Origin of the sequence: Rufibacter roseus, from assembly GCF_001647285.1 — a bacterium.
Classification (GTDB): domain Bacteria; phylum Bacteroidota; class Bacteroidia; order Cytophagales; family Hymenobacteraceae; genus Nibribacter; species Nibribacter roseus.
Genome location: NZ_LRML01000008.1, coordinates 1 through 57,671 on the forward strand (window position 1 = coordinate 1; position 57,671 = coordinate 57,671).

The following is a 57,671-nucleotide window of genomic DNA, read 5'->3' on the forward strand; positions in this document are numbered from 1 at the left end:
TGTTCTTGCTGAGCAGCGGGGATTTCCGTTTCAAGGTTAATTTTCAAAAAGTAAGGCTAAAACACATTCAAGCTTTACCTGAACATCAAACAGAGAGAAATAAATTTAAAGAGCTCTTCAGTCTCGCTGAGGGAGCAGCCGTTTATTCCAACGTATTTTCGAAATTTTCAAATGACTCTTCCAATCTAAAACGTATGGTTCGATCCTTACATTTTTACGTGTCTGGAAGTCTGAACTTGAGAATTGGCTGAGTTCGTTTCCTTTTTCTTTTTTCTAGGCGTGGGTGAGTAACGATAAAACTCTTTCTCTGCTTCTGTCCATTCTCTTTCAATTACCAACAATCTACTCCGTTCTCCGCTCTTACTTTCTGGCATGTCCGTTACTCTTAAAAACTAAACTCAAAGATACTGTTTTACCCCTTCTTTTGGAAAAATAGACCTAAAACAAGGCATTATAATGTTCCCTCTTTATTTTTCTGCCGGAGCAGCATGGCCAAACCAGCATAATCATTTGGCAAAATGGTTACCTGCTTTGTTCTGCCCAAGAAAGCCTGCAGTTGTTCAGGCAATGCCACCTCCTGACCCAGTACCTCTTCCATGCTTTCTTTGAACTTAGCAGGGTGGGCGGTTTCTAAAAAGATGCCTTGTGTTTTTAGTTCTGGCAGAAGTTGCTTCAGGCTTAGGTAACCAATAGCGCCGTGAGGGTCTAATAGATAGTTGTTGTTTTGGTACACCAGACGTATGGTTCCTTTGATCTCCTCATCATCGGCCCAAAAGCCTTTTACTACCTCGGTAAGTGCTTCAAACTGTTGACCAAAAAGCTCCTGTATGCGGGGGAAATTGTTAGGGCTTCCTACGTCCATAGCATTGGCAATGGTGGACACAGAGGGGGCTGTTTTGTAAGTGCCACTCTCCAGATAATCTGGTACAATTTTGTTTAAATTGGTAGCGGCTACGAAATAGGAGATGGGTAAGCCCATTTTGCGGGCCAGTAAGCCAGCTGCTAAATTGCCGAAATTGCCACTCGGTACTGAAATGGTCAGTTCTGTTACATCTTGGTTCAACTTCTTCCATTGCCCGAAAGCGTGGAAATAATACACCATCTGCGGAAGCCAACGAGCCACGTTAATAGAGTTAGCCGATGAAAGATTCTGCTCCTGCGTCAGGGTCTCGTCAGAGAAAGCCTGCTTTACCAGTGCCTGGCAATCATCAAACGTTCCTTCAATGGCCACGGCGCTTATGTTCTGCCCCAGCGTGGTAAACTGCATCTCCTGAATAGGGCTCACGCCCCCCTGTGGGTAAAGTACTACCACGTCAATATTCTCCAGCCCCAGAAAACCATTTGCCACGGCGCTACCAGTGTCTCCGGAAGTAGCTACCAGCACGGTAACAGGTTTGTCTTTCTCGGCGAAAGCCTGCAGGCACCTTGACATAAACCGTGCTCCCACATCTTTAAACGCGCAGGTGGGGCCATGAAACAACTCCAAAGCATAAATTCCTTTCTCCACTTCCACCAGCGGTATAGGAAAGGTGAAAACCTCCTGGCAGATTTGCTGTAGGGTCTCTTTTCCAAGGTCTTCGCTGACGTATGGTGCCAGTACCTGAGCAGCTATCTCAGGAAGTGTAAGGTCGGGCAACTGGGAAAAGAAAGTGTCTGGTAAGGTAGGTATTTCCTGCGGGAAAAAGAGTCCTTTGTCTTGTGGTAAACCTTTGATGACGGACTCTTTAAAACTGTGCTCAGCCGTTTGTCTGTTAGTGCTGTAGTAGTTCATTTTACACTGTTTGATAGATAGATTGTTCCACCAGGCGTACCCCTTGCTCGGGTACTTTCGAAACATACGATTTTGTTTCTATACCGCTTCCGGCATAGACCTTCTCCATGGCATTCTTTATGTCATGAGCCACTTCAGCAGATGGTGAAAGCGCAAAAATAGATGGTCCCGAACCCGAGATTCCACAGCCTAGGGCACCAGCCTTTAAAGCAGCATCTTTTACTTGTTTGAACAGCGGGATCAGAACAGACCGTTCAGGCTCAAAAATCTCATCGTGCAGGCTGCGTCTTATAAGACCATAATCCTTCATGAGCAGGCCAGCCATTAAACCAGCCAAATTGCCCCACTGCTTTATACCTTTTTTAAGTGGAATTTCCTGCTTCAGTATACTGCGGGAGAGAGAAGTTTTAAGCTCAATCTGCGGGTAAAGCACAGAGGCATATAAATCAAGCGGTACGCCCAAGGGAATAACATCTAGTGGGTCATACCCCCGCACCAGCACAAAGCCACCTAAAAGCGAAGGAGCCACATTGTCGGCGTGAGCCGATCCAGAGGCCAAGCGCTCTCCCTCCATGGCATATACCACCAGTTCTTGAGTGGTGAAAGGATTGCCCAGCAAGGCATTTACGGCAAAGGCGGCAGCGGCAGAACTGGCGGCACTACTTCCCAAACCACTTCCCACCGGCATACCTTTGTGTAGTTGCAGTTCCAGACCATGCTCTAAGTTTAGGTCTGTCAGCATTTTCTGAGCCACCACGCCAATAACATTCAGGGTAGGATCAGCGGAAAGTCCTTCTACTCCGGTTACCGCTGAGATTAGAATGCCTGGGGTTTCTTTCTTTCTGGCCCAGACTTCATCGCCGGGAGCGTCTAAGGCAAAACCCAGTACGTCAAAACCGCAACAGACATTGGCTACCGTAGCGGGGGCGTAGGCTTTTACAAATTGTTCTTCTTGCTTGTCCATTGGTTTAGGCTAAAGTTGCCTGAGCTGAGGCGGGTACAGAAACAAAAAAGTGATCGTGGAGCAGGTTTACCGCTTTATGAGCATCATCAGTACTTAATACCACAGAAATGATACGTTCTGTGGCACCCTGTGCAATTGCCCTGATATTCAAATTATTTTCACCTAATAAAGAGAAAGCTTTGCCGGCAATACCCGGTTGTTGGATCATACCGTTGCCCACAATGGCAACAATACTCATAGGCGTTTCCAAATTCACCGGGTTAAGCAGTTCCTGGGCTATGTCATCGGCAAATTCTTTAGTAAGGGCTTGAACGGCTTTAGGTGCGTCGCTTTCGGCAAAGGCAATGGTGATGCTCTGCTCAGAAGAAGACTGTGTGATAAAGTAAATGTTGATGTTCTCCTGGGCCACCGCTTTAAACATACGCATGGCCACTCCCGGTACACCCACCATGCCGCTACCGCTTAAAGTAAGTATGGCAATGTGGTCAATACAGGAAATACCTTTCACATTCTGCTTGGTTGGGGCAGGGGAAGAGGAGATTAACGTGCCTTTATGGGTAGGGTTGAAGGTGTTTTTGAGCACCAACGGAATTTTAGCGGCCACCAGCGGCGCAATGGTAGGCGGGTATAGAACCTTGGCACCGAAATAGGCCAGCTCCATGGCTTCTTCGTAACTTAACTCTTCAATAGAGAAAGCAGCAGTGGCCTTGCGCGGGTCAGTGGTGTACATGCCGTCCACGTCAGACCAAATTTCAAGCAGGTCGGCCTGCAGGGCGGCCGCGTAAAGCGAAGCCGTATAATCAGAGCCACCACGGCCCAGCACAGTGGTTTTGCCGTCAGCTGAGCGAGAGATAAAGCCAGGTGCTACAATGAGGTTGTCTTGTGGCAAACTGTCCTGCATGTTTTTATTGGTCACCGCTAGGTTAACTTTGGCATTCAGGTAATTGTTATCAGTAAGAATATAGTCGCGGCTGTCTACTAAAGCATTGGGTAGACCGTGTTGCTGAAACGCCACAGACACAATGTTCGACGAAAGGCGTTCGCCGTAAGACATGATGCGGGCCTTGGTGCTGTCACTAAGTTCATCTAGCAGGAAAATGCCGCGGCACACATCTTCCAACTCCCTGAATATCATTTTTATTTTGCCTTTGATGTCAATCTGGTGCCCCATGGGTACTAGCTGCTCAATAGCCTCCATGTGCTTTGCTTCCAAACGTTCCAACTCCTCTAGGTAAGAAGCATCTCTGTTAGAAGCTTTGGTATAGAGCCCAATGAGCAGATCGGTCACTTTAGACATGGCCGATACCACTACAATTTTTTTCTCAGCGGCATCTTTGCCCTGAATGATGGAGATTAATTGGCGAATGGCGTCTGCGTTGGCTACAGAGGTGCCCCCAAACTTTAAAACAAGCATGGTTGAAATATGAAAATAAAGGTAAACACAGGAAAAGAAGCCTTACGAAAGGCTGAGATAGCCGGTATGGCAAAAGTGAATGGACGATATGTGCATGCAGACCCCCTTAGGGGTAATAATGATAGTCGTACCTGTAAAAGCAGAAGTCAAAATAGCGGACGCACCTGTTTGCCCTTGCAAAGAAGAGAGAATGTGCGCTGATATGTTGCTATTTTGTATCATTTACTGGGGCAATATCTGAAAATATTTTAAAGATCAATCAATAAACCTGAAAAATTTTTATTTGTGTGGTGACACTGAACCCATCAAGGCTGATTGATATTAATGTAGATAGATATCCGTACCTTTGCTGATTGCGTACAGATTAAGTACCAAACTCCTTTATTTAGTTATACCTGGCCTTGTTTAAACTTATTGGCAGGCAGGTCTGTTTGTATTTTAACACAATAAATATGTTTTTGGCCTGTTTTCCTAAAAACAGCCCGAAAACCCTAATACTTTCTGTTTTGGAAGATCTTTTAGAAATAAAAACCGCCTCTGTTCACACCGTTCCCCTTGATGGCACAAAGTTGCCCCTGATGGAACACTTCTATACCATACAAGGCGAAGGCTACCATACCGGTAAGGCCGCCTATTTCATCCGTTTAGGAGGCTGCGACGTGGGGTGCCACTGGTGCGATGTAAAAGAATCTTGGGATGCCAACCTGCACCCGCTAACCGATACCGATTGGATTGTACAGCAAGCCGAGCAGTATCCGGGCAAGGCGGTGGTGGTGACCGGCGGAGAACCGCTGTTGTATAACCTTGATTACTTAACGACCGAACTTCGTAAGCGTGGCATTGAAACGTATATTGAAACCTCGGGTGCTTATCCGTTAAGCGGCCTATGGGATTGGGTGTGTCTTTCTCCCAAGAAATTCAAATCTCCTCACCCCAACGTGATTCCGCATGCCGGCGAGCTTAAGGTTATTGTTTTCAATAAAAGTGATTTTGCCTGGGCCGAGGAACACGCCGCACAAGTGAATCCGGAGACTCGGCTGTTTCTGCAGCCGGAGTGGAGCAAACGCGATCAGATTATGCCCTTGATAGTGGAGTATGTGAAAGAAAACCCGAAATGGCGCATTTCTTTACAGACACACAAATACCTGAATATTCCTTAAAGACATGCAGCTATTACAGCGCTTGGTAGTTCTGGTGGTTCTGTTTTTTGTAGGAGTGGCGGAAAGCTACGCCCAGCAGCCATCAGGAGGAACTACAAATAAGCGGGCAGAAAAATCATTTCAGGAAGGCATACAGGCGGTGCAGGGAAGAAACTTTCCTAAGGCGCTAGGGCACTTCAATGAAGCCATTGAGCGCGATACCGCTTTTGGTGATGCATATATCAGGGCAGCCTCTCTGTACCGCATCACTCAGCAACAGGACAAGGCGTACCAGTATTATAAGCGCGGCTTTGCCAAAATAGAACCCACTGCTGCTCTGTCTACTGAATATATAGCCTTTGCTGACATGGCCTTTGAGCGTGGGCAATATAATGAAGCCGCTACTTATTATCAGTTATACCTGAAGCTGGCGAACAAAAACAGCCGGTACTCGGCTCGTGCGCAACAGCAGTTAACTAACCTGCAGTTTGCTCAGAAAGCCATTGCCAATCCGGTTGCTTTCAATCCAAAGCCATTGTCAGACAAAGTAAACCGATTTGCACTTCAGTACTCACCAGTGCTGACGGCTGACCAAAAAGCATTGCTGTTTACATCACGTAACGGTAGCGGGCCTACCCATGATGAAAACCTGTACCTGTCGGTTTTGCAAGATGGTCAGTGGCAGACGCCTGCTTCAGTGTCAGATGCCATCAACACTCCCTTGAATGAAGGGGCAGCCTCTATGTCTGGGGATGGACGAATTTTGGTTTTTACCTCCTGTAATCGTCAAGATTCTTTTGGTAGCTGTGACCTGTACATCAGCTACCGCATTGGCGATAACTGGAGCAAGCCCCGCAACATGGGCAAAAATGTCAATACCACCGCCTGGGATTCCCAGCCTAGCTTGTCTGCCGACGGGCGTACTCTCTATTTCTCCTCAAACAGACACGGAGGGCAGGGGGCAGAAGATATTTGGGTTACACGCTACCAAGATGACAAAGGGTGGGGCGCGGCTGAAAATGTTGGCAAACCCATTAACACGCCTGGCCGGGATACCTCCCCGTTTCTGCATGCCAGCGGAAACACCTTGTACTATGCCACAGATGGTTTGGCAGGCATGGGCGGTTTAGATCTATTTATGACTGTTCGGCAGGGAGCAAAATGGCAGGCACCCCAAAATATGGGCTATCCGCTGAACACACACTTAGATGAAACGTCTATCTTCATCAACCCAGATAACACGTTGGGCTATTACTCTAGTCAACAGCCTCAGGGAAGCAAGGTGGAAGTAGCACTGGTGCAATTTGAGGTGCCGGATGTATGGAAAGGCAAAAGCATTAGTTCGTATGCCCAGGGTAAAATTTTTAGCGCCAAAACAAAAGAACCCCTGGCGGCGCAAATTCAAGTGTATGACCTTGATTCAGTTGGGGTAGTGACTCAGCAAGTGAATTCAGATGCCAGTACCGGGGAATATACCATTGTGGTGAACAAAGGCCAGCGGTATGCCTTGTACGTTACCTCTCCGGGCCACGTGCTGGAGAGCAGGCATATTTCAGCAGCCGCTACCGCAAAACCGCTGGCGCTTGATTTTTACCTGCAACCATTGAACAAAGGAGCCAAGGCAGTTTTAAGTAATTTGTTTTTTGATACTGGTAAAGCAACGTTAAGCCCAGAGTCCAGAACAGAATTAGATAAGTTGTTTCAGTTTCTGAAAGCAAATCCTTCTTTAAAAGTAGAAATTGCTGGCCATACTGATAATGTGGGACAGGCTGCGGCCAATCAGAAATTGTCTGAAGCCAGGGCAAAGGCGGTGGTGAATTATCTTGTTTCTAAAGGAGCTCCAGCCTCTATGTTCCAGGCCAAGGGGTACGGACAAACGCAACCCGCTGCACCCAATGATTCTGAGGAAAACCGCCAGCTGAACCGAAGAATAGAATTACGTTTACTATAGAAGAGAGGAACAACCTGTTTTCAGCCTGTTTTTTGAAAAACAGCTTTAAAACAACACATAAAAAGAGAAGGCCGGGCAATTTGCCCGGCCTTCTCTTTTTATGTGTTGCTAAGACTAAGAACGGTCGCTTATAGATACGTAGTCACGCTCTGTAGAACCAGTGTACACCTGACGTGGACGACCAATTGGCTCTTTTGCTTCGCGCATTTCTTTCCACTGGGCTATCCAGCCAGGTAAACGGCCTAAAGCAAACATGACAGTGAACATTTCTGTTGGGATACCAATGGCGCGGTAAATAATACCAGAATAGAAGTCTACGTTCGGGTACAGTTTACGCTCCACAAAATAAGGATCAGTGAGGGCTGCTTCTTCCAGTTCCTTCGCAATGGTAAGAATTGGATCGTTTATACCTAAAGCAGTCAACACTTCATCAGCGGTTTTCTTGATGATAGTGGCGCGTGGATCAAAGTTTTTGTACACACGGTGCCCGAAGCCCATTAAACGGAACGGGTCATTTTTGTCTTTGGCTTTCTCTATATATTTCTTAGAGTCTCCGCCATCAGCCTTGATTGCCTCCAGCATTTCAATTACCGCTTGGTTCGCACCACCATGTAGCGGGCCCCACAGAGCGCTAATACCGGCAGACACTGAAGAATATAAGCTGGCATTGGCAGAACCAACCAAACGCACAGTAGAGGTAGAGCAGTTTTGCTCGTGGTCAGCGTGCAGGATCAGGAGCTTGTTCAAAGCGTCTACTACCACAGGATTTATCTCATACTCCTCAGTAGGGTAGGCGAACATCATGTGCAAGAAGTTAGAGCAATAGTCTAACTTGTTTTTAGGGTAGTTCACTGGGTGCCCCACCGAGTTTTTATAAGACCAGGCAGCAATAGTTGACAGCTTTGCCATCAAACGGATGATAGACAAGTCTACCTCTTCTTTTGATTGGTTTGGGTTCAAAGACTCTGGATAGAAAGCCGTCAGAGAGCTTACCAATGCCGACAGAATTCCCATAGGGTGAGCTGTGTACGGAAAGCCGTCTAGAATCTTGCGCATGTCCTCGTTCACGAGGGTATGTCTTTTGATTCGGTCGCTAAATTCGTCCAGTTCTTTTGCTGTAGGAAGTTTATCGTAAATAAGCAGGTAAGCAACTTCAATAAAGCTAGATTTCTCGGCCAGTTGCTCAATCGGATACCCACGGTAGCGCAGAATTCCTTCTTCACCATCTAGAAATGTAATGGCACTCTCGGTAGCACCGGTGTTTTTATAGCCGGAGTCAAGGGTGATGTAACCGGTTTGAGCGCGCAAAGCACCAATATCTATGGCTTTCTCGTCTTCAGTACCCGTTACAATAGGGAACTTGTACGATTTGCCTTCCAGGATCAGTTCAGCAGAATCAGACATATTACTTAGGTTATTGTGTTTAAATTAGGTTGTTGTGCCTTCGTGGCGAAGTTAGCCATTGAGGCTTAAAAAGAAAAATGTTAAACTAACATACATACGTTATTCCCACCCTGTAAAGTATACCGTTCAGGATTTGTGTAGATAAAAGTGCTATAGTCACTTTGTAAAAACAGAAGCCGGCAGTAAAAGTTTTTGCATGACGGAAAGAAATGAGTCAGATATAAAACAATTGAAAATGAAATCTTTAGGTGAACCTAGATCTAAAGATTAAGGCTATTTTAAGTGGGAGGTGGGGAGTAGATTAGATTTGAAGATTTATTTGTTATCACCTTGTTAAATAGTATAAATATCAAAAGTCATTGAAAATTTAGGTGTGTTTTATGAATAAATATAAAATTTTGATAGAAATATAATTTTGATTCACGTTATTTGCAAACGTTTGCATATGGTTTTGAGATGAAGAAAGATTCCCCATACACAATTAAAGATATAGCTCAGGAACTTGGGTTGTCACCCTCTACGGTTTCTAGGGCTTTGAGCGGGCATCCGCACATAAGCCAGGAGACCAAAGACAGGGTGCAGGAGGTGGTGGAGAAGTCTGGTTACCGGCACAATGCATTGGCATCAAGTCTCCGTAACAGCAAGTCTAATATGATTGGGTTATTGGTACCGCGTATCTCCATGTATTTTCAGTCCACAGTGATTACCGCTATCCAAAACAAATTGCATGAATTTGGCTATAATTTAATGGTGTGCCAATCCAACGACTCGGTGGAAATGGAGAAGGAGCTGGTGAATGTGTTGTATAGCTCCCGGATAGAAGGCTTAATTGTTTCCCCCACCTTGTATACTACCGACTTTTCACATTTCGATATATTCAACAAGTCTAAAATTCCATTGGTCTTTTACGACCGGGTACCTAAAACACATTCTGCTCACAAAATAGTAGGCGATGATTACCAAGGAGGGTATTTGTCCACAAAGCATTTAATTGAACAAGGAAGTAGACGCATTGCCCACATAAGCGGACCTCTGTCCTGTAGTATTTATAGAGATAGATATGCTGGTTTTCAGGAAGCTATGCATGAAGCAGGACTGGAAGTGGAGAAATCGTTGGTTCATTTCCATGAGCTGAACAGAGAAAATGCCTTAGCTACGTGCGAAAAACTTTATGCCTTAGGTGAATTTCCGAATGGAGTTTTTGCCTGCAATGACACCACCGCCATTGCGGTGATGGAATTTGCCAAAAAACACGGGATTGCCATTCCCGCAGATGTCAAAATTGTTGGCTATTCCAATGACCCCAGGGCTGAAATCATAGAACCGGCTATAACTTCTATAGAGCAATTCCCTTATGAAATGGGAGAGCAGGCGGCTGATTTAATGATGAGCCTCATTCTGGAGAAGGTAAACCCAGGAAGAAATTTGATCTCCATGACCACACCAATTGAGTTGGTTATTAGAAAATCAAGTAGCCTAAGTTTGGCTTTGACTACCTGAAGAAAGAATTCTCACAAATTCCTGCGCTTATAAAGCTAAAAAATTTTAGAAAAATATTTTTAGGGTATGTTTTTTTAAAATTTTATATATATTTGGATATGCAAACGTTTGCAGGTAGAAGCTTTTTTATATTTCTTCCAGCAACTGCCTCTGAACACATACCTGTATCCTTTGCTTCTTTTTTAAATTTAAAATGACAGGATTAGAACAGTTTTCTCTTAACAGTAAAGTGATTGTGGTAACAGGTGCCACCGGTATACTATGTGGTGCAATGGCTATGGACATAGCAGCAGCTGGCGCTAAGGTAGTGGTGCTGGGAAGAAACAAAGAAAAAGCTGAGGAAAGGGTAGAGGCAATTAGGGCTGCTGGCGGAGAGGCTTTGGCTGTATTAGGTGACGTGCAGCAGGAAAACCAAATGCAGGAAGCCAAAGAGCAAATTTTACAGGCTTTCGGCACCATAGACGGATTAGTGAATGGCGCCGGTGGCAATATGCCTGGAGCCACTGTTCTACCCACTCAAGATGTTTTTGACCTTAGCATAGAAGATACCCGGAAGGCAGTAGATCTGAATTTATTCGGAACAGTTATACCAACCAAAGTTTTTGGCAGGGTGATGGCTGAAAAAGGCAAAGGAGCTATTGTGAACATTTCATCTTTAACAGCTCAACGTCCTCTTACTCGAGTTTTAGGTTATACCATGGCAAAAAAAGCAGTGGAGGCCTATACACAATGGATGGCGGTAGAATTAGGCTTGCGCTACAATGGCCAAATTAGAGTGAATGCCATTGCCCCTGGTGTATTTCTAACAGAGCAGAATAAAGCGCTTATGCAAAATGAAGACGGAAGCTTCTCTGACAGAGCTAAAAAGTTCATTGAGCTTACTCCCTTTGGAAGGCTGGGCGAATCTAATGAATTGTCAGGAACCCTTATTTATCTTTTAAGTGATGCGTCAAAGTTTGTGACAGGCGAGACAATTTTAGTTGACGGTGGATTCAATGCCTATAGTGGGGTATAAACGAGATGCAAATTGCTGATAGCATGAACAAATATTTACTCCTTCAAAGCTGGAGATGGTATGGCCCCAAAGACCCTGTCTCTTTGCAAGACATTCGCCAGGCTGGTGCCACAGATGTAGTGACGGCTCTACACCATATTCCTAATGGTCAAGTGTGGTCAGTGGAGGAGATAAAAATGCGCCAAAAGGAAGTAGCCGAGGCAGGACTAACCTGGAGCGTGGTAGAAAGCCTACCTGTACATGAAGGCATTAAAACCCGATCCGGAAATTACCAGCAGTACATCCTCAACTACAAAGAGTCTTTGCAAAACCTAGCCAGCTGCGGGATTAAAATTGTAACATACAATTTCATGCCCGTATTGGATTGGACCCGAACTGATCTTGCCTACACGGTAGAAGATGGTTCTAAGGCCTTACGGTTTGAAAAAGCCGCCTTTAACGCTTTTGATCTTTTCCAGTTGCAAAGATATGGTGCAGAGGATGAATATACTCCTCAGGAAATAGAAAAAGCCAGAAAACGATTTGATGCTATGGATGATGCAGAAAAGCTTCAGCTTCAACGCAACATTATAGCTGGATTGCCTGGGAGTGAAGAAAGCTTTACGCTGGCGCAGTTTCAGCAGGCTTTAGATACATACGCTGGCATAGATGAAGCTGCTTTAAGAAGTAATCTTATATCCTTTTTGAAAGAGGTAATCCCGGTGGCAGAAGAGATGGACGTGAAAATGGTGATTCACCCAGATGACCCGCCTTATAGCATTTTAGGCTTGCCAAGGGTGGTAAGTACGGCACATGATGTACAGGCCTTGGTAGATGCTGTGCCTTCCTTAAGCAATGGTCTCTGTTTTTGCACTGGTTCATTTGGTGTTAGGCCAGACAATGATTTGCCTGGCATTGTACGCCAGTTTGCAGACCGCATCAACTTTATACACTTGCGCAGTACGGAGCGTGACGAAGAAGGTAATTTCTTTGAAGCTAATCACTTAGAAGGCGACGTGGATATGTATTCGGTTATGAAAGAGTTATTGGCTGTAATGGAGAAGAGACAGGTCCGAATACCTATGCGCCCAGACCACGGACACCAAATGTTAGATGACCTCCATAAGAAAACGAATCCTGGGTACTCAGCTATAGGCAGGTTAAGAGGGTTAGCTGAGTTAAGAGGTTTGGAGTTAGGGATTTTTGGGTCTTTGAACAACAAGGAGAATTAGTATTTTATCCATATCTGCAAACGTTTGCAGGTGTATGTGCTTCTTCAGTTAGTGCTTTTCTGGCTGTTTCTACTTTGCTAAAGGGCATGGTGGTGCGATGTGACTTTTGTGATTTTATTCAGAATTTATAAACCCATAGTGAATATGATAAAGTGTTTACCCTTACAATTTTGCTCCAGGAACTACAGGCGGGCAGCAGTAATGGTTTTGCTCTTTACTGTACCATCTGTAAAGGGGTTCAGCGCCACGGAGAACAGCTATTCAGGAGCCGAAAAGGCATCTTTGTTAGTAATGACTTCCAATGCTGACCTTTCTAAAGAAAAAGGTAAAGCGAAAGAATTGCAGCAACAGACAATACCTGTTACAGGTACGGTGAAAGATTCCAAAGGAGAGGCCTTAATAGGGGTAAGTGTATATGTAAAAGGTACCCAAACTGGAACCCTTACCGATCTGAATGGTAGTTTTTCCATTAGAGTGCCAAATGCCCAAAGCGTTTTAATATTCTCTTACATAGGCTATATCACTGTTGAAAGACCTGCAACAACTGGGGCAGATATGACCATAACCATGCAGGAAGAAGCCACAGGGCTGAATGAAGTAGTGGTGATTGGCTATGGCGAGCAGAGAAAAGCCACTCTTACAGGGGCAGTGAGCACTGTTTCTGGAGAGGAAATATTAAGATCTCCAACATCCAATGCCACCAATGCCCTGGTAGGAAGAATGCCTGGGGTAGGCGCTATTCAGCGAAGTGGTCAACCAGGGGCAAACGCAGCCGTGATCAATATCAGGGGAGCCTCAACCTACGGGAACAGCGGGGCTATTGTTGTAGTTGATGGCATTGAGCGCCCAGAGTTTGGAGACATTGACCCCAATGAGATAGAGTCTATCACTGTTCTAAAAGATGCAGCCACTACGGCCGTGTATGGGGTGCGGGGTGCCAATGGTGTGATAGTAGTTACTACTAAGGGAGGAAAAGAAGGGAAACCAAGAGTAAGTTACACCGGGAACTACAGTCTACAGACTTTTACTGGTATACCTAAATCTTTAGACGCATATTCAAACGCCTTCCTAATTAATGAGGCACGCCGTAACGATGGGCTGGGGCCAGAATTTGGCGATGATGAATTGCAAAAATTTCGCGACGGCTCTGATCCATATTTTTACCCCAACATTAACTGGTGGGAGTATGTAAGCCGTGATTTCTATTCCCAGACCCAGCACAATATAAATGTAAGCGGAGGTACCAAAAAAATTAAGTACTTCACCTCAGTCGGTTACCTTTTTGAAGACGGAATTTTCAAAGAATTCGAATCCCCTTATGGCTTCCGGAGTACGCCCTCTTTTAACCGGTACAACTTCCGATCCAATGTAGATATCAATCTTTCTGATGATTTCAAAGTTTCAGTACGGTTAGGTGGGCGAATGCAAAAGCGTTACCAGCCCGCAGGTCCGCAAGGTGCTTCTTTCTCTTTTGACAATGTGGAAGGCATGATCTCCAGAATCATGCAAACCCCTGCCTTTGCCTATCCTGTTTTTTTGCCAGACGGTAGAATTGCCCAGAATGCCAATGTGGGAACAAATATCCTGAACCCATACGCCGTGCTAACCCGCTGGGGAACCCGTGACGATGATAACAATGCCATTGAAAGTACTTTCAACCTGAACTATAACCTCAGCAAAGCAATACAGGGTTTATCTTTTAGAACTACGGTAGGGTATGACTCTTATTTCACCAGCACTACCCGCCGAAATGCGGTATGGGCAGCGTATAATATAGTAAACAGGAGAACCCAGGAAGTTGTCTTAGCCTCAGATCGCCCACGCGATGAGCCATTAAGTGGGCTGAACGTGTCTTATGGGGGGGTAATTTCACTTAATTTACAAACAGGATTTAACTACGACAGACAATTTGGCGATCACCAGATCAGTGGTTTAGCACTCTTTACCAGACTGCTTACAAGACAGAATGGTTCAGGCCTGAATGCGGCTCCTTATGCTTCACAAGGAGTGGTAGGTAGAGTAGGGTATAACTACAGAGATAAATATTTCTTTGAATTAAACGGTGCCTATAACGGTTCAGAAAATTTTGTGGTAGGGCGGCAGTATGGATTTTTCCCTGCCGTATCGGCTGGTTGGACTTTAACCAATGAAGATTTTCTGGCAGATCTTGGGCCATTGTATCATCTGAAAATAAGAGGTTCCTATGGCTTAGTTGGAAATGATAAAATTGGCCAACGTTTCTTGTTTTTAGACAATTATACCCTTAACAGTGGAGGAGTAACCAATAATCCGCCCATTTGGTCGCAGCCAGGTAACGCCGTACAGTTTGGCGACCCAGGTAGCAGCCGCAACAACCCGGTTATTTTTCAAAGTTCAGTAGGGAACCCTTTAGTAACTTGGGAAAAAGGCTTAAAAAGAAACATAGGGGTAGAGAGTAGCTTTTTCAGAGGTGCTCTGCAGGTAAATGTAGATCTATTCGACGAAACCCGCTATGACATTTTAACTACCCGGGCCTCTGCCTTAAACACCTATGGTTTACCAATTTATCCTGCCCTCAACATTGGGGAAGTGTATAACAAAGGGTATGAAGTAGAGGTGAACTACCGGGGTACCTCCGGAGATTTTACCTACGGCCTTTATTCCCAAATTTCTTTTGCTAGAAACAAGATTATAAACCGCGATGAGCCGCCAGGAGCCCCGGCTCTGCAAAAGCAGCAAGGCAACAGGGTAGGGCAGTTTTATGGCTATTTAACTGACGGCTTTTATTCTTCTCAGGAGGATATCAATAACTCACCCACCAATATGTTAGGTACTCCTATCCCCGGAGATTTGAAGTATAGGGATATTAGTGGCCCAGACGGAGTGCCAGACGGTCTTATCACCGCTGACGATATTGCTCCCATAGGTTATTCGAGACTACCTGAATATACTTACAGCTTTTCACCTTCTTTTGGCTGGAAAAACTTCACTTTGAACATTTTATTTCAGGGAGTTGCCAATGTAAGTTCAGATGTAATATTAAACGAGCAGAACAACGGCCAGCAGATGTATGAATTCCAGTTGGGTCGCTGGACACCAGAAACAGCTTCTACTGCCACTTGGCCGGCCTTGCACAGCAGGGGCAACGGGTTTATCAGCTACCGTCTGAATGATTTTATTCTGCAGGATGCCTCTTACCTGAAAATCCGAAACGTGGAGTTGTCTTACAACCTACCTGCGGTTTTGCTACAACCCATGAGAATATCTTCTGCCCGTGTATTCTTGACTGGGCAGAACCTATACACATGGACTCCTTTCAAAATGTATTTAGACCCAGAGAACATCAATGTCTCCAACTCAGACTTCTCTCGCCAGTCAATTTACCCTACCGCCCGTGTCGTGAATTTAGGAGTGAACATTCAGTTTTAAGAAAAGAAAATGAAGGCAAAATATATACTACCTCTTATTACTCTTTGGCTGGGGTTTACCTCCTGCAACGACGACTTCCTGGATCGTGCCCCAAATGTGAATTTATCTGATGATGAAATCTTTGCTGATCCTTTATTGGCCTCACGCTTTGCTGATAATGCCTATAATCACCTGATAGATGACTATGCCCGTTTCAATTCACACCGTGGTACCACCTCCCAGGCATCAGACGAGGCTGTGTCAGGAAATAATGACGTTTCCGTCAGAACCCTTAACCTAGGAACGTACCATGATCATTATGAGCGCGGCGGTGCCCCATTGAATGATATACGTGACGTATGGAACCGGGCATATTCTGGCATTAGGATTACTAATGTCATGTTGTCAAAGATGAACACTGTTCCTTGGACGGGAAATCCAGCTCCTGGAAGAGTGAAAGGTGAAATGCACTTCATCAGGGCTTTTCTTTATTTTGAATTAGCAAAAAGGTTTGGTGGGGTCCCCATCATTGAGCGTGCCTATGATGTAAACGAATCTATTGACATTCCGCGCAGTTCTTATGAAGAGGTGGTAAATTTCATTTTAGCAGATCTAAAAGAGGCGGAAGTAAACCTGCCTGAAGACTATCCAATATCTGATTACGGAAGAGCAACCCAAGGGGCAGCCATGGCACTAAAATCCAGGGTTTTGTTGTATGCGGCTAGTCCCTTGCATAACCCTACAAATAATACGGCTAAATGGGCCACCGCCGCCGCCGCCGCCAAAGCGGTTATAGATCTTGAAAAGTATTCTTTGCAAAGCACCTACGGCAATCTTTTAAATGTAAACCAGTCGCCGGAGTACATTATGACTAAAGTGAGGGGGCCACGGAGCCGCACTGGTTATTTAATAGATTTTTTGATGTCACCGGGTTCTGGAGGGGCACAGGGTCAGTACAACCCTACCCAAAATCATGTGGACTTATATGAGATGAGGGCCACCGGCAAACCTATTTTGGAAAGTGGTTCCGGATATGATCCGCAAAAGCCTTATGAAGGTCGCGACCCCCGATTTTATGACAACATACTCTATAATGATGCACCCTGGCAAGGACGCAAAATGGAAATGTGGGATGGCGGCAGAGACTATAGAGATGGAAACGCCACCTATACAGCCACCCGCTACTATGTTAAGAAGCTTTGGCCAGAGGTGTATACCAGCACATCCACCCAAACCGCGTTGGTCAACTTTGTATTCTTCCGGTATGCTGAAATTCTTTTAAACTATGCAGAAGCCCAAAATGAAGCGGTGGGGCCAGATGCCTCAGTGTATGCCTCCATCAACCAGGTAAGGGCAAGACCGTCCGTTTCAATGCCTCCGTTACCAGAGGGGCTTACGAAAGAGCAGATGCGAGCCAGAATCAGAAATGAACGGGCTGTTGAACTGGCTTTTGAAGATCACCGCTGGTATGACATCATGCGCTGGAAAGTAGGACCTGAGGTAGTAGCTCAGCCTATGTACGGTATGAACGTGGTCCGAAATGCTAACGGTACTTTTACCTACAACCGGGTATTGCTGCCCCAGAATATGCAGAAAGTATATCTGGATTACATGCACCTTTATCCTATTCCACGGTCAGAGGTTTACAAGAGCAACGGAATTTTGCAACAGAACCCAGGTTGGTAATTCTTGAGATAGCCATGAAAACATCTTTAAAGAAACGCAGCATGAATTGCATATATAAAGTGTTCGCATTAAGCCTTGTTTGTCTTTTAGTGGCAACTGTTGGCTATGCTCAAAAGCAGCCAGATGCTCCCATTACCGCCTCTGGGCAGGTAGTGGATCAAAATGGAAACCCTGTAGAAGGGGTAGTGATCTCCGCTTTGGAAAATACCTTGGAGGTAACAACAGGTCCTGATGGTCGGTTCGAATTAGAGTGTACAACAAATGATGTGGTCATTTTCCGGAAAGATGGCTACAACACCCTCCGCAGGCCAGCCATTGATTTAGAGGATGCCTCAGTGGCTCTGGTTCCTACATTGATAGAGGCCGGCGACGAAGATAACATTGAGATACCCTTCGGGACTCGCAAAAAAAGAGCGGTTTCTGCCTCGGTAAGTTCTGTAAGCGCAAGTGATTTACCTCAATTGCCTTTGTCTACCCTTACCAATGTGCTGGCAGGCAGAATCCCGGGGTTGTACATTCAGCAATTAGGCTCCAGACCTGGTACCGATGACGCTTCTATGTTGATCAGAGGCCGTTCTTCTTATAACAGCAACCAGGCTCCGCTGGTACTGATTGATGGAGTGCAGCGCGATTTTGTGGACATGGATCTGAATGAGATTGAGAGTATAAGCGTGTTGAAAGACGCCGCTACTTTGGCTTGGTACGGAATGACGGGTGCCAACGGAGTAGTGTATGTGACCACCAAAAGAGGAAGCTCCACCAGCACCAGAGTGACTTTAGATGCGCAAGGCGGAGTGCAAACTCCGGTGAACGTGACGGCACCATTAGATGCCTACACCTATGCTACACTTTACAACAGAGCCCGCACTGAAAACGGCGAGCAGCCCTTGTATGACCAAGCTGCTTTACTTGGCTACCAGACCGGATCAGACCCCTTCAGATACCCTAACAATAACTTTGTAGATCTTTTCCTTAAAAAGGCAGCCCCTGTGCAACGTTATGTAACCACCGTAAGCGGAGGAAATGCTTACGTGCAATATTTTACCCTGCTTAGTTATTACAACCAGGACGGTTTATATAAATGGGCCTCTAACCCAAGATACGACGCCAACACCAATTTTCAACGCTACAATTTCAGAACCAACCTGAACATGCACATCAACAAAAACCTTGATGTGGCTTTGGATGTGAATGGTAGGGTAGAAGATTTAAAATATCCTTTTTCAGGCAACGGCAGCTTTTTAAATACCATTTACAATACACCGGCCAATGCGTTCCCTATCTACAATGAAGACGGTACGTACGGCGGCTCAGGACAGTTCCGCAATAACCCTTTGGCTATGCTTAATGAAGACGGGAATATCTCTGATTTAACCCGCTCCATGATGTCTACCATTGATGCACGCTACAAACTGAACTCTATTCTGGAAGGCTTATCTCTCCATGCCTTTTTCACTTATGATGTCACCGGCCTTTTTAAATCTGGTTTCAACCAATCATATGAAGTGTATGAATACAATGGGGCTGGTGGGTTTACACAGTTTGGTACGAGAGCACCAATCACTTACGCCAACAGTGCTTTTAGCGGAAGTGTCCGGAATAACGAGTTTTGGGGTGGTTTAGATTACAACAGGAGCTTTGGAGAACATAGTATCATGTTTTCGACCAGAGGTCAGTGGGCACTGAGTGCTTCACCTGGTAGATTAGACAACAGACGTCAGGGAGTTTCAAACCGAGTGTCTTACGGCTTCAAAGACCGGTACTATGCTGACATTGTGGCAACATACTCACAATCTCAAAATTTTGCCCCTGGTCGTCGTGCTGGCTGGTTCCCAGCTATTTCCGCCGGTTGGATCATATCTGACGAGAGTTTTCTTTCATCAGTTAAGGTGATGGATTACCTTAAACTGAGAGGTTCAATTGGTATAGTGGGAAATGATGGGGTAAGCAGCCGCCGGTTTGGGTTCAATAATTATTGGACACGCGGTGGTTCACAATACGCCTTCGGTACGGCTTATTCCCCTTCGCCTAACAGCAGTGAGCTGGAGTTGGCCAATCCGTATCTTACCTGGGAGAAAGCCAGAAAAGCAAGCATAGGTTTTGATTCCAAGTTTTTCAACGAAGCACTGTCCCTCTCCATGGATTGGTTCTATGAAAATCGGACAGACCTGATGACAGCCGACATACTGCCTAATATTTTGGGTCAAAACAAAGTGCAGGTGAACGCCGGAGAAGCGCAATACAAAGGAGTAGAGGCTGGCATGAATTTTTCTAAGTCTTTTGGTAAGCTGCGTGTAAGCTTGAATGGTAACTTTACCTATGCCCAAAGTGAAATCCTAGCCATCAATGAAGAAGCAGGCACACTCCCTTACCAAAGCCAGATTGGTTATAATATTGGGGGCGTGCGACAAGGCGATGCATTTGTGCGCCGGTTCCTTATTTCTGAAGGGATTTTCCAAAACCAAGCCGAAATAGACGCCGCCCCCGTGCAGCGCTTCTCAGGAATAGTAAAACCTGGGGATATCCGGTACAGAGACATAGGTGGCCCTAACGGTGTGCCAGACGGCGTTATCGACAACTTCGATTTTCTTCAGTCTGATTATTCTGATATTCCCAAGGCTTACTACGGATTTGGAGCTACCCTGCAATACGGTGGGTTTGATGTAACTACCCAGTTTTTAGGAGTGTATGGCCGCACTATTCAGATAAATAACCTTATAAACTCTGGTTCTTTAGCAAGTGGCTACATCAACCAGTTTAGTGTAGACAGTTGGACCCCAGCTACAGCCCAAACTGCCCTTTACCCACGTATGGCCATCTCAGACCGTGGTAATAACACTCAAAATTCTGACTTCTGGCTCCGCTCCGGAGATTTTCTGAAGTTAAAACAGGCAGAAATAGGTTACTCATTGCCGGCCAGCATTACCCGGTATGCCAGAGTGAATTCTATGCGTGTGTACTTGAGCGGCTTCAATTTGCTCACATTTAGTAAAGTAGAAGATCTTCCTATTGATCCGGAAATGCCTATGGCCGGATATGGTGCAGAGTATCCTTCGCTACGCACGTGGGCAGCAGGGGTAAACATCAGGTTTTAAGTAGAATATTTTTAAGCTAAAAATATGAAGAAGTTACAGGTAAAATGGATGCTGTTCTTACTCCCCCTCGGCTTTTGGGGGTGTCAGGACTTTTTGGAGGATGGCTCCACCACCGAAGGTCCAATTACTGAGGAACAGGTGTGGTCAAATGATAACTACGCCCGTGGTGTTTTGAATAATGCTTACTTTCATGTAGCAGAGGGCTATAATTTGGACGGAAACGGCGCTATGTTGGCGTCTGTCTCAGATGAAGCGGTTAACTCTAATCCCAACTCGGCCATCAACATTTTTAATAACAACACCTGGGCACCAAACCGCACCTTTGACGATGTGTACTCGGCCATGTATGAAGGTATCAGAAAAGTAAACCTTTTTATAGACAAGTCTCCTACCAGTGCTATTATTCCGCAAAATGGATTAACTTTTGAGCAGGAGCTAGATCGGTTAAATGGCCAGGCTTATTTTCTTAGAGCCTACTTTTATTTTGAATTACTGAAGCGTTACGGAGGCGTTCCTCTTATCACTAGACCGCTCGACCGTTTTGAAAATCTTAATCTTCCCAGAAACAGCTTTGAGGAGATTAAAAACCAAATAATCGCCGATTGCGACTCAGCTTTCAAAATGCTTCCTACAGGCATGAACGATTGGCCTGCCGGAGATAGAGGAAGGGCTACCGGCACTTCCGCTCTGGGTTTAAAGTCAAGGCTTTTATTGTATGCTGCCAGCCCACTGCACAATCCATCTGGCGACGTTATTAAATGGCAAGCCGCCGCAGATGTGGCAAAACAGCTGATTGACCTGAACAAGCACTCTCTGCAAAGCACGTACACCAACATCTTTAATTATGGTGCTGCCCAATACAACTCTGAGGTATTGTTTGCAACACAAGCGCTTAACCGCAATGATATTGAAATGTTTCATGCGCCAATCAGTTACAATGGGGCCTTGGGCAGAACTAACCCTACTCAAGAGTTAGTAGATGCTTTTGATATGTCTAACGGGAAGCCTATCACAGATCCCACCTCAGGCTACAATCCTGCCAATCCTTATAATAACCGTGATCCTCGGTTTGCCATTGTGATCAACCATAACGCAAGGTCTTTCAAAAGTATTCCGGTAGAAACCTTCGTGGGTGGGAAAGATGGTTTGGGCCGTACCGTAAATGCTACCAGAACTGGATATTATATGCGCAAGTTCCTGAGTGAGTTTGCCGTTTGGAACCAAACTAACAATACCTTGGCGCGTCGGCCTTGGGTGGTGATTCGATATGCGGAGATATTGTTGAATTATGCTGAAGCCCTCAATGAAGCTCAGGGTCCGGTAGCCGATGTGTACGCAAAACTTAACATGGTACGCACCCGGGCAGGATCCAACATGGTGATTCCGGCAGGCTCTATCACCTCCAAAGAGGCCATGCGGGAGCGAATTCACAAAGAGCGGCAGGTAGAACTTTGTTTTGAAGGACACCGGTTCTTTGATGTGCGCCGCTGGAAAAAAGGGGAGGAGGAATTTAACAGTCCGGTCACTGGTATGCGAATAACGGTGAACAATAACGGTACCTTGAATTATGAGCGTTTTGTGGTGGAGAACCGAGTGTTCCTTCCAAAACATTATCTGTTCCCATTCTCCCAAACCGAGATAAACCGCACGCCGGCACTGGTGCAAAACCCAGGCTGGCAATAATAGATCCTTCTGTTTTAGGGCTGTTTTTGAGAAAATAACCCTAAAACAGAAGAGCCTAAGCAGACAAAATAATATGCCCCTTTTTGGTGAAGTATAGATTTCTGGTCTACCCAAACTTAAACTAACAAGCAGCTTGAACAAATGAATAAATTCTCCTTTTCCTTTTTACTGTTTTTACTTCTTCTAACCTCCAGTGCATTTGCCCAGCAGCTAAACCTGATTCAGAACATTAAGGGTCGGGAGTTCACTAGCCTGAACGGACAGTGGAACTACATCATGGATCCTTATGAAATGGGCTACTATGACTACCGTCATATGCCGTTTGACCAGTCCGCCTCTGGCAAGGGTGGGTTCTATGACGACCGTGAACAGAAAAACAAGTCAGAACTGATTGAATACAATTTCGAGTATGCTCCCCAACTGGTAGTGCCAGCAGACTGGAACTCACAGGGCGACATTTTCAAGTTTTATGAAGGCACCATCTGGTACCGCAAGAAATTCTCAGCCGCCCCTAAAACAGATAAAAAGTACCTGTTGTATTTCGCGGCGGTAAACTATGAGGCGCATGTGTACCTGAATGGCAAAAAGCTGGGCGTGCACAAAGGCGGTTTCACTCCTTTTCAGTTTGACGTGACCGGTAAACTGAACCAGGGCGACAACGTGGTGGTGGTAAAGGCAGATAATACCCGCAAGCAAGACGAGGTGCCTACCGTGAACACTGACTGGTGGAACTACGGCGGCATCACTCGTGATGTGCTTTTGGCCGAATTACCGCAAACCCACATCAACGACTACAAAATTCAGTTGGCCAAGAACAACCTGAACCGCATTGAGGGGTACGTGCAATTAGACGGTAAAGACTTAGCGCAACAAATCACAGTTTCTATTCCTGAATTGAAAATTAAAACCACTGCCAGGGCAGACGCCTCAGGCCGTGTGAATATTTCCATTCCGGTAAAGAAAATGACCTACTGGTCGCCGGAAAACCCCAAGCTGTATGATGTGGTGGTAAGCAGCGGCACTGATGAAGTAAAAGACCGCATTGGCTTCAGAACGATTGAAGTAAAAGGCACTGATATATTGCTGAACAACAAATCCGTTTTCTTCAGGGGTATTTCCATCCATGACGAAAATCCGCTGTTGCAGGGCCGCCTGAGAAACCGCGGCGACATGCGCATGATGCTGCAGTGGGCCAAAGAACTCAACTGCAACTACGTACGCCTGGCTCATTACACCCACAACGAAGAAATGATCAGGTTAGCTGATGAAATGGGTTTAATGGTATGGGCCGAGGTGCCCGTGTACTGGACTATCTCCTGGGAAAATCCAGAAACCTACAAAAACGCCCAGCAACAAATGACCGATATGGTGGTGCGTGATAAAAACAGAGCCAGTGTGGTGGTTTGGTCTATCGGCAACGAAACCCCATTGAGCGAGCCTCGCCACAAATTTATGGGTAATATGGCCGCCTACACGCGCTCCCTTGATGATACCCGCCTGGTAGCCGCCGCTCTGGAGATACACCGCGAAGGGTATGACTTGATTGTAGATGATCCGCTGGGTGAAAAACTCGATCTGGTATCATTCAACCAATACGGCGGCTGGTACTGGGGCGCACCAAAAGACTTGCCCAAGTACAGCTTCAAAATCAAATACAATAAGCCAGTAGTAATCACCGAGTTTGGAGGCGAGGCCGTTGCCGGATACCATGCCGACGACGAAACTCGGTGGTCAGAAGAATATCAGGAGTCTATGTACAAGTACCAGCTGGACATGCTCAGCAAAGTAGGCGCCTTAAGAGGCATGACCCCTTGGATCTTAGTAGACTTCCGCTCACCCCGTCGTCAGCACCCAGTGTACCAGAATTTCTGGAACCGCAAAGGCGTGTACTCAGACACCGGCGAGAAAAAGAAAGCCTTCTTCGTGCTGAAGAACTTCTATGACCAAATGCAGCAAAAATACAAGTAGTATGAAAAAGCAGATGCTTCGGTTATTTTTTCTCTCTGCGATGGTTTCCCCCTGGGCTTGTAAAGCCCAGCAGAAATCACCGGAGCCGTTGATCGTGCAAGCCAAGCGAGGCCTTACCACTTCAGATGCTACTCTGGGCTATGGGGAATGGAAAGACTATGAGACCAGAAGCCTGGCACACCTCACAGATTTCAAACCAAAGAATTCAGTGAAGCTCAGCAAGTACGGCGGCAGAAAAGACAAGCGCACCCAAGCCACTGGTTTCTTTCATGTAAAACAGCTGGATGGCCGGTGGTGGGCTATTGATCCGGAAGGGTATTACTTTCTGCACACCGCTGTGAACACGGTGAGCATGGGCGGATCGACCCGCAACAAAGAAGCGCTCAAGGAAAAATTCACAGATACTAAAGGCTGGGCTCAAGGCACGCACCAGATGCTGTTAGACCACGGGTACAACGGGTTGGGTTCCTGGTCAACCGTGAAGGAGTTCCGTGAGACGCCCTTGCAGGAAAAGTCGCCCTTGGCCTATACTATTAACCTGGACTTTATGAGTGCCTACGGCAAGAAGCGGGGCGGCACTTACCAGAAGCCCGGGCATCGCGGGTATCCCAATGACTGCATCTTCGTTTTCGACCCAGATTTTGAAACCTTCAGCGACGAGCACGTTAAACAGTTGGTAGCCTATAAAGACGATAAAAATCTCTTCGGCTATTTCTCTGACAATGAAATGCCACTCCTGCGCCGCAACCTGGAGGGTTACTTAAAACTAGACCCGAAGGAGCCAGGGTACCAGGCTGCCAAAAAGTGGATAGACGAAAAAGGTATTTCCCCAGAGCAAATCACTGAGGCACACAAAAAAGAGTTTCTGCAACTGGTGACGGAACGCTATTTCTCTATTGTTTCCAAAGCCATCCGGAAGTACGACCCTAACCACATGTACCTGGGCTGCCGCTACTACGGCCCCCAGCGTGATTATCCAGAGATGATGGAAGCCGCCGGTAAATATGTTGATATTGTATCTATCAATTACTACAACGTTTGGACTCCCGAAGCCAAGAAAATGGAGGAATGGGGCAAACTGGCCAATAAACCTTTCATGATCACGGAATGGTACGTGAAAGGGGAGGACTCAGGCTTACCCAATAAAACCGGAGCTGGTTGGATGGTGAAAACCCAAGAAGACCGAGGTCTTTTCTACCAAAATTTCACCTTAAGCCTACTAGAATCTAAAAATTGTGTAGGCTGGCACTGGTTCCAGTACCAAGACAACGACCCCACCAAAGAGGGAGCCGAACCCTCTAACATAGATGCTAACAAGGGCATTGTAGACAACTACTACAACGTGTATGCCCCGCTAGCCGAGAAGATGAAAGAGATCAACAGAAACAAGTACCAGTTGGCAGATTATTTTATAAAGAAGAAGAATTAGGAGGCCGTATGAAAATCAGAATCTTAACAGTACTATTCTTTGTGGTGGCACTCACCGCTTGTGAAAACGAAGGGGAATTCCCGAAACCGGTAAGAACCGTACCGCCCAGTACCACCACTGGGTTGCACACGCACCTTCCTTTCCCATTTGGGGCTGCAGTGAGCGTGAACCTCATGAAGAACAACCCTAAGTACCGGGCAGTGGTGACAAATGAGATGAACAGCATTACGGCAGAAAATGCCATGAAAGTATCAGCTCTGCATCCATCTAAAGATGTGTTTACCTGGGCAGACGCCGATTATCTGGTGGATTTTGCCCAGCAACATGGCAAGCGGGTGCACGGCCACACCCTCATCTGGCACCAATCGCTCCCACCTTGGATTGAAAACTTCAGTGGGACAAAAGAGGAATTTGAGCTGATTTTCAAAAATCACATCCAAACCATCGTTACTCACTTTAAGGGTAAGGTGGTATCTTGGGATGTAGTAAACGAGGCTTTTGAAAACGACAGCCCCGCCTTGCGTAACAGCGTGTGGAGAAGAATTTTAGGCGATGATTATATTGCCCGCGCCTTCCAGTATGCCCACGAGGCAGACCCTGAAGCCCTTCTCTTTTACAACGACTACGGCCATGAATGGGGGCCTACTAAAAGAACTGCCATCATTAATCTGGTCACTAGCCTGAAACAACGCGGAATTCCCATTCATGGAATTGGCATGCAAATGCACACGCGCTACAACCAATCAGACGCCAACCTGGCCGCTGCCATTAATACTGCCGCCGCCACAGGGTTGCTGGTGCACATTTCTGAATTGGATATCTCTATGAACCCAGAAAAGGTGCAAGGGATTGCCTTAACCCCGGCTCTGGCTCAATTGCAGGCCAACCGGTACAAGTTCATTGTACAAACCTACAACGCTATTCCTAAGGCCCAACAGTTTGGCATCACCACCTGGAACGTAGGCGATGCTGACAGCTGGGTACCGGGCTTCAACGGAGCCCCAGATTGGCCATTGCCTTTTGACCGCGATTATCTGCCGAAGCCTGCTTATCAGGGCATAATAGATGGTGTTCAATAAGTTACCAGCTGTTTTAGGCTTGTTTTAACTAAAACAAGCCTAAAACAGCTTTAAAAATATCCCCCAGTTTCTAAAACTGATTTCAATTAATTTTCACCTTTTGCCTTATCATTATGAGAAAAGTACTTTTACTCTTTTTAGGCGTCTTCTTACTTATTAGTGCGGTGCAGGCGCAAAGTATCGTGGTAAATAAGTTGTTGAATGGCTCCAATGACGCAGATGGGAATACTGATGCGGTAGAACTACTGGTTATTCAGGATCATCTGGACATAACAGGCCACACCATCAAAGACTTTGAAAATAACTTGGCCGCAGAAGGTGGAAGGTTTGAATTCAAAGATCATCCGCTTTGGAAAAACCTCAGAAAAGGAACTACCATTGTTTTGCGCAATGCAAGGGCACCTTTTGCCGGTTACGAGCAAGACACTGACCCCTCAGATTTCACCATTGACGTACTTCTTCAGAACACCACCTATTTTACAAATAGAGGAGGGTCTGCTGTTTTCAATTTGACCAGTAACGACATGGTGATGATCAAAACAGGTGACCCTTCAGGCACCGCCGGTTCTATCCATGCTTTTGCCTTTGGTAGTGAGGCCAATATTAATGCATCTGCGCATTTCAATGCCACTGCTTCCCCAAAAATTAAGTTAGTATATGCTAGCCCGGGTGGCGGATATTTCTATCATACTACAAACCCTACCCAAACCGTAGCCGACTACAACGGAACGGATGCCTTAGCCAATAATTCTATCAACAATGCCAATGACGCACAACGCCAGTGGCATTATGGATTTGGAGCTGGAAATAGAAACTATATAGCCTCTCTGCGCCGCTCGGTTTTACAGGAAAGTCCTGTTTCCGCACCAGTGGTGGTCAATAAAATGTATAATGCTTCTGAAACCGGAGATGGAAAATCAGATGCCGTGGAGCTGTTAGTGGTACAGGACCATTTTGACATGCGTAACCTTATTATCAAAGACTACAATGATAATGTAGTAAATGATACGGGAGGGAAATATAGATTCAACAACATAGATTTCTGGTCAGATTTAAGAGCCGGAACCACCATTGTATTACGCAAAACAGAGTCTCAGTTTGAAGGTTATGTGCAGGACACCGACCCTTCTGATTACACCCTAGATCTATTATTGAATGATGCCTCTACCTATCTGACCAGGGTTTCTGCTGCCGGGCATGAGTTCAACCTTACTAACACCGATATGGTGGTGCTAAAGCGGGGTGACATGAACGGAGCCGGAAATGCTATCCATGCCATGGCTTCCAACAGTGGAAATGCTTCTACCGCAGGCTCTTTCTTTAATGCAGTTTACAGCCCACGGCTATGGACAACTGGTGGTAATGGAGCGGCTGGTACTTTCGTGTACCCCAACAACCCCACCAAAAGTATTGCAGATTTTGACGGTGAAAAGGCTTCTACTTCTACAGAACCAAATAAAAACTGGGGCTATGGCTTTGGTGAAAATAATATTGCCTTTATCTCCTCCCTGCGTCCATCAGTAGCCCCTGCAGCACCAACAGGTTTAACGGCTACTGCGGCTTCTAGCAGTGCTATTACCTTAAGCTGGACAGATGCTTCTGATGACGAGACTGGCTTTGAAGTAGAGCGCTCCATCAATGGCACTGATTTTACCAGCCTTGCTTCGGTTGGGGCCAATGTGGTTACCTACCAGGACAATTCCTTAGAAGCGAGCACCCGTTATTATTACCGTGTCCGGGCCACTGGTGATCAGGAGAACTCGGCGTATTCTAACATAGCGGATGCCACTACCTTAGAGGCCACTCCGGCAGCCCCCAGTAACTTAACTGCCACAGCTATCTCTAATACAGAGATCAACCTGGCCTGGACAGACAACTCTACCAATGAAACCGGATTTGAAATAGAAAGATCAAGTGACGGCGAAAACTTCACTTCGCTGCACACCACAACTGCCGGAGTAGTCACCTACCCCGATCAGCCTCTTACAGCCACTACCCGCTATTATTACCGAGTGCGGGCATTAGGCAATGCGGCAAATTCAGGTTATTCTAACATAGCAGACGCCACTACCTTAGAGCCAAAACCACTGGCACCTACCGGTTTGACGGCCACAGCTGCTTCCAGCAGTACCATCAACCTAAGCTGGACCGACAATTCCACTAATGAGACAGGCTTTGAACTGGAGCAGTCATTGGATGGCACCACCTTCGCCGCTTTAGCAACGGTAGGGGCCAATGTCACCACCTATGAAAATACGAACCTAAGTGCCTCTACCCAATATTTCTACCGGGTAAGGGCAGTAGGAACCGGGGGAGTTTCTGAATATTCATCAGTGGCCAATGCTACCACCAATGCCGGAGCGGTATTGGCACCGAGTAATCTAACAGCAACGGCCGTTTCCACTACTCAAATTGATTTGGCTTGGGCTGATAATTCAAACAATGAAACTGGTTTTGAAATAGAGCGGTCTGCTGACGGAGTAGCCTTTACTTTGTTGACCAGTGTTGCGGCAGATGTAACAACATACTCAAACACTGGTTTAACTTCGTCTACCCAATACCACTACAGAGTAAGAGCTACGGGTGCAGAGAGCAACTCGGCCTACACCAACGTGGCCAACGCTACAACCTTAGAAGCGGTACCGGCTAATCCCGGCACACTAGCGGCAGTAGCGGTTTCTCATGAGCAGATTAATTTAACCTGGGCTGATAATTCAGTGAATGAAACCGGTTTTGAGATTGAACGCTCTACTGACGGCACATCCTTTACCTTGGTTACCACCACGGCTGCCAATGCAACCTCTTTTTCTAATACTGGCTTAACTCCAAACACACAATATCACTACCGAGTGAGAGCGGTGGGGGCACCTGGTCCGTCAGGATATACCAACGTCGCCAATGCCACTACTACCACAGGTATTCCGGTCGCGCCAACTGCCTTAACTGCAACGGCGACTTCCTTTAACCAGATTAACTTAACATGGACTGATAACTCGGTTATTGAAACTGGTTTTGAGATTGAGCAGTCTACCGATGGTACAACTTTTGCAGCTCTTGCTACAGTTGGTGCCAATGTAACCACCTATTCTAACACAGGCTTAAACCCCGCTTCCAGATATTATTATAGGGTAAGGGCAGTTGGGCCAGTAGATAATTCTGTTTATTCTAACGTAGCGGATGCCACCACCCAATCAGGTATTCCGGTAGCACCGTCTGCATTAACGGCTACGGTCGCTTCCTCTTCACAGATCAACCTCTCCTGGACAGATAATGCTTCAATAGAAACCGGTTTCCAGATTGAAAGGTCTACTGACGGCATTACTTTTGCGGCATTGGCAACGGTTGGTTCTAACGTGACCAACTATTCCAACACCGGCTTAACAGGTTCTACCACCTACCATTATCGGGTGAGCGCAGTAGGGCCAGGTGGGTCTTCTGCTTTCTCTAATGTAGCTCAGGCTACTACGTCGGCTCCGGTTCCGGTACCAAGTATTGTGATCAACAAGATTTATAATGCCACCTCTGTTTGGGAAGGTACTTCAGATGCGGTAGAGTTACTGGTAATTCAAGACCATTTAGACATGCGCGGCATGATCGTGAAAGACCTGGAGGCAAATGCCACCAGTGACAACGGCGGTAAATACCAATTCAACAACATTGACTTCTGGAAAGACATGCGTTCCGGTACCACAATCGTTTTGCGGAAAACCCAATCACAGCAAGCGGGATATGTGCAAGACACTGATGCCTCAGACTTCACTATAGATTTGCTGCTGACTGATGCTTCTACGCTCATCACCCGAGTGTCACCAAACGGCCATGAATTCAATTTCACCGGTACGGACATAGCCATTATTAAGACAGGCGAGCGCTATGGTTTTGACAATGTAATTCATGCCTTTGCTACAAACAACGGGGGAAATACTACTCTCTTCCAAGCTATCACGGCACCTATGCTAATTTCACCAATGGTTACCAATTCAGGAGCGTTCCAATATCCATTGGCTCCGGAAAGAACTGGTGCTGATTATATAGGCGTGAAAGCCGAAGAAAACAGAGGCCCTGACAGAGGCTGGGGAGTTGGGTTTGGAGAAGGCAACATGGCCTTTATCGCAGCCCTGCGGGAAGCGGTTCTCTTAGTAGCTCCTACAGATTTGGCGGCCACTGCGGTTTCTGTGAATCAGGTAGACCTTACTTGGACAGATAACTCCAACATTGAGACAGGCTTTGAAATTGAGCGCTCTTTTGATGGTACAACCTTTACAACATTAGCCACTGTTGGAGCCAATGCAACTTCATACACTGATAATAGCGTGCAATCGGGTACGCAATACTATTACCGGGTACGTGCTGCGGGTAATGTGGTGTTTTCTGCTTATACAAATGTAGCAGGGGCAAGCACTAACATTGCCTATGTAACCTCCATTTCCTTAGCACCGCAACCACTTTATGAAAATGCAGCCATTGGTACTGTGGCGGGCACTTTGACCTCTACTTCAGAAAATCCTACCGCCACGTTTAGCTATTCCTTGGTGAGCGGCGCCGGTGACACAGACAATGCCTTGTTTACCATTGCCGACAACCAATTACGTACGGCAGCGGCTTTAAACTATGAAGCCAAATCAAGCCACAGTGTAAGGGTAAGATCTACCTCGTCTTCCGGTCATTTCTTAGAAGAAACTATCGTGGTGCAGGTACTGGACGTAAATGAAGCACCTACCATGGCAGCTATAGAAAACCAAACCGTCTGCAGCACCATTGCCCAGCAGACAGTGAACCTAACAGGTATAACCGCTGGCCCAGAAGTAAACCAGACCGTTACGTTGTCAGTTGCCTCTTCTAACAGCGCCATGTTTGATGCTTTAAATGTAAACTTAGGTGCGAATGGAACTGGGCAGGTTACATACAGTCTCAGAGCCGGAGTTTTCGGGACAGCAACTGTAACAGTTACTGTGCGTGACAATGGTGGTACTGCCAACGGCGGTGTAGATGAATTCAGCCGCACCTTTACCGTGAACAGCGTTGAATTGCCTACTATAGCCATCACTTCTGACCAAGGTAATCAGCTCTCAAAAGGCCTCACCGCCACCCTCACCGCCACCGGCGGTACCAGCTACGTGTGGGCCAATGCTGACGGTATCATCAGCGGGCAGAACAGTGCTTATATTACCGTACGGCCGGAAGCCACTACCACGTACTCAGTTACCGCCACCAACGCCAGCGGTTGCGCCGCCACCCAAAGCTTCACCGTTACTGTGTCTGAAAACTACAGTGTGCTGGAGACAGCGAACATTCTGAGCCCGAACAATGACGGCGTGAATGATACTTGGGTAATCAAGAACATTGATTTCTACCGCAACAATGAAGTTAAAGTCTTTGATAAGGCGGGTCGTGTGGTGTTTAGTCAGAGAGGTTACAATAACACTTGGAACGGTACTTATCAGAATGCACCACTAGCCGAAGGTACTTACTACTACATTGTAGATTTCGGCAATGGGCAACCTTCATTTAAAGGCTTCATTACCATTGTAAGACAATAAGTTTCTCAATGTCTGTCACCTATTTAAAAAAACAGCATTATGAATTTAGTAAATAATATATCTAAGCGATTTGCTTTGGCAGTGGTAGGAAGCGCGTTGGCGTTGGCATTACCTGCATTAGTAGGGGAAAATCAAGCCCAGGCCCAGCTGAACCCAATGGGTACCATGTATTTTCAGAACCAGTACCTGGCTAACCCTGCCATGGCAGGCCTGGAGGCAGGAGTGAAGCTCAACGTGGCTTACCGGCAGCAATGGAATTCTTTGCCCGGTGCGCCCAGGTCTCAGTCTTTTACCGGCGAGTACGGGTTTGGAAACAACGTGGGAGTAGGGGTAAATGTGTATAACACCAAAACCGGTCTTATTCAGCAAACCAGTGTGCAGGCTACCTATGCCTATCATTTTCAGGTAGCTGAAGACCAGAAGTTGAATCTGGGATTATCACTTGGAGCGTCCAGGCAAAGCATCCGGCAATTAGATATCACCGGCGATAACTTTGACCCGAGCGTGAACCGATTTAATGACCGTGGTGTGCAGGTAGACGGTGATGTGGGAGCAGCCTACAACTTTTCTAAGCTTCAGGTACAGGCAGCCATTTTAGGACTTCGTAACCTTTTAGTCTCTGACCCTAACCAGGAGGATTATGTGAACTACCCAACTTTCTTTTCTTCGGTGAGTTACCGTTTTGATTTGGAAGTGGGTGGCCAGACCATAGGTTTAGAACCTAAGGTAGCCTACCGTGGAATTCGCGAGACGGATAACATCTTAGATGCGGGTGCTAATGTTTCCTTTTTAGATAACAACCTGCAGGTGTTTGGTCTATACCACAGCACCAAGGCTGCCACTTTAGGTTTTTCAGTGGGCTATAAGTCTAGAGTTGCCATAACAGGAATCTACACTACTTCCAATCCGGAAATAAAAGACTACACAGGCGGCGGATTTGAAATAGGTCTTCGCCTGGCGCTTCAAAAACAATAAAAACAGAGGGCTTAGAACGGCGGTGGGTATAGATAACCCTCCGCTGTTTTAGGCCTGATTTCTGAAAAACAGCTCTAAAACAGTAGCCCTTCATGGTTTCGCTCCAGAATTTACTGGTGCCTTGTCATTCTCTTGCCCTTAGGTTTCCCTCTATTGTTTTACCAATTCATTCCAATTCTTTTTCTATTATTCAAGTACTCATGACCAGCAAACATTTCTTGCCGCTTACCCTGTTCTTAAGTTTCCTCCTTGTGGGCTCGGTTCAGGCCCAACAAAAACCAATTGAGCAGCGCGTAGAAGACCTTTTAAAGCAAATGACCCTTGAGGAAAAAGTGGGTCAGTTAAATCAATATTCCGGCAAAGCTGTAACAGGTCCGGTGAGTGAGGTGAAAACTAACCTCATTAACGACATTAAAAGCGGCTGGGTAGGGTCTATGCTCAATGTGAAAGGAGTGAAAGACACCCGTGAGATTCAGTCAGTGGCGCTACAGTCAAGACTGAAAATTCCGCTTTTGTTCAGCCTTGATGTAATTCACGGTTATAAAACAGTTTTTCCCATTCCCTTGGCTGAAGCCGCTTCCTGGGATCTGGAAGCCATCCGGTTATCGTCGCACATAGCAGCTAAAGAAGCGGCGGCAGCGGGCATTCACTGGACCTTCGCGCCTATGGTAGACATTTCCCGTGATCCGCGCTGGGGAAGGGTAATGGAAGGTGCCGGCGAAGACACCTACCTTGGTTCTTTGATTGGTGCGGCCCGCGTGAAAGGATTTCAGGGCGAGAAGCTGGGTGCAACGGATGCCGTAATGGCTTGCGCGAAGCACTTTGCCGCCTACGGGGCCGCTCAGGGTGGACGTGACTATAATACCGTAGACATGAGTTTGCAAACGCTGCACGAAACGTTTTTGCCTCCTTTTAAAGCTGCCGTTGATGCAGGGGTAGCCACCTTTATGAACTCATTCAACACCCTCAATGGTATTCCGGCTACGGGTAACAGTTATCTGCAGCGCGACATATTAAAAGGGAAGTGGGATTACAAAGGCTTTGTGGTAAGTGACTGGGGATCCATTGGTGAAATGATTGCTCATGGATTTGCCAAAGACAACGCCGAAGCCGCCCTGAAAGCCATTACCGCCGGTAGCGACATGGATATGGAAAGCCGGGCTTACAAGCAAGCGTTGGTGAAACTAGTAAAAGAAGGCAAGGTGAAAGAAGAATTAGTGGATGATGCCGTGCGCCGGATCTTATACAAAAAATTTGAGATGGGCTTATTTGATGACCCTTATCGTTTTTCTGATCTGAAGCGCGAACAGAAAGTTCTGAACGACCCACAGCACCGCCTCATTGCCCGCGACGTAGCCCAAAAATCCATCGTGCTCCTGAAAAATGAAAACAATGTATTGCCTCTGAATAAAAAGGCAAAAACCATTTCCGTAATTGGGCCATTGGCCAAAGCCAAACGTGATCTTGACGGCAGCTGGACTGTAGCCCCAGACACCACCTTAACCGTGAGTTTGTTTGAAGGAATCCGACAGAAAGTAGACAAGAAAACCAATGTTCTTTACGCCAAAGGCTGTGACGTGCAAGGCAACTCTCTCACTGGTTTTGAAGAAGCCGTTCGTACTGCCCAACAAGCCGATGTAGTGGTGTTGGCCGTAGGTGAGACTTGGGACTTGAGCGGCGAAGCCAAATCTCGTACCAACATTGATTTGCCTGGCGTGCAACAAGAGCTGTTTACTGCCCTTAAAGCTACCGGCAAACCAATAGTAGTAGTGATGATGGCGGGCCGTCCGCTGGTGTTTGACCAGATTGCCGACAATGCCCCTGCTATTCTGTACGCCTGGTGGTTAGGCTCTGAGGCCGGGAACGCCATCGCCAATGTGCTCTTCGGCGACTATAACCCATCTGGCAAACTGCCTATGACCTTCCCCCGGAACGTAGGCCAGATTCCGCTTTCCTACAACTACTACAATACAGGGCGTCCTGTGCTGAACGAGAACAATATTATTTACCGTTCGGCTTACATTGATGCACCAAACACTCCTAAATATGCCTTCGGATATGGCCTTAGCTATACCACTTTTGGGTATTCTGACCTGAATATCAGCAAGCCACAAATGTCAGCTAATGAAAAACTGGAAGTAAGCTTTACCCTCACCAACACCGGAAAAGTAGCTGGCGAAGAAGTAGTGCAGCTTTACCTGCATGACAAAGTAGCTTCACTGGCCCGCCCTTTGAAAGAATTGAAAGACTTCCGGAAAGTGATGTTGAAGCCCGGCGAAAAGAAGACCATTACCTTCACCATTGATAAAGAGAAGCTTTCATTCTTCAATAATGAACTTCAATGGGTAGCAGAACCCGGTGAGTTTAAAGTAATGCTTGGGACTGCCTCTAATGATATAAAGTTGGAGGGTAATTTTACATTGCTGTAACGACTCTCTTAGTCATAATTGATGTCGTCTGTTTTGGCCCTGTTTTTAAGAAAACAGGGCCAAAACAGTTTTTATGGCAGATTTAATTTATAAACGGATAAGACTCAATATTACCTCTGGGTGTTATTACCAGCCCTTATACTAAAGGAGAATTCTGCATAACGAAAGGTTATTTTGAAAATCTTGCCGCATGCTCTAATCTTGAATCTGAAACAACGAATAACCAAGGTTTAACCACCTTAACGTCACCCACATGGAAGTAGAAGAATACACCCAACAAATCACCCAACAAGACCTACAGAAGATCTTTGTATGCGAAGACCTGGTACCCACAGAATACGCCTTAGCTCAGGAAATTCACCAGCGGGAGTACCTGTCAAACGGCCAGATGCTGGCATGGGATGGAGCGTCGCATAACGTTTTCTCGCCAGTTGCCTTTCAACAAGAGGATGGTTCTTATACCCGAAAATTAATTGGCTCTTACCCCATTTGTACAGAGGCCGAGGCACTGATTGCCTTAGATGCGGCCGTGGCTGCCTATGACAACGGACGTGGACAATGGCCAACTATGAGCGTAGATCAGCGCATAAAATGCGTAGAGCTGTTCACGCAGAAGATGATCGGGCAGAAAGACCTTGTGGTGAAGTTGATCATGTGGGAGATCGGGAAATCCTTCGCTGATTCTGTGAAAGAGTTTGACCGCACGGTAGAATATATTTACGCTACCATTGACGCGCTTAAGAACCTGGACCGTCAGTCTTCAAAATTTGAAATTGAACAGGGAATAGTGGCGCAGATCCGGCGGTCTCCGCTAGGGGTGGTGCTGTGCATGGGGCCATTCAACTATCCGTTGAATGAAACTTTTACCACTCTTATTCCAGCCCTGATCATGGGCAACACCATTTTGTTCAAGCCACCGAAGCACGGCACTTTATTGTTCTACCCCTTGCTGAACGCGTTCAAAGAAAGCTTCCCAGCTGGGGTGGTGAACACCATCTACGGACGTGGCCACGCCATTGTGCCGGCCTTGATGCAAAGCGGTAAAGTGAACGTGCTCACCCTGATCGGATCAAGCAAAGTAGCCGATGAACTGAAAAAGCTGCACCCAAAAGTGAACCGTTTGCGGGCTATTTTAGGATTGGATGCCAAGAACGCTGCCATCATTACCGAAAATGCAGATCTTAAACAATCAGTAGAAGAAACGGTGCTAGGGGCGCTGTCTTTCAACGGGCAACGTTGTACCGCATTGAAGATCATTTTCGTGCACCGCAGCAAAGTAGACGCATTTCTTGAAGGCTTAACAGAAGCTGTTGGAAAGCTGAAATATGGAATGCCTTGGGAGAAAGGAGTGAACCTGACCCCGCTTCCTGAGCCGCACAAACCCGCTTATTTAAAAGCGTGTATTGATGAAGCTGTAGCCTTGGGTGCCAGTGTGGTAAACCCAGGCGGAGGTACTTCTTTTGAATCTTTTGTGTATCCGGCCATTGTATACCCTGTCACTCCGGAAATGAAGTTGTACCGCGAGGAGCAGTTCGGGCCAGTGATTCCGGTGGTGCCGTTTGATGATCTGGAAGAACCAATCCAGTACCTCATTGAGTCAGAGCACGGCCAGCAGGTGAGCATCTTCAGCCAGGACCATGAGGAAATCTCCACTCTCATTGATCCACTGGTAAACCAGGTGAGCCGCGTGAACATCAACTGCCAGTGCCAGCGCGGACCAGACGTGTTCCCGTTCACTGGTCGTAAAGACAGCGCGGAGGGAACTCTGTCGGTAGTAGATGCCCTACGTTCGTTCTCTATTCGTTCTTTGGTAGCCACCAAACTAAACGAGAACAACAAGCAATTGCTCAACCAGATTGTCTCTGACGGCAATTCCAACTTCCTGAGCACCAAGTTTATTTTCTAGTCAACGTTGTGTTTTTGTTTCAGCCGCCGAAGGTTCTCCTTCGGCGGCTTTTTTCTTTAGAATTTTGTTTTAGCCCTCCTTTTTGAAAATCAGCTCAAAAAGGCACATTAGTAACGCGCGGAAGAAGCAGTATATAGTCTCTTCAATCAAGAAAAGAAAAAGTAATGCGCGTAAGCGCGAGAGACTCTACCCAGGAACTAAAGAAGCAGAAAGCTAAAAGCAACATTTCCAAGAGCAACAGCCAAAGCAGAATTGGAACCTCTTCCAGCCGTGGGGATGAGCGCCTCGCTTTGAGCGGTGCCGCATTAGCGGCAAGACCGAAGGTCTAGTGAAAAGGGCAGTGCGAATCCACAGGGCGGGGCCTCGCGGCCGTGAGCGCACGGAGCCTCCAAAACGGAGAAGGTGGTCTTGTAGGGCTTTGGATAAGCTAAAGCCACGTCAGCTCGGAAGCAAAAAAAAGTACGGACAGGTCGCGACCTGTCCTAAGGGGTGGCAGAAGCATTATCGCCTGCTATAGGTGGTCTTCGTTAGATCCTTCGGCTAGCGCTCAGGATGACCGTTGAAGAGTGGGACCAGGAAGGGGTGGGTCTACATGTGTAAACATCCCCCTTCGCCCCCTACAAAGGGGGAGTATCAACAATACCAACAATCCAGGTTCTTTCTCTTTAAAATCAAAATCTAGATATTTTTTAATATTCAAACACCTCTAATACATACCAAAGTAAGAGTTTTCCGTACATGGTAGCCGAGGAAATCCTGCGTCAGGAAAGTACTGTTCTACACAGACCTTAAAAGAACTATGAGCACCATCACTTATCCAGGTAACCCATTCCCATTGGGCGCCACCTGGGACGGCAGAGGAATCAACTTTGCCCTATATGCCGATAACGCCACCGGCGTAGATCTTTGCCTCTTTCACAACCCAGAAGATGAGAAAGAATATGACCGGATTCCTATGCAAGAGCGGTCATACCAGGTTTGGCATACCTACATTCCTGATCTGAAGCCTGGACAATTGTATGGCTACCGCGTGCATGGACCATATGAACCAGAAGAGGGACACCGCTTCAACTCCAACAAATTGCTCATTGACCCTTATGCCAAAGCCATAGCGGGCACCATCAACTGGCATGAGTCGCTGTTTGGCTACCAATTTGGACACGAAGACGAAGACCTTAGTTTTAGTGAGTTAGACAGCGCACCCTATATTCCTAAATCAGTGGTCATAGACCCTAGTTTTAATTGGGAAGACGATAAGGCGCCAAAAACTCCGTATTATATGTCGGTGATTTATGAGGCGCATGTAAAAGGCTTTACGCAGCTGCACCCAGACATACCGGAGGAAATAAGAGGCACCTATGCCGCCATAGGGCACCCTGCTACCATAAATTATCTAAAAGACCTGGGCATTACCGCAATTGAGTTGCTGCCCGTCCACCACTTCATCACCGACTGGTACCTGCAGGAAAAAGGCCTCACCAACTATTGGGGCTACAACACCATCGGGTTCTTTGCGCCAGATGTACGTTACTCCAGCAGCGGAGCACTGGGCCAGCAGGTAAATGAGTTCAAGCAGATGGTCAAGGAGCTGCACAAAGCGGGTATTGAGGTCATTCTGGACGTGGTGTACAACCACACCGGCGAAGGCAACGAAAAAGGGCCGACCCTTTCGTTCAAAGGCGTGGACAATGCATCTTACTACCGCCTGGTGGAAGATGACAAGCGCTACTATATGGACTACACCGGCACGGGCAACACTCTCAATGCCAACCTTCCTAGCGTACTTCGCCTCATCATGGACAGCCTGCGCTACTGGATTACAGAAATGCACGTTGACGGCTTCCGGTTCGATTTGGCTTCGGCATTAGCACGCGAACTGCACGGCGTTGATAAGCTGAGTTCCTTCTTCGATATTATACACCAGGACCCAGTTATCTCACAGGTGAAGCTGATTGCTGAGCCATGGGATGTGGGCGAGGGTGGCTACCAAGTGGGGAACTTCCCGCCAGGCTGGACCGAGTGGAACGGTATGTACCGTGACTGCATGCGTGATTTTTGGCGCGGCGAGGAAAGTATGTTGGCCGAGTTCGCTAATAGATTCACCGGCTCTTCCGATTTGTATTTTGACGATTACCGCCGTCCCACGGCCAGTATCAACTTTATTACGGCCCACGACGGTTTCACGCTGCATGACCTGGTATCTTATAACGAGAAGCACAATGAAGCCAACGGCGAGGACAGCAAAGACGGGGAAGACCACAACCGCTCCTGGAACTGTGGTGCCGAAGGTCCTACAGATGACAAATGGATAATAGACTTGCGAGACCGTCAGAAACGCAATTTTCTGACGACGTTGTTCCTTTCGCAGGGGGTGCCAATGCTGGTGGCAGGTGACGAAATGAGCCGTACCCAAGGCGGGAACAACAACGCATACTGTCAAGACAACGAAATATCCTGGCTTAACTGGCCTACCGCCGATTCCAGCCTGATGGAGTTCACCAAAAAACTGATCCACTTCCGGAAGAACCATCCCGTGTTCCGCCGTCGCCGCTGGTTTCAGGGGCAGCCCATCAAAGGGCACGGACTGGAGGATATTGCTTGGTTTCTGCCTAACGGCGAGGAAATGGAGTACGAGCATTGGGAGCAGGACCACGCCAAGTCGCTGGCCATCTTCCTGAATGGCCGTGGCGTGCACAGTCGGGGCGGCAGGGGTGAAGTGGTGCTGGATGATTCCTTCTACCTCATCTTCAACGCTTACCATGACTCTCTTGAATTCCAGACGCCGCCGGAGAAATACGGTGCCCAATGGACGGTGGTCATTGACACATTCCGAAATCAAATAGAGGCCGAAGATGCCCCCACCTATGCACCCGGAGAGAAGTTTCTGGTAGAAGGCCGATCGATTTTATTGTTGAAAAACCCAATTTTTGAAGCCGAAGCATGAGCCGAACAGATATCCGTAAACGCTGCCTGGGCGTAAGTTATGCCCCTACCGGTGAAGCCGAAGTATTGGTGTGGGCCCCAAAAGCTGATCTGCTGGAAATCACCATGAACGATGGCAACACCATCATTCCGCTGAAGAAACAAGAATATGGCTATTGGTCCTTAACAACAGATCAGATTCAACCCGGCGATACCTATAAATTCAGAATAAACGAAGATCAGGAATACCCAGACCCAGCTTCCTTGTCGCAGCCCCAGAGCGTACATGGCCCCTCACAGGCTGTTGATGTAGAAGCGTTCCAGTGGACCGATCAGAATTGGAAGAATATTCCGCTGGAAGACTACGTGCTGTACGAGTTGCACACCGGTACCTTCAGCCCGGACGGCACCTTTGCCGGACTAGAGGAAAAGCTGGATTACCTGAAGGAGCTGGGGGTGAATGCCATTGAAATTATGCCCGTGGCACAGTTCCCCGGCGACCGCAACTGGGGCTACGACGGCGTTTTTCCGTACGCCGTGCAGAACAGTTATGGCGGCCCCGAAGGCTTACAGCATTTGGTAGATGTATGCCACCAAAAAGGACTGGCGGTGGTGCTGGATGTGGTGTACAACCACCTCGGCCCCGAAGGAAATTATTTGGGCGTGTACGGCCATTACTTCACCGAGAAATACAATACGCCTTGGGGACAAGCTCTCAACTTTGACGATGCCTGGTGTGACGGTGTGCGCCGCTACTTCACCGAGAACCTCTTGATGTGGTTCCGCGATTTCCATATTGATGCCGTCCGCATGGATGCCGTGCATGCCATCAAAGATTTCAGTCCCGTGCACATACTGCGTGAGATGAAGCAGCAGGTAAACCAACTCATGGAAGAAACTGGCCGCACGCACCACATGATCGTGGAGCTGGACCTGAACGACACCCGCTTCATCAATCCGCTGAAGGAGGGAGGGTACGGCATGGATTCCCAGTGGGTAGATGAATTTCACCACGCTCTCCGCGTTACCACCACCGGTGAGAATACTGGCTATTATTCCGATTTCACGGGCATTTGCGACCTGGCCAAAGCCTACCGCGATGCCTACGTGTACGACGGACAATTCTCGCCGCACCGGAACAAGCACTTCGGCATCAAAGCAGAAAACAACCCGGGCAAACAATTCATTGTCTTCACCCAAAACCACGACCAAGTGGGCAACCGCATGTTAGGGGAGCGGCTGGGCGAACTGGTAAGCTTTGAGATGCAAAAGCTCGCTGCCGGCGCCGTCATTTTCAGTCCGTTCCTGCCTATGCTCTGGATGGGCGAAGAATATTCAGAACCCAACCGCTTCATGTACTTCGTGAGCCACACTGACCCAGAACTGGCCGAGGCGGTACGTAAAGGACGCAAAGCGGAATTCGCCGCCTTCCACGCGCAAGGCGAGGCGCCGGACCCAATGGCCGAGGAAACCTTTAACAACTCAAAACTGCAATGGGATCTGGTGAAAAAGGAGCCGCACCAAACCATGTTCAAATACTACCAAACCCTGCTGCGCCTTCGCCGCGAAATTCCAGCCTTGAAAAGCCTGGACAGAAAAGCGGTGGAGGTAGAGGAAAATGAAGGAAACAAAACTTTAATTCTCAGAAGAGGTCAAGGGGAACAGCAAGTGGTGATTCTAATGAATTTCTCACAAGAGCCGCAAAAAGTAACAGTGCCTTTAGGCGCTAAAAACTGGCAACTGCTCATAGATTCAGCCGCCCCAGAATGGAAAGGCCCTCAAGCCGCGGTAGCATCTGTTGCCGGTGGGGCAGAAGTTACTTTGCAGCCAGAGAGTATGGTGGTGTACCAAGGGTAAAGACCTATATGCGTTTTGGGTCTGCTTTCTGGAAAACAGACCCAAAACGCAATTCAAATAAACATTGCAGGAGCACTACCCGATACTCCCCCTTTGAAGGGGGCAAGGGGGATGTTACACAAGCAGATCCAAGCGTTGCTGAACAAAAGATGCCCAACAAAATCATTCCATACCGGCCAGACCTTAAGGAACGAGCGAAAGAGCTGAGGAACAACAGCACGTTGGGAGAAATACTGCTCTGGAATGAACTGAAAGGAAAATCGCTAGGAGTTGAATTCCACCGTCAGGTGCCACTATTTGATTATATTGTTGATTTCTTCTGTCATGAACTGCTATTGGCTGTTGAAGTGGACGGTGACAGCCATGACCATAAAATAACCTATGATGAAAATCGGCAGAGAGCACTACAGGCGTATGGTGTGAAATTTCTCCGCTTTACCGATAAAGAGGTAAAGCAAGAGATGCCGTATGTGGTGGAAACCTTATGGCATTGGGTGCAAGAGAATCGGCAAATGTAATCCGCAATGCGTGGACACTCCTGTGTAAACATCCCCCTTGCCCCCTTCAAAGGGGGAATATCTGGAATGCATGGGAAAGAAGGATATCTCTAAATATTTGGGAGATGTTTTCAGCCTGTTTTCTCAAAACTAGCTCCAAAACGGCAACAAAAATTCTTCTGCTCCGTGAGAGAAGGCGGGGCTGAAAAAATTCCCCAATCTCCTTATAATCAAATCTTCAAATCATAAAATATGCACAATCCTGTCGCAACGTACCGCTTGCAGTTTCACAAGGAGTTTTCCTTTGCTGACTTTGAGCGCATTATACCATATTTACAGAAACTGGGGGTGAGCACGATCTATGCCTCGCCCATTTTAGCGGCAACTCCGGGCAGTACCCACGGCTACGACGGCGTGAACCCGCACCGCATTAACCCCGAGATTGGCACCGAGGAGCAGCTGAAAGAACTGACGGCCTTCCTCAAAGAAAATGGCATTAGCTGGCTGCAGGACATCGTGCCCAACCACATGGCCTTCCACCCAAACAACCCGTTCCTGACGGATGTGCTGGAGAAGGGGCCGCTGAGCCTGTACTATAACTTCTTTGATATTGGCTGGACCAGCTCGTTGTACCAAGGGCGCGTGATGGTGCCGTTCTTGGGTTCAAAGCTGGAGGACGTGGTGCAGAAGGGCGAACTGAAACTAGCCTTTGACCCAACACAGCAGCGGCTGGTGTTCCGGTACTACGACAGCGCCTATCCACTTAACCCTAAGTCGTATGAAACCATCTTGCGGGGAGAAGGTGAACCGAGTCAGGCAGTTGACCAATTGCTTAACAAACTAGGGGAAGTGCACCGCGATGAGGACCCTAAAGGCTTTTTTCTGAAGTGGGAAGAGTTCCGGCAGCAACTGACCTCGCTCATGAAAGGCAGTTCAGTAGGGGCAGAGGTGGAAAAGAATCTGGAGGCGTTCAATGGTAATCCAGAGAAATTATTGAAACTGGCGGAGCAGCAGATTTACCAGCTGTGCCACTGGCAGGAAACCGATTATCAAATCAACTTCCGGAGGTTTTTCACGGTTAATGGTCTCATTTGCCTCAATATTCAGGACCCAGAGGTATTCCAGATTTACCACCAGTACATCAAGCAACTGCAGGACGAGGGCGTGTTTCAAGGGCTGCGTATTGACCACGTAGACGGCTTGTATGACCCCACCGGATATCTGCAGCAGCTAAGAGAATTAGCAGGCGAGGAAACCTACATTGCCGTGGAGAAAATTCTGGAGCCGGGCGAGCAGATGCCGAAGCAGTGGCCAATCCAAGGCAACACCGGCTATGATTTCCTGTCGTATGTGAATAATCTGTTTACCTATAAACCCGGCGAGGAGGCATTTAATCAGCTCTACCACCAGTTGGTAGGCGAGGGTGCCGCCGTGCATGACCAGATTCACGAGAAGAAGGCTTTTATTCTGAATGAGAATATGGCCGGTGAGCTGGAAAACCTGTACCAATTGTTTCTAGAGCAGCGGCTGGTGGACGAGGAGGTGCTGAGCAGCGTGCCCAGTGAGCAATTGAAAGCCGCCATAGGTGAGTTTCTGGTGCAGTGTCCGGTGTACAGATATTATGGTAACCAGATGCCGCTGGACGGCGAAGAAGCCGAGGCGGTGCAGAACATCTTCAACAGCATCAGGGAAAGCAAGCCTGACCTGACAGGGCCGGTAGAGATTCTGGAGAGAGCCATTTTGGGCGCAGCGCCCGAAGGGGAGGATGGCACCTATTTGCAGCGGTCGCAGCGGTTTTACCAGCGGCTTATGCAGTTCAGCGGACCTATTATGGCCAAAGGCGTGGAAGACACCATCATGTACACCTACAACCGTTTTGTGGGGCACAACGAGGTGGGCGATTCGCCGGAGGCATTTGGGGTGAGTCCGCAGGAGTTCCACCAAATCATGCAAGACCGGCAGCAGAACTGGCCGCTGTCTATGAACGGCACCTCCACGCATGACACCAAGCGGGGCGAAGACGTTCGGGCACGCCTGAACGTGCTGACGGAATTAGCCGACGATTGGGCGACCGCGGTGCAGGAATGGCGCGAAATGAACGCCGACCTGAAGCAGAACAATCTACCCGACGTGAACGACGAATACCTCATTTACCAGACCTTGCTGGGCGCCTACCCAATGCCGGGGCAGGACGAGGACGATTTCGAGAACCGGGTTCAAGAGTATTTGCAGAAGGCGCTGCGCGAAGCCAAAGTCAATTCCAACTGGACATCGCCTAACGAAGAATACGAGGCCGCTACCAAAGCCTTCACCGTGAAGCTGCTGGACAAGAGCCGGCCGTTTTGGAGCAGTTTTGAGAAATTCAGGGCAAAAACGACTGACTTCGGCATTGTGAACTCGCTAAGCCAGGTGCTGCTCAAGTTCACCGCGCCGGGTGTGCCCGATGTGTACCAAGGCACCGAACTCTGGGACTTCAGCCTGGTGGACCCAGATAACCGTCGGCCCGTGGATTACGAGAAGCGGCAGGCTTGGCTGGAGGAAATGGACAGCTACGACCTGAACAAGCAGGAAAACCTGTGGGAAGAGCTATGGGAGAACCGTTACGATGCTCGCATTAAACTGTACCTCACCCGCACGCTTTTCACTGAGCGCAAAAACAAAGCCGACCTCTTCGCCAAAGGAACTTATCTGCCGCTGGAGGTAGAAGGGGAACACAAAGAACATGTGCTGGCCTTTGCCCGAAAATACCTGCACACTTGGTACGTGGTGGCGGTGCCGCTGCATCTGGCTGCGCTGGCCAAACAGCAGGGCGTAGACAAGCCAGGGGACATCGACTGGAAAGACACGAAAGTGATTATTCCGCAGGAGGCGCCCAAAGAATGGCAGGACATGCTCATCCGGAGCACCGGAAACTATGCGCATGAGCTCAGGGTGGCCGATTTGTTCGGGATTTTCCCGCTAGCCATGCTCAAACTGGAGGCCCAGAACGAGCGCGGTGCCGGTATTCTGCTGCACATCACGTCGTTGCCATCAGATTTTGGTATTGGCGACATGGGGCCGGAGGCGCGGAAGTTTGCCGATTTTTTGGCGGCCAGCAATCAGAAGTTCTGGCAGCTGCTGCCGCTCAACCCAATTGAGGCGGGGCAGGGGTACTCGCCCTACAGTTCCATCTCCAGCCGGGCGGGAAATCCGTTGCTCATCAGTCCGGTGGCGCTGGCCAAAGAGGGGCTCTTGCCCGAAAATGAGCTGTCAAACTACCACTTGCCGCAAACCGGCAGCGTGGACTATGACCAAGCCCAAAAGGTGAAAGACGAGCTGCTGGAGAAGGCCTGGCAGAACTTCAAGTCCGGCGATTTTCCTACGCTGCAGCAGCAGTTCATCGACTATTGTGGAACGGAGGCTGGCTGGCTGCATGATTTTGCGTTGTACGTGCTCCTGAAGGCCCAGAACGGCGGCAGCGCCTGGTTCCAGTGGCCCGATGAATACAAGCAGCGTGACGCAGCCGCACTAGAGCAGCTGGCGCAGGAAAATGCCGAGGCCGTGGAGAAAACCAAGTGGGTGCAGTTCATCTTCAACAAGCAATGGAAGCGCCTGCGCACCTATTGCAACAACCGCGGCATCCAGATGTTCGGCGACATGCCGTTCTACATTAGCTACGACAGCGTAGATGTGTGGGGCAACCGAGAGATTTTTGCGGTGGATGAAGACGGTAAAATGACCGGCGTGGCCGGCGTTCCACCCGATGCGTTCAGCGACGAAGGTCAGCTTTGGGGCATGCCTGTGTTTAAGTGGGATGTGCTGAAAGAGCAGGACTACGGCTGGTGGATGGGCCGCCTGAGAAAGAACATGGAGCTGTTTGACATTGTGCGGCTAGATCACTTCCGCGCCTTCGCCGATTACTGGGAAGTGCCCGCCGATGCTGAAACCGCTAAAAACGGTGAGTGGAAATTAGGCCCCGGCGCCGACTTCTTCACCTTCGCAGAGAAGGAGCTGGGCAGCCTGCCGTTCATTGCCGAAGACCTGGGCGAAATAAACGACCTGGTGCTGAAGCTGCGCGACGATTTCAACCTGCCGGGCATGAAAATTCTGCAGTTTGCGTGGGGAAACGAGATGCCGCAGAACCACTACATCCCGCACAACTACATCCGGAACTCCATTGCCTACACCGGCACCCACGACAACAACACCACGTTGGGCTGGTACCGCCAGGAAGGCAAACCGCACCACCAGCAGATAGAGCATTACGTAGGCCGTCAGCTGGGCGAGCAGGATATTTGGTGGGTAATGGCGCGTCTGGCTTACGCCTCGGTGGCCAAAACCGCCATCCTGCCCATGCAAGACGTGCTGGGCATAGACGAACAAGGCCGCATGAACACCCCTGGTACGAACCAAGGCAACTGGGGCTGGCGGTTAATGCCGGGGCAGATTACTAAGCAGACGGAAAACCAGCTAAAGGAATGGACATGGTTGTATAATAGAGGGTAAAAGGAGGAAGAGGAGAGAGGAAAAAAAGCCATAGAGGATTCTATGGCTTTTTTTGTTATATCATTTTTGATTTATACTTTATAATATTTATAAGATTGCTACATTTGCTTAGTTGTACAAAAAAGTTTTATGTGTTAGATTAAAGAAACACGAAGTAGGTTCGTGGATGCTTAGTTTGCTTTACAATAAATTAGAAAATTTTTCTTAATCAATAAACCAAAATTTAATAATGATGAGAGCTACAATTGTATTGCTTAGTCTCCTTTTTAATTCACTGTTGTTGTGTGCTCAAAACTTAGAGTTTCAAGATTTGGCTAATATGGGACTTGCACGTGGTGGTGTATCTGCTACTGAAAATGGAAACCATATTTATGTTTCAAATGGTTTTTCCCAAAATGAATTTGAAACAAGTTTAGTCGAGAAATATAATATTACAACAAACTCATGGTCAATTCTTACAAATGCAACTATTGCTAAGAAATGGGCTTCCTCAGAAATTGTAGGTGATTATTTATATATAATAAATGGAGATTATTTCAATGGCCAACGCCTATACAATAATAAAGTAGAAAAAATCAATACCACTACTGGGGCAATTACATACGGTGCAAATAATCCACACCCTGCCAGATCCTCTGGCTCGGCAGTACTAGGAAACAAAATTTACATCTTTGGTGGGAGAAGTGCTTCTTCAACCTTTTCTAATAAACTTCTTTCCTATGACACCTCTACTGATACATGGACAGTACTCGCCGATATGCCTGTAGCTAAGGAAACTGCAGGCGAAATTGTAAATGGAAAGTTATATGTTATTGGTGGCTTTAATGAAACATCTTCTAACCAAGTAAATATCTACGATATAGAGAGTAACACTTGGAGTAATACTTCCATTACTCTACCTGTAAGTATTTCTGCACATGCTACAACGGTTGTGGGAAACAATATATGGATCATCGGGGACCATCAGGATGAAACATTCATTGGCTATTTTGACACTGTCACAAATCAGTTAGTGGAGGTGGAAAATAATATGATCCCTAGAAGGCATGCCGGAGCAGTGGTAGTAAATGGTAAGTTATATGTTATGGGGGGTAACCAACACAAAGAGGGTGAAACACAATCTCCTCTTCTTTCCACTTCCTTGGCAAGTCTACAATCGGCTAATATTCCAGAAGTTTTATCAGTAGATGACCAACTGGTGGATGGACAAATTTCTGTTTATCCTAATCCTTTTGTTGATAAAGTTAACGTAGTTTTATCAGAAAATAGGCGGGGTAATTATGAATACCATATTACAGATATTTTTGGGAAATTTTTAAAAAGAGGAAGAACTGATATAAATGGAGAAATAGTGTTGTCAGAATTAAAAAGCGGCAATTATGTGTTGAAATTAATAGGCGCTAATGGAGAAGTAATACGAAAGAAAGTAATTAAACTTTAGTTGCTGACTTTCTGAACAGCTTCTTAAGTCACGGAAGTAAATCCGCGCCATAGAAATAATCCCAGACTTAAAATTGCTTTATCTAAACATATCTTTGAACCTGAAAATCCTTTACATTTAGACCCACAACTAATTAAAGACAATAATGAAAACGCCAAACAAAAATTTCCTCTTCACCCTCTTCTTCCTGTTCACCATGACTGCCTCTGTCTTCGCGCAGGATGCCAAGCCGGTAGCAAGTCCAGCGGCAACAGCTACTGGGAAAGTGGGCGGAGCCAACATCACCGTTAACTACAGCAGCCCAGCGGTGAAAGGCCGTACTATTTGGGGAGAGCTGGTGCCGTATGGAAAAGCTTGGAGAGCTGGTGCCAACAAAGCCACTACCTTCACCACTGACAAAGACATTAAAGTGGAAGGAAAAACGCTGAAAGCCGGTTCTTACTCAGTGTTTATGGTGCCTGGTGAGAAGGAATGGCAAATCATCTTCAACTCAGAAACCGGCCAAGGGGGCACCAAACAAGGTGGAGTTGCCAATTTTGACCCGGCCAACAATGTGCTGGTGGTAAACGTGAAGCCAAAGAAGTCGGCTACCATGAATGAGCGGTTGGTGTATGAAATCACGAACAAAGGTTTTGCCCTGAAGTGGGAGAACCTGGAAGTTCCGGTGGCTATCAAGTAGAAAAAAGCTGCTTTAATAAAAACAGAAAAGCCTGCTCCGTAATTGGGGCAGGCTTTTCTGTTTCTAAGGTAATTCTAAATAAGAATCGGAAAGAATAAGTGGAATTACTGCGCCCCTTTCAATGCCTGAGCTACGGCCTCAGACAGGGGAGTAGTGGGGCGGCCAATGAGTTTTGACAATTGGCGGCTGTCGTCATACAAGGCCCCATTTGACGCCGATACATCCCAGCTGGCAATGCCGTGGGCAAATCCTTCAGGCACCCCGAAGCTGGCTAGCGCGGCAGCATAGTCGGCTGGTGGTAAGTTTTTGTACGGAATGTCTTTGCCGGTCTGGCGGGAGATTTCGGCGGCATATTCGGCTAGCGTGAACGCTTCGTCTCCGGCCAATTCATAGGTTTTGCCTTGATGTCCTTCACCTGTCAGCACGGCTACGGCGGCATCGGCGAAGTCTTCGCGGGTGGCGGCAGAAATTTTGCCTTCTCCGGCGCTTCCAATCACGGCGCCTCCGGCCAAAGCACCGCCAATAGAACCGGTGTAGTTCTCAGTGTACCAGCCGTTGCGCAGGAGCGTGAACGGAATGCCTGAATCTTGCAGAGCGGCTTCGGTGGCTTTGTGCTCATCGGCTAAGCTAATGTCAGTGGTGTCAGCATGGAGGATGCTGGTGTACACAATCCATTTTACTCCGGCTTTCTTTGCCGCTTCAATCACGTTTTTGTGCTGTGTGGCGCGTTGGCCTACTTCACTCGAAGAAATGAGAAGTAGAGAATCAACGCCAGTCAAAGCGCTTTGCAGGGTGTCGGGTTGGCTGTAATCTGCTTCACGGGCTTCTACGCCCAAGTCAGAAGCTTTTTCAGGGGCTCTCACCAGCGCAACTATATTTTCAGAAGATACTTTCTCTTTGAGCTTGTCTACCACTATGCGACCCAATTGTCCGGTTGCTCCTGTAATGCCTATTTTCGTCATAAGTTCTATTCGTTTTATGTGATGACTTTTTAAAGGTATTGGTACTTCTTTTACTTCGTACCTCTCAGTAAAGGTTCACAAAGTGCCACGAGTATCAAATAATAGGCTGGTTTAATGCAGTAAACCGTTGCTGCATGAAGTCAAGAGAGATAACGGTTTTCATGAAAGATCAAAGTGGAGATCTCTAACAGAAAAGTCCATTTAAAAGGAAGAGCCTCTAGAAAAAAGAAGCGGCTGTTTTCGGCCTGTTTCATGAAAAACAAACCGAAAACAGCCGCCAAAGTCTTGAGTCTTACCTCTTGAATCTTGTTTCTAAAAAGATCACAGGCTTTTCCAGCCCAGGTTTCCGTAATAAGAGCCTATCGCCATGACGATGCAGGAGACAAGCACGCCTAAACTGGTTGCCAAGAATGCTTTTTTGCGTTCAATTTTAAGCACATAAGCCGCAATGGTGCCCATATAGGCTCCGGTGCCGGGCAACGGAATCATCACAAAAACCATGAGGCCCCAAAAACCATATTTCTGCACCTCGGCACCCACGGTTCTTTTGGCGCGTTTAGAGAAGTGAATCACGCCTCGGCGGTAGCGGCGGCTAGGCCAGAGTTTGTTGCTGAACGTGTCAATGAGCCACATGAGCAACGGAAACACGAGCAGGTTACCTATCAGGCCCACTAAAAATGCCCAGCCAACGGGGAAGTCGTTTAGCACGGCGTAGGGTATGCCGGCTCTGGCTTCTCCCAACGGGGAGATGCTCAATAAAAAGGTGTAAATCAGAACTTCCAGCATGGGGAATAAAGGAGAAATACAAAGTTCGGAATTTGTGGCATTACTTGGTGCTGCTCAGGCAAACTTTTACTTCTGTTGGCAGTAAAGGGAAAGACTCACCTGTAAACAAGCTCGAACGCTTTATATGGACTTTATTGTACTCGACACCACGGAAATTTCTTCCCAAACCATTGTCCTCCGGCTTTTTCTGAGCACTCTCTTAGGAGGTTTGCTGGGCTGGGAACGCGAATCAAGAAGGCAGCAAGCCGGTTTGCGCACGCACATGGTCATTAGTGTGGGCGCCTGTTTGCTCATGCTCATCTCCATCTACATTCCGCAGACCTTCTCACAGTACCCTAACGTAGATCCGGGCCGAATTGCGGCGCAGGTAGAGTCCGGGATTGGTTTTCTGGGGGCGGGAGCTATTTACAGGTTAGGCGCCAACACCCACGGCCTCACCACGGCGGCTACCATTTGGGCAGTGGCGGCCGTGGGTTTAAGTGTGGGCGTGGGTATGTATGAGGCGGCCGTGGTAGTGACCTTGCTGCTGCTGTTTGTGCTGTCTATTCTGGATAAAGTAGGGAAGAAATTCTTTGTTGGCGGCTCCTTTAAAACCCTGAAAATCAGTTTTCAGTCCGCTAAGATTGAAACAAATAAGGTGTTTGCTATTTTAGAGAAGTATAAGATCACCACCCGTAACGTGAACGTGGTGCAGTCGCAGAACAAGCATAACGCCAAAATTCAGCTGTATGTGTTTGTGCCAGACAATTTAAATCTGAAGAACTTCTACAAAGATCTGAACGAGCTAAAGAACGTGGGGCAAATCTCATTGGGGCAGGAGTTTTAGGAACAAGTGTTGTGGTCAGAGCAAAAGTAGAAAGGTGCCAACTAGGATTTAATGGGGCAGTTTTTCGCCTCTTTTCCAGAAATCACGCCTAAAACGCAATGACAGCATTTCAATATTTGATGTTGATTGAAGACGAATAAAAGATCAGGAGCAAAGCCAGAGTTGTATGGAAGAAACCCTACGTTTATTTGTAGCTGCCGCCTTGCCTGCGGAGGTGAAAGACTATCTGGTGCAGGCGCGGGACCAATACCAGGACCCGAACAGCAGATCCGTGCCAGAGCAAAACCTGCACCTCACGCTTTACTTTATCGGGAATGTGCCAGCGTTTGAGGAAGAAACCAACAAGCAGAAAATAGCTGAGGTAGCGAAGCGGCACCAGCCTTTTACGCTGGCTTTGGAGCAACTGGAGCCGGGGCCAAAGCCTAAATCGCCCAGATTAATTTGGGCGCGTTTCCGGCAACATGAAGCCTTTACGCAATTAAGTCAGGAGCTGACGGAGGCCTTGTCCTCCGAAACATCAAAGCAAAAGGAATTTATACCGCATGTTACGGTGGCGCGTTTCAAGAAAGAAGTACGGGTGAGGCATAATCTTTCTGTGGTGTCACCTCCCGAAGAAATTCTGTTTCCGGTTAGTTCTATTGCGCTGTGGCAGTCTAAGCTGGCATCGCCGCATCCGGTGTATTCGGTGGTGGAGGAGTTTTCATTGGGCTAATGAGTTGCACAATCTTACTATAGACCAGCTGAAAGAGGTTCATCTATTGAAGTACTGCGGTCATGTGAGGGTAGATAAGGTTTAAAGTATACCCCTTAAACAGCAGCAGCAGGCAAAATCATTTGCCTGCTGCTGCTGTAGAGTGTTTATAAAAAGGTTATACCGCTTTTACCAGGTAGTAATTCTTCTTTCCTTTCTGCACCACCAGATACTTACCCTGCAGTAAGTCTGACGTGACAGTCTCAGCTACGTTGCCTACTTTCTGGCGGTTAATGCTTACGCCGCCATTCTGGATCATTTTTTTGGCTTCGCTTTTAGAGTCGAAAATTTGGGCTTGCGTTAGCTCAGAAAGTAAATCAACGGCAAGGGTATCACTGGTCAATTGATCTTTTGGAACATCAATTTGAGGAACTCCTTCAAAAACAGCCAATAAAGTAGCTTCAGGTAAGTTTCTTAATGTTTCTAAGTCACCTTTACCAAATAAAATCTGAGAAGCCTCTACGGCACTTTCATATTCCTCGGCGGAATGTACGGTGGTGGTTACCTCTTTAGCCAGGGCTTTCTGCAGAACGCGCAGGTGCGGCGCTTGCTCATGTTCGGCAACAAGGGCAGCAATTTCCTCTTGGTTGAGCAGGGTAAAGCGCTTGATCAGTTTTTCCGCTTCCTCATCGGCTACGTTCAGCCAGAACTGGTAAAACTTGTAAGGGCTGGTCATAGTAGGATCTAGCCACACGTTGCCGCTCTCTGACTTTCCGAACTTGCTGCCGTCGGCTTTGGTTACCAGTGGGGTAGTCAAAGCAAAGGCCTTTCCGCCTTCCATGCGTCTGATCAGCTCAGTGCCCGAGGTAATGTTACCCCACTGGTCAGAACCGCCCATCTGCAGTTTTACATTCTTGTTTTTGTAAAGGTGGAAGTAGTCATACCCTTGCAGTAACTGGTAAGAGAATTCCGTGAAAGAAAGTCCTTCGGCACCGTTTTCACCTTCCTGAGCCGTGATCCGCTTCTGCACCGACTCCTTTTTCATCATGTAGTTCACCGTGAGGTGCTTACCCACATTCCGAAGAAAGTCCAAGAAAGAGAACTCTTTAAACCAGTCGTAGTTGTTCACGATCTCCGCGGAGTTGGCCCCCCCGTCAAAAGAAAGGAATTTCTCCAGCTGCTTTCTAATGCCTTCTTGGTTTGCTCTCAATACTTCTTCAGACAAGAGATTGCGCTCCGCAGATTTACCAGAAGGGTCACCAATCATACCGGTAGCCCCACCCACCAAAGCGATGGGTTTGTGCCCAGCCCGCTGAAGGTGTACCAGTAACATAATAGTGGCCAGGTTACCTATATGTAGAGAAGAGGCGGTAGGGTCAAAACCCACATAGCCCGTTGTCATTTCCGCTTTCAGTTGCTCTTCCGTGCCTGGCATGGTGTCTTGCAACATGCCCCGCCAACGCAGTTCTTCAATCAAATTCATGTATCATCGGTTTTTGCTGCGCCAAAGATACACCTCTTGCTTATTCGGTGCTAGTTATTCGTTTGTAGTTGTTCGCCTGAGTGAAAGTGATGGGGCATTCTATACTCTCTTTTACGCCTGATTTTCTAAAAACAGCTCCAAAACACTGTTGAACTTTTAACGTTCTGGCTTTAGGTCGTTTTTGAAGGTGACAAAAGAATCCGCAGTTTCTAAATCTTTTTCTTTAGTAAATCTTACCTCTATATAGTCTAGTTCTTTAAATCCGGGATAGCTGGTCTGTACGCTTTGTTGAACCTGGTTTGCCATTTCCTCTAGTTCTGGATAAGAAACAGAATCAATGGGGTAATCATAAAACGTTACACTTACATTATTTTCTCCTTCAGTAGTACTCCAATTATAGCTTGTATTTATTTTCTCATGTTGAAAAGCAGAGATCAAGCTTTCATTTACAGCTTTATACTGTTCGAACTTCTCTTTGAGGTGGCAGGAGGGGAAGCAGCAGAGTATTAACAGAATGCAGAGAATGGCACTTGGTTTTTTCATTGAATAAAGATGGTTGCTATAAATTTTATAATGTTACTTTAAATGATGTATCATCAATAAGCCCTTTGAAAATATTATCGGGCAAATGAATTGGGCTGGAAAAGCTATTTGAAAGGCAAGATAGTGGTTTCATCTATTAAGTATGGTAACTTTGGGTCTCAGACAATATTGAACCAGTTACATGGCGCTGACCGCAGAAGACATTCTCAAGCAACTTAAGAACCGCGAATTCGCTCCTGTGTATTTCTTGCAGGGCGAGGAGCCTTACTATATTGACAAAATCTCTGATTATATAGAGCAGCACGCCCTCAATGACATGGAAAAGGGTTTTAACCAGGTGGTCATGTACGGCAAAGACACTGATGTGCCTACCGTTCTGCTGCAGGCCAAGCGTTTTCCGATGATGTCTGAACGTTCAGTGGTCATTGTGAAGGAGGCCCAGAACCTGCCCAACCTAGAGGCCGACCCAGAAAAAGACTCTGCCGCTAAACAATTGGAGGCGTATCTGAACAATCCGTTACCTTCTACCATACTGGTGTTCTGCCACAAGCACAAGGTGCTGGACGGGCGTAAGCGGCTGGCGAAACTTTTGACAAAACAGGCGGTTTTACTTACAACTAAAAAGCTGTACGAGAACCAGGTGCCCGGCTGGATCAATCAGTTCATCAAAAGCAAGAACCTACAGGCCACCCCGCAGGCGGTCATGATGCTGGGAGAGTTCATTGGGTCAGACCTTTCAAGGTTGGCCAACGAGATAGAAAAGTTAGCCATCAACCTGAAACCGGGGCAAACCATAGACGAGGGGCTGGTGCAGGAAAACATTGGCATGAGCAAGGAATACAACATCTTTGAGCTGCAAAATGCCCTTACCCGTCAAGATGTACTAAAGGCCAACCGAATTCTCAATTACTTTGAGTCAAACCCCAAAGACAATCCGCTGATCCCCAACCTGGTGCTGTTGTTTTCTTTTTTCACCAAACTCATGACGCTGCACCTCTTGCCACAAATTACGGAGCAGACGGTGGCTAAGAGTTTGGGGAACCGGGGCTTTCTGGCCAAAGAATACATGCAGGCATTGCGGGCATATCCGTATGGGCGGGTGCTACAGATTATAGGTTTCATTCATCAGGCTGATTTACAGAGTAAAGGTATTGAAGGGGGCAATTTGTCTGATGCCGCCATTTTAAAAGAATTGGTGTTTAAAATTTTGCACCCGATACCTATTTTGGTTTAATTCCTGTTTTTGGGCTGTTTTTCAGGAATCAGCCCAAAAACAGGAAATTAAGCAGAGGGTGAAACGCTAAATCCGGTTGGCCTTCGTTGAACTCTCATAAACAGCCGATAAAATCGGTGTCTCTTCCACGCATTTTTTTTAATTTTGAAGGACGGGCTTTCCAGTCGGGTTCTGATTTCCGGAAAACCTGATGGTTGCCTTAATCCAGTAAACTATGAAATTACCTCACAAGATAGCCTTGGCTACGGCTTTGCTGGGGGGAGCCCACGCCGCACAGGCACAGTTCCCTCAAACCTACCGTTCAGAAGAGCGTTTTTTCCAGGAGGGTCTGGAGCTGTATGATCGGGAGAAGTACGGCGCGGCTCAACAGGCCTTTGCGCAGTACATCAGGTTGATCAATGAACCGGCCAAAACCGCCGACGCCCAATACTATTACGCCATCAGCGGTCTGCACCTTTTCCATCCGGATGCGGAACAGCTGGTGCTGCAGTTTGCCGAACGTTATCCGGCTCACCCAAAAGCGGCCGTCGCTTTCTTTGAACTAGGTACCTCTTTCTTTGACAAGAAAAATTACGACAAGGCGATAGAGTACTTGGAGAAAGCTCCGGCTGACCGTTTAGACGAGGCTCAGATAAAAGAGATGGAGTTTAAACTGGCTTACTCCTATTTCTCAAAAAAGAATTTTAACAAGGCTAAAACCTTGTTTGACCGTAACAAAAGGGGCAACCACCGCTATAGCTACGCCTCTAATTACTATGCCGGTTACCTGGCTTACCGCGAGGGAGACTACATAGGGGCCAAGCTAGATCTTAAAGTAGCGGAGCAGGACGAAAACTACCGTACCATTGTGCCTTACATGCTCACAGAGGTGCTGTACAAAGAAGGAAACTTTGCCGAGGTGATCACATACGGGGAGAAATCTTTGAGCATGACGCCAAAGGTGCAGAACCCTGATGAAATTGAGCTGCTGGTGGGAGACGCCTATTTTCAGCGGAACGATTTCAAGAAGGCGGCGGAATATTTTCAAAAGTATGCCGAAGGTAAAAAGCCGCTCGACAAAACGGTGCAGTATAAAATGGGCTTCGCCGATTACAAGAACAACGATTTTAAGAATGCCATACAGAACCTGAAAGCCGTTGCTATTCACTCTGATTCTCTGGGCCAGAATGCCGCATATCATTTAGGTCTAAGTTACCTGAAGGATGATAACAAGCAGTTTGCCTTAGGGGCCTTTGACCAGGCTCGTAAGCTTAATATAGACAAGAATGTAAAAGAGGGGGCTACTATAAAGTATGCCCAACTGAACTACGAGTTAGGCAACTTCTCTGAGGTAATCAACTCTCTGGCTAATTACAACCGCGATTTCCCAGATTCAAAACTTAGCGGGGAGGCAGATGATTTGCTGAGCGAAGCATACCTGAACTCCAGTAACTTTATGGAGGCTATTCAGCACATTGAGAAACTGCCGCGCCGTAGCCACCGCATCAATGAAACGTATCAGCGGGTAACGTACTACCAAGCTGTAAAGCTGTACAATGATCAGTTCTTTGCCCAGGCAGTTCAAATGCTTGATAAGTCTTTGAACTTCCCGTATGACAAAGAAATTCAGGCGGCCAGTAACTTCCTGAAAGGTGAGGCCTATTCAATAGGGCAGCGCTGGCCGCAAGCTATTGCCAGCTACTCGGCCGTTTTCCAGACGCCAAATTCCGGCCGTACAGA

The 57,671-nt window shown here is 47.2% G+C and carries 36 protein-coding genes (1 of these 36 running past the window's edge); 28 read left to right on the plus strand and 8 right to left on the minus strand.

Annotated features, from left to right (window positions below):
- Window positions 1–251 (plus strand): hypothetical protein (locus tag A8O23_RS21755; protein ID WP_204377696.1); only part of this gene is annotated, 251 nt, incomplete at its 5' end.
- Between the two features lie 200 nt (window positions 252–451).
- Here the strand turns inward: A8O23_RS21755 and thrC are convergent.
- From thrC to A8O23_RS12980, 3 genes are read right to left on the minus strand one after another with little or no spacing between them, the layout of a single operon-like run.
- The gene (gene thrC / locus A8O23_RS12970; protein ID WP_239693400.1) at window positions 452–1,837 is read right to left on the minus strand and encodes a threonine synthase; all 1,386 of its coding nucleotides are present in this window, start codon (window positions 1,835–1,837) and stop codon (window positions 452–454) included.
- The gene (locus A8O23_RS12975) at window positions 1,773–2,735 is read right to left on the minus strand and encodes a homoserine kinase (protein WP_066621898.1); all 963 of its coding nucleotides are present in this window, start codon (window positions 2,733–2,735) and stop codon (window positions 1,773–1,775) included. The genes thrC and A8O23_RS12975 overlap by 65 nt, the downstream gene beginning before the upstream one ends.
- Window positions 2,736–2,739: 4 nt before the next feature.
- Window positions 2,740–4,149, minus strand: a complete 1,410-nt coding sequence (locus tag A8O23_RS12980; RefSeq protein WP_066621900.1) for an aspartate kinase — start codon at window positions 4,147–4,149, stop codon at window positions 2,740–2,742.
- Window positions 4,150–4,655: 506 nt separating this feature from the next.
- On the opposite strand from A8O23_RS12980, the gene A8O23_RS12985 reads away from it, so the two are divergent.
- Both A8O23_RS12985 and A8O23_RS12990 read left to right on the plus strand, forming a co-directional pair.
- Window positions 4,656–5,309: a 7-carboxy-7-deazaguanine synthase QueE gene (locus tag A8O23_RS12985; protein WP_066622255.1), complete on the plus strand. Its 654-nt coding sequence runs from the start codon at window positions 4,656–4,658 to the stop codon at window positions 5,307–5,309.
- Window positions 5,310–5,313: 4 nt separating this feature from the next.
- Complete coding sequence (locus tag A8O23_RS12990) at window positions 5,314–7,239, plus strand: OmpA family protein (protein ID WP_066621902.1); 1,926 nt, start codon at window positions 5,314–5,316, stop codon at window positions 7,237–7,239.
- Between the two features lie 114 nt (window positions 7,240–7,353).
- Here A8O23_RS12990 and A8O23_RS12995 read toward each other — a convergent pair whose 3' ends face one another.
- The gene (locus A8O23_RS12995; protein WP_066621904.1) at window positions 7,354–8,643 is read right to left on the minus strand and encodes a citrate synthase; all 1,290 of its coding nucleotides are present in this window, start codon (window positions 8,641–8,643) and stop codon (window positions 7,354–7,356) included.
- A 456-nt stretch (window positions 8,644–9,099) separates the two neighbouring features.
- Between A8O23_RS12995 and A8O23_RS13000 the strand changes: the two genes are divergently transcribed.
- From A8O23_RS13000 to A8O23_RS13095, 21 genes are all read left to right on the plus strand, one after another.
- Window positions 9,100–10,143: a LacI family DNA-binding transcriptional regulator gene (locus A8O23_RS13000; protein ID WP_066621906.1), complete on the plus strand. Its 1,044-nt coding sequence runs from the start codon at window positions 9,100–9,102 to the stop codon at window positions 10,141–10,143.
- 193 nt (window positions 10,144–10,336) lie between these two features.
- Complete coding sequence (locus A8O23_RS13005) at window positions 10,337–11,158, plus strand: SDR family oxidoreductase (protein ID WP_066621908.1); 822 nt, start codon at window positions 10,337–10,339, stop codon at window positions 11,156–11,158.
- Window positions 11,159–11,181: 23 nt separating this feature from the next.
- The gene (gene uxuA / locus A8O23_RS13010; protein WP_066622258.1) at window positions 11,182–12,369 is read left to right on the plus strand and encodes a mannonate dehydratase; all 1,188 of its coding nucleotides are present in this window, start codon (window positions 11,182–11,184) and stop codon (window positions 12,367–12,369) included.
- A 201-nt stretch (window positions 12,370–12,570) separates the two neighbouring features.
- Window positions 12,571–15,777, plus strand: coding sequence for a SusC/RagA family TonB-linked outer membrane protein (locus A8O23_RS13015; RefSeq protein WP_066621910.1), 3,207 nt, complete (start codon window positions 12,571–12,573; stop codon window positions 15,775–15,777).
- A 9-nt stretch (window positions 15,778–15,786) separates the two neighbouring features.
- Window positions 15,787–17,442 carry a RagB/SusD family nutrient uptake outer membrane protein gene (locus A8O23_RS13020; protein ID WP_066621912.1) on the plus strand — a complete coding sequence of 552 codons (1,656 nt, stop codon included), beginning with the start codon at window positions 15,787–15,789 and terminating at the stop codon, window positions 17,440–17,442.
- A 41-nt stretch (window positions 17,443–17,483) separates the two neighbouring features.
- Entirely contained in the window at window positions 17,484–20,537 is a 3,054-nt protein-coding gene (locus A8O23_RS13025; RefSeq protein ID WP_161486737.1) for a SusC/RagA family TonB-linked outer membrane protein, read from the plus strand.
- 24 nt (window positions 20,538–20,561) lie between these two features.
- Entirely contained in the window at window positions 20,562–22,220 is a 1,659-nt protein-coding gene (locus A8O23_RS13030; RefSeq protein ID WP_066621916.1) for a RagB/SusD family nutrient uptake outer membrane protein, read from the plus strand.
- 141 nt (window positions 22,221–22,361) lie between these two features.
- Entirely contained in the window at window positions 22,362–24,188 is a 1,827-nt protein-coding gene (locus tag A8O23_RS13035) for a glycoside hydrolase family 2 protein (RefSeq protein ID WP_066621918.1), read from the plus strand.
- A gap of 1 nt (window position 24,189) precedes the next feature.
- Window positions 24,190–25,617 carry an agarase gene (locus A8O23_RS13040; RefSeq protein ID WP_153042199.1) on the plus strand — a complete coding sequence of 476 codons (1,428 nt, stop codon included), beginning with the start codon at window positions 24,190–24,192 and terminating at the stop codon, window positions 25,615–25,617.
- Between the two features lie 8 nt (window positions 25,618–25,625).
- Window positions 25,626–26,696 (plus strand): endo-1,4-beta-xylanase, encoded by a 1,071-nt coding sequence (locus tag A8O23_RS13045; protein ID WP_066621919.1) that lies wholly within the window; start codon window positions 25,626–25,628, stop codon window positions 26,694–26,696.
- A gap of 113 nt (window positions 26,697–26,809) precedes the next feature.
- A complete protein-coding gene (locus A8O23_RS13050; RefSeq protein ID WP_066621920.1) occupies window positions 26,810–32,236 on the plus strand; it encodes a fibronectin type III domain-containing protein in 5,427 nt (1,808 codons plus the stop codon).
- Between the two features lie 39 nt (window positions 32,237–32,275).
- Entirely contained in the window at window positions 32,276–33,211 is a 936-nt protein-coding gene (locus A8O23_RS13055) for a PorP/SprF family type IX secretion system membrane protein (protein ID WP_082883047.1), read from the plus strand.
- 200 nt (window positions 33,212–33,411) lie between these two features.
- The gene (locus A8O23_RS13060; protein WP_082883048.1) at window positions 33,412–35,640 is read left to right on the plus strand and encodes a glycoside hydrolase family 3 N-terminal domain-containing protein; all 2,229 of its coding nucleotides are present in this window, start codon (window positions 33,412–33,414) and stop codon (window positions 35,638–35,640) included.
- Window positions 35,641–35,893: 253 nt separating this feature from the next.
- The gene (locus A8O23_RS13065; protein ID WP_066621921.1) at window positions 35,894–37,546 is read left to right on the plus strand and encodes an NADP-dependent glyceraldehyde-3-phosphate dehydrogenase; all 1,653 of its coding nucleotides are present in this window, start codon (window positions 35,894–35,896) and stop codon (window positions 37,544–37,546) included.
- A gap of 164 nt (window positions 37,547–37,710) precedes the next feature.
- Window positions 37,711–37,875: a hypothetical protein gene (locus A8O23_RS21610; protein WP_161486738.1), complete on the plus strand. Its 165-nt coding sequence runs from the start codon at window positions 37,711–37,713 to the stop codon at window positions 37,873–37,875.
- A 470-nt stretch (window positions 37,876–38,345) separates the two neighbouring features.
- Entirely contained in the window at window positions 38,346–40,490 is a 2,145-nt protein-coding gene (gene glgX, locus A8O23_RS13070) for a glycogen debranching protein GlgX (protein WP_066621923.1), read from the plus strand.
- On the plus strand, window positions 40,487–42,325 hold the full coding sequence (gene treZ, locus A8O23_RS13075; RefSeq protein WP_066621924.1) for a malto-oligosyltrehalose trehalohydrolase: 1,839 nt from the start codon (window positions 40,487–40,489) through the stop codon (window positions 42,323–42,325). Before glgX ends, treZ begins: the two co-directional genes overlap by 4 nt.
- Window positions 42,326–42,474: 149 nt before the next feature.
- Window positions 42,475–42,843, plus strand: a complete 369-nt coding sequence (locus tag A8O23_RS13080) for an endonuclease domain-containing protein (protein WP_066621925.1) — start codon at window positions 42,475–42,477, stop codon at window positions 42,841–42,843.
- A gap of 231 nt (window positions 42,844–43,074) precedes the next feature.
- A complete protein-coding gene (gene treY, locus A8O23_RS13085) occupies window positions 43,075–47,307 on the plus strand; it encodes a malto-oligosyltrehalose synthase (RefSeq protein ID WP_066621926.1) in 4,233 nt (1,410 codons plus the stop codon).
- A 229-nt stretch (window positions 47,308–47,536) separates the two neighbouring features.
- Window positions 47,537–48,748: a Kelch repeat-containing protein gene (locus A8O23_RS13090; protein ID WP_066621927.1), complete on the plus strand. Its 1,212-nt coding sequence runs from the start codon at window positions 47,537–47,539 to the stop codon at window positions 48,746–48,748.
- A 145-nt stretch (window positions 48,749–48,893) separates the two neighbouring features.
- A complete protein-coding gene (locus A8O23_RS13095; protein WP_066621932.1) occupies window positions 48,894–49,427 on the plus strand; it encodes a DUF2911 domain-containing protein in 534 nt (177 codons plus the stop codon).
- 104 nt (window positions 49,428–49,531) lie between these two features.
- Here the strand turns inward: A8O23_RS13095 and A8O23_RS13100 are convergent, their stop codons facing one another.
- Both A8O23_RS13100 and A8O23_RS13105 read right to left on the minus strand, forming a co-directional pair.
- Window positions 49,532–50,389 (minus strand): SDR family oxidoreductase, encoded by an 858-nt coding sequence (locus A8O23_RS13100; RefSeq protein WP_066621934.1) that lies wholly within the window; start codon window positions 50,387–50,389, stop codon window positions 49,532–49,534.
- Window positions 50,390–50,710: 321 nt separating this feature from the next.
- On the minus strand, window positions 50,711–51,175 hold the full coding sequence (locus tag A8O23_RS13105) for a COG2426 family protein (RefSeq protein WP_066621936.1): 465 nt from the start codon (window positions 51,173–51,175) through the stop codon (window positions 50,711–50,713).
- A 124-nt stretch (window positions 51,176–51,299) separates the two neighbouring features.
- On the opposite strand from A8O23_RS13105, the gene A8O23_RS13110 reads away from it, so the two are divergent.
- Both A8O23_RS13110 and thpR read left to right on the plus strand, forming a co-directional pair.
- Entirely contained in the window at window positions 51,300–52,001 is a 702-nt protein-coding gene (locus A8O23_RS13110; protein WP_066621938.1) for an MgtC/SapB family protein, read from the plus strand.
- 166 nt (window positions 52,002–52,167) lie between these two features.
- On the plus strand, window positions 52,168–52,713 hold the full coding sequence (thpR, locus tag A8O23_RS13115) for an RNA 2',3'-cyclic phosphodiesterase (protein WP_066621940.1): 546 nt from the start codon (window positions 52,168–52,170) through the stop codon (window positions 52,711–52,713).
- Between the two features lie 157 nt (window positions 52,714–52,870).
- Here thpR and tyrS read toward each other — a convergent pair whose 3' ends face one another.
- Both tyrS and A8O23_RS13125 read right to left on the minus strand, forming a co-directional pair.
- The gene (gene tyrS, locus A8O23_RS13120) at window positions 52,871–54,175 is read right to left on the minus strand and encodes a tyrosine--tRNA ligase (protein ID WP_066621942.1); all 1,305 of its coding nucleotides are present in this window, start codon (window positions 54,173–54,175) and stop codon (window positions 52,871–52,873) included.
- Between the two features lie 156 nt (window positions 54,176–54,331).
- Window positions 54,332–54,718: a hypothetical protein gene (locus A8O23_RS13125; RefSeq protein ID WP_066621944.1), complete on the minus strand. Its 387-nt coding sequence runs from the start codon at window positions 54,716–54,718 to the stop codon at window positions 54,332–54,334.
- 181 nt (window positions 54,719–54,899) lie between these two features.
- Here A8O23_RS13125 and holA point away from each other — a divergent pair, with 181 nt between their 5' ends.
- A complete protein-coding gene (holA, locus tag A8O23_RS13130; RefSeq protein WP_066621945.1) occupies window positions 54,900–55,952 on the plus strand; it encodes a DNA polymerase III subunit delta in 1,053 nt (350 codons plus the stop codon).
- Window positions 55,953–56,166: 214 nt separating this feature from the next.
- Window positions 56,167–57,671: the beginning of a tetratricopeptide repeat protein gene (locus A8O23_RS13135; protein WP_066621946.1), read on the plus strand. 1,531 nt of this gene lie beyond the right edge of the window; only the first 1,505 of its 3,036 coding nucleotides appear in the window; the start codon lies at window positions 56,167–56,169; the stop codon falls past the right edge of the window.

What these genes read in the sequence shown, in the direction of transcription:
- A8O23_RS13055 (WP_082883047.1), top strand. Translation starts at nt 32,276, where the DNA reads ATGAATTTAGTAAATAATATATCTAAGCGATTTGCTTTGGCAGTGGTA.
- A8O23_RS13020 (WP_066621912.1), top strand. Translation starts at nt 15,787, where the DNA reads ATGAAGGCAAAATATATACTACCTCTTATTACTCTTTGGCTGGGGTTT.
- A8O23_RS13000 (WP_066621906.1), top strand. Translation starts at nt 9,100, where the DNA reads ATGAAGAAAGATTCCCCATACACAATTAAAGATATAGCTCAGGAACTT.
- A8O23_RS13060 (WP_082883048.1), top strand. Translation starts at nt 33,412, where the DNA reads ATGACCAGCAAACATTTCTTGCCGCTTACCCTGTTCTTAAGTTTCCTC.
- treY (WP_066621926.1), top strand. Translation starts at nt 43,075, where the DNA reads ATGCACAATCCTGTCGCAACGTACCGCTTGCAGTTTCACAAGGAGTTT.
- A8O23_RS13095 (WP_066621932.1), top strand. Translation starts at nt 48,894, where the DNA reads ATGAAAACGCCAAACAAAAATTTCCTCTTCACCCTCTTCTTCCTGTTC.
- A8O23_RS13040 (WP_153042199.1), top strand. Translation starts at nt 24,190, where the DNA reads ATGAAAAAGCAGATGCTTCGGTTATTTTTTCTCTCTGCGATGGTTTCC.
- A8O23_RS13035 (WP_066621918.1), top strand. Translation starts at nt 22,362, where the DNA reads ATGAATAAATTCTCCTTTTCCTTTTTACTGTTTTTACTTCTTCTAACC.
- tyrS (WP_066621942.1), bottom strand. Translation starts at nt 54,175, where the DNA reads ATGAATTTGATTGAAGAACTGCGTTGGCGGGGCATGTTGCAAGACACC.
- A8O23_RS13030 (WP_066621916.1), top strand. Translation starts at nt 20,562, where the DNA reads ATGAAGAAGTTACAGGTAAAATGGATGCTGTTCTTACTCCCCCTCGGC.
- A8O23_RS12975 (WP_066621898.1), bottom strand. Translation starts at nt 2,735, where the DNA reads ATGGACAAGCAAGAAGAACAATTTGTAAAAGCCTACGCCCCCGCTACG.
- thrC (WP_239693400.1), bottom strand. Translation starts at nt 1,837, where the DNA reads ATGTTTCGAAAGTACCCGAGCAAGGGGTACGCCTGGTGGAACAATCTA.
- A8O23_RS13065 (WP_066621921.1), top strand. Translation starts at nt 35,894, where the DNA reads ATGGAAGTAGAAGAATACACCCAACAAATCACCCAACAAGACCTACAG.
- glgX (WP_066621923.1), top strand. Translation starts at nt 38,346, where the DNA reads ATGAGCACCATCACTTATCCAGGTAACCCATTCCCATTGGGCGCCACC.
- A8O23_RS12990 (WP_066621902.1), top strand. Translation starts at nt 5,314, where the DNA reads ATGCAGCTATTACAGCGCTTGGTAGTTCTGGTGGTTCTGTTTTTTGTA.
- A8O23_RS13025 (WP_161486737.1), top strand. Translation starts at nt 17,484, where the DNA reads ATGAATTGCATATATAAAGTGTTCGCATTAAGCCTTGTTTGTCTTTTA.
- A8O23_RS13125 (WP_066621944.1), bottom strand. Translation starts at nt 54,718, where the DNA reads ATGAAAAAACCAAGTGCCATTCTCTGCATTCTGTTAATACTCTGCTGC.
- uxuA (WP_066622258.1), top strand. Translation starts at nt 11,182, where the DNA reads ATGAACAAATATTTACTCCTTCAAAGCTGGAGATGGTATGGCCCCAAA.
- A8O23_RS13045 (WP_066621919.1), top strand. Translation starts at nt 25,626, where the DNA reads ATGAAAATCAGAATCTTAACAGTACTATTCTTTGTGGTGGCACTCACC.
- treZ (WP_066621924.1), top strand. Translation starts at nt 40,487, where the DNA reads ATGAGCCGAACAGATATCCGTAAACGCTGCCTGGGCGTAAGTTATGCC.
- A8O23_RS13050 (WP_066621920.1), top strand. Translation starts at nt 26,810, where the DNA reads ATGAGAAAAGTACTTTTACTCTTTTTAGGCGTCTTCTTACTTATTAGT.
- A8O23_RS13100 (WP_066621934.1), bottom strand. Translation starts at nt 50,389, where the DNA reads ATGACGAAAATAGGCATTACAGGAGCAACCGGACAATTGGGTCGCATA.
- A8O23_RS21610 (WP_161486738.1), top strand. Translation starts at nt 37,711, where the DNA reads ATGCGCGTAAGCGCGAGAGACTCTACCCAGGAACTAAAGAAGCAGAAA.
- A8O23_RS13005 (WP_066621908.1), top strand. Translation starts at nt 10,337, where the DNA reads ATGACAGGATTAGAACAGTTTTCTCTTAACAGTAAAGTGATTGTGGTA.
- A8O23_RS13105 (WP_066621936.1), bottom strand. Translation starts at nt 51,175, where the DNA reads ATGCTGGAAGTTCTGATTTACACCTTTTTATTGAGCATCTCCCCGTTG.
- A8O23_RS12980 (WP_066621900.1), bottom strand. Translation starts at nt 4,149, where the DNA reads ATGCTTGTTTTAAAGTTTGGGGGCACCTCTGTAGCCAACGCAGACGCC.
- thpR (WP_066621940.1), top strand. Translation starts at nt 52,168, where the DNA reads ATGGAAGAAACCCTACGTTTATTTGTAGCTGCCGCCTTGCCTGCGGAG.
- A8O23_RS12995 (WP_066621904.1), bottom strand. Translation starts at nt 8,643, where the DNA reads ATGTCTGATTCTGCTGAACTGATCCTGGAAGGCAAATCGTACAAGTTC.
- holA (WP_066621945.1), top strand. Translation starts at nt 54,900, where the DNA reads ATGGCGCTGACCGCAGAAGACATTCTCAAGCAACTTAAGAACCGCGAA.
- A8O23_RS13090 (WP_066621927.1), top strand. Translation starts at nt 47,537, where the DNA reads ATGATGAGAGCTACAATTGTATTGCTTAGTCTCCTTTTTAATTCACTG.
- A8O23_RS13110 (WP_066621938.1), top strand. Translation starts at nt 51,300, where the DNA reads ATGGACTTTATTGTACTCGACACCACGGAAATTTCTTCCCAAACCATT.
- A8O23_RS13015 (WP_066621910.1), top strand. Translation starts at nt 12,571, where the DNA reads ATGGTTTTGCTCTTTACTGTACCATCTGTAAAGGGGTTCAGCGCCACG.
- A8O23_RS13080 (WP_066621925.1), top strand. Translation starts at nt 42,475, where the DNA reads ATGCCCAACAAAATCATTCCATACCGGCCAGACCTTAAGGAACGAGCG.